48 protein-coding genes and 1 pseudogene (1 of these 49 running past the window's edge) are annotated in these 57,671 nt (G+C 46.2%); 28 read left to right on the top strand and 21 right to left on the bottom strand.

The annotated features are described in order from the left end of the window. The 3 genes from ACM64D_RS11840 to ACM64D_RS11830 all read right to left on the bottom strand — a co-directional run. On the bottom strand, window positions 1–631 hold the beginning of the coding sequence (locus ACM64D_RS11840) for an adenylosuccinate synthase (RefSeq protein ID WP_415063432.1). The gene continues 668 nt to the left of window position 1, outside the view; only the first 631 of its 1,299 coding nucleotides appear in the window; the start codon lies at window positions 629–631; its stop codon lies off the left edge, out of view. Between the two features lie 61 nt (window positions 632–692). Then, entirely contained in the window at window positions 693–1,679 is a 987-nt protein-coding gene (locus ACM64D_RS11835) for a D-2-hydroxyacid dehydrogenase (RefSeq protein WP_415063431.1), read from the bottom strand. Beyond that, the gene (locus tag ACM64D_RS11830; RefSeq protein ID WP_415063430.1) at window positions 1,676–2,842 is read right to left on the bottom strand and encodes a pyridoxal-phosphate-dependent aminotransferase family protein; all 1,167 of its coding nucleotides are present in this window, start codon (window positions 2,840–2,842) and stop codon (window positions 1,676–1,678) included. Before ACM64D_RS11830 ends, ACM64D_RS11835 begins: the two co-directional genes overlap by 4 nt. A gap of 44 nt (window positions 2,843–2,886) precedes the next feature. Between ACM64D_RS11830 and ACM64D_RS11825 the strand changes: the two genes are divergently transcribed. The 3 genes from ACM64D_RS11825 to ACM64D_RS11815 are packed head-to-tail and all read left to right on the top strand — an operon-like array spanning window position 2,887 to window position 4,899. Further along, a complete protein-coding gene (locus ACM64D_RS11825) occupies window positions 2,887–3,459 on the top strand; it encodes an LptE family protein (RefSeq protein ID WP_415063429.1) in 573 nt (190 codons plus the stop codon). A gap of 18 nt (window positions 3,460–3,477) precedes the next feature. Continuing rightward, entirely contained in the window at window positions 3,478–4,497 is a 1,020-nt protein-coding gene (gene holA / locus ACM64D_RS11820) for a DNA polymerase III subunit delta (RefSeq protein ID WP_415063428.1), read from the top strand. Window positions 4,498–4,533: 36 nt separating this feature from the next. Beyond that, entirely contained in the window at window positions 4,534–4,899 is a 366-nt protein-coding gene (locus tag ACM64D_RS11815) for a PilZ domain-containing protein (protein WP_415063427.1), read from the top strand. 14 nt (window positions 4,900–4,913) lie between these two features. Here the strand turns inward: ACM64D_RS11815 and rpsT are convergent, their stop codons facing one another. Beyond that, on the bottom strand, window positions 4,914–5,177 hold the full coding sequence (rpsT, locus tag ACM64D_RS11810; RefSeq protein WP_415063426.1) for a 30S ribosomal protein S20: 264 nt from the start codon (window positions 5,175–5,177) through the stop codon (window positions 4,914–4,916). A 116-nt stretch (window positions 5,178–5,293) separates the two neighbouring features. Between rpsT and murJ the strand changes: the two genes are divergently transcribed. Further along, window positions 5,294–6,802, top strand: coding sequence for a murein biosynthesis integral membrane protein MurJ (gene murJ / locus ACM64D_RS11805; RefSeq protein ID WP_415063425.1), 1,509 nt, complete (start codon window positions 5,294–5,296; stop codon window positions 6,800–6,802). Here murJ and ACM64D_RS11800 read toward each other — a convergent pair. The 12 genes from ACM64D_RS11800 to ACM64D_RS11745 all read right to left on the bottom strand — a co-directional run bounded on the left by ACM64D_RS11800 (window position 6,774) and on the right by ACM64D_RS11745 (window position 21,085). Continuing rightward, window positions 6,774–8,435 carry a methyl-accepting chemotaxis protein gene (locus ACM64D_RS11800; RefSeq protein WP_415063424.1) on the bottom strand — a complete coding sequence of 554 codons (1,662 nt, stop codon included), beginning with the start codon at window positions 8,433–8,435 and terminating at the stop codon, window positions 6,774–6,776. The two genes, murJ and ACM64D_RS11800, sit on opposite strands and share 29 nt — an antisense overlap. A 183-nt stretch (window positions 8,436–8,618) precedes the next feature. Further along, window positions 8,619–9,272, bottom strand: a complete 654-nt coding sequence (locus ACM64D_RS11795; protein ID WP_415063423.1) for a hypothetical protein — start codon at window positions 9,270–9,272, stop codon at window positions 8,619–8,621. 15 nt (window positions 9,273–9,287) lie between these two features. Continuing rightward, window positions 9,288–11,387: a tetratricopeptide repeat protein gene (locus tag ACM64D_RS11790; RefSeq protein WP_415063422.1), complete on the bottom strand. Its 2,100-nt coding sequence runs from the start codon at window positions 11,385–11,387 to the stop codon at window positions 9,288–9,290. A gap of 22 nt (window positions 11,388–11,409) precedes the next feature. Then, on the bottom strand, window positions 11,410–12,123 hold the full coding sequence (locus ACM64D_RS11785) for an outer membrane beta-barrel domain-containing protein (protein WP_415063421.1): 714 nt from the start codon (window positions 12,121–12,123) through the stop codon (window positions 11,410–11,412). Between the two features lie 14 nt (window positions 12,124–12,137). Next, window positions 12,138–13,610, bottom strand: a complete 1,473-nt coding sequence (locus ACM64D_RS11780) for an AgmX/PglI C-terminal domain-containing protein (RefSeq protein WP_415063420.1) — start codon at window positions 13,608–13,610, stop codon at window positions 12,138–12,140. 17 nt (window positions 13,611–13,627) lie between these two features. After that, window positions 13,628–13,876, bottom strand: coding sequence for a hypothetical protein (locus ACM64D_RS11775; protein WP_415063419.1), 249 nt, complete (start codon window positions 13,874–13,876; stop codon window positions 13,628–13,630). A 14-nt stretch (window positions 13,877–13,890) separates the two neighbouring features. Next, the gene (locus tag ACM64D_RS11770) at window positions 13,891–17,604 is read right to left on the bottom strand and encodes a tetratricopeptide repeat protein (protein ID WP_415063418.1); all 3,714 of its coding nucleotides are present in this window, start codon (window positions 17,602–17,604) and stop codon (window positions 13,891–13,893) included. 4 nt (window positions 17,605–17,608) lie between these two features. Next, on the bottom strand, window positions 17,609–18,106 hold the full coding sequence (locus ACM64D_RS11765) for an ExbD/TolR family protein (RefSeq protein WP_415063417.1): 498 nt from the start codon (window positions 18,104–18,106) through the stop codon (window positions 17,609–17,611). Window positions 18,107–18,109: 3 nt separating this feature from the next. After that, window positions 18,110–18,655, bottom strand: coding sequence for an ExbD/TolR family protein (locus ACM64D_RS11760; protein ID WP_415063416.1), 546 nt, complete (start codon window positions 18,653–18,655; stop codon window positions 18,110–18,112). A gap of 49 nt (window positions 18,656–18,704) precedes the next feature. Further along, window positions 18,705–19,412 (bottom strand): MotA/TolQ/ExbB proton channel family protein, encoded by a 708-nt coding sequence (locus ACM64D_RS11755; protein WP_415063415.1) that lies wholly within the window; start codon window positions 19,410–19,412, stop codon window positions 18,705–18,707. Then, the gene (locus ACM64D_RS11750; RefSeq protein ID WP_415063414.1) at window positions 19,387–20,004 is read right to left on the bottom strand and encodes a PilZ domain-containing protein; all 618 of its coding nucleotides are present in this window, start codon (window positions 20,002–20,004) and stop codon (window positions 19,387–19,389) included. The genes ACM64D_RS11755 and ACM64D_RS11750 overlap by 26 nt, the downstream gene beginning before the upstream one ends. Window positions 20,005–20,014: 10 nt before the next feature. Then, window positions 20,015–21,085, bottom strand: a complete 1,071-nt coding sequence (locus tag ACM64D_RS11745; protein ID WP_415063413.1) for a hypothetical protein — start codon at window positions 21,083–21,085, stop codon at window positions 20,015–20,017. A 376-nt stretch (window positions 21,086–21,461) separates the two neighbouring features. Here ACM64D_RS11745 and ACM64D_RS11740 point away from each other — a divergent pair, with 376 nt between their 5' ends. Continuing rightward, window positions 21,462–22,034 (top strand): hypothetical protein, encoded by a 573-nt coding sequence (locus ACM64D_RS11740; protein ID WP_415063412.1) that lies wholly within the window; start codon window positions 21,462–21,464, stop codon window positions 22,032–22,034. 32 nt (window positions 22,035–22,066) lie between these two features. Here ACM64D_RS11740 and mazG read toward each other — a convergent pair whose 3' ends face one another. Next, on the bottom strand, window positions 22,067–22,894 hold the full coding sequence (gene mazG, locus ACM64D_RS11735) for a nucleoside triphosphate pyrophosphohydrolase (RefSeq protein ID WP_415063411.1): 828 nt from the start codon (window positions 22,892–22,894) through the stop codon (window positions 22,067–22,069). A 99-nt stretch (window positions 22,895–22,993) separates the two neighbouring features. Here mazG and ACM64D_RS11730 point away from each other — a divergent pair, with 99 nt between their 5' ends. The 14 genes from ACM64D_RS11730 to ACM64D_RS11665 all read left to right on the top strand — a co-directional run bounded on the left by ACM64D_RS11730 (window position 22,994) and on the right by ACM64D_RS11665 (window position 40,846). Next, window positions 22,994–25,405, top strand: coding sequence for an HD family phosphohydrolase (locus ACM64D_RS11730; protein ID WP_415063410.1), 2,412 nt, complete (start codon window positions 22,994–22,996; stop codon window positions 25,403–25,405). Between the two features lie 3 nt (window positions 25,406–25,408). Continuing rightward, a complete protein-coding gene (ybeY, locus tag ACM64D_RS11725; RefSeq protein WP_415063409.1) occupies window positions 25,409–25,858 on the top strand; it encodes an rRNA maturation RNase YbeY in 450 nt (149 codons plus the stop codon). Window positions 25,859–26,176: 318 nt separating this feature from the next. Beyond that, the gene (gene prfB / locus ACM64D_RS11720; RefSeq protein ID WP_415063445.1) at window positions 26,177–27,286 is read left to right on the top strand and encodes a peptide chain release factor 2; all 1,110 of its coding nucleotides are present in this window, start codon (window positions 26,177–26,179) and stop codon (window positions 27,284–27,286) included. Beyond that, the gene (locus ACM64D_RS11715; protein WP_415063408.1) at window positions 27,283–28,512 is read left to right on the top strand and encodes an FtsX-like permease family protein; all 1,230 of its coding nucleotides are present in this window, start codon (window positions 27,283–27,285) and stop codon (window positions 28,510–28,512) included. Before prfB ends, ACM64D_RS11715 begins: the two co-directional genes overlap by 4 nt. Further along, window positions 28,505–29,185: an ABC transporter ATP-binding protein gene (locus ACM64D_RS11710; protein WP_415063407.1), complete on the top strand. Its 681-nt coding sequence runs from the start codon at window positions 28,505–28,507 to the stop codon at window positions 29,183–29,185. Before ACM64D_RS11715 ends, ACM64D_RS11710 begins: the two co-directional genes overlap by 8 nt. Before the next feature lie 189 nt (window positions 29,186–29,374). Next, complete coding sequence (gene bamA / locus ACM64D_RS11705) at window positions 29,375–31,768, top strand: outer membrane protein assembly factor BamA (RefSeq protein WP_415063406.1); 2,394 nt, start codon at window positions 29,375–29,377, stop codon at window positions 31,766–31,768. A 46-nt stretch (window positions 31,769–31,814) separates the two neighbouring features. Further along, window positions 31,815–32,315, top strand: a complete 501-nt coding sequence (locus tag ACM64D_RS11700) for an OmpH family outer membrane protein (RefSeq protein WP_415063405.1) — start codon at window positions 31,815–31,817, stop codon at window positions 32,313–32,315. 55 nt (window positions 32,316–32,370) lie between these two features. Further along, window positions 32,371–33,195, top strand: a complete 825-nt coding sequence (gene lpxA, locus ACM64D_RS11695; RefSeq protein WP_415063404.1) for an acyl-ACP--UDP-N-acetylglucosamine O-acyltransferase — start codon at window positions 32,371–32,373, stop codon at window positions 33,193–33,195. Further along, window positions 33,188–34,117: a Gfo/Idh/MocA family protein gene (locus tag ACM64D_RS11690; RefSeq protein WP_415063403.1), complete on the top strand. Its 930-nt coding sequence runs from the start codon at window positions 33,188–33,190 to the stop codon at window positions 34,115–34,117. Before lpxA ends, ACM64D_RS11690 begins: the two co-directional genes overlap by 8 nt. Continuing rightward, complete coding sequence (lpxB, locus tag ACM64D_RS11685; protein ID WP_415063402.1) at window positions 34,117–35,268, top strand: lipid-A-disaccharide synthase; 1,152 nt, start codon at window positions 34,117–34,119, stop codon at window positions 35,266–35,268. Before ACM64D_RS11690 ends, lpxB begins: the two co-directional genes overlap by 1 nt. Then, the gene (gene lpxK, locus ACM64D_RS11680) at window positions 35,265–36,284 is read left to right on the top strand and encodes a tetraacyldisaccharide 4'-kinase (protein ID WP_415063401.1); all 1,020 of its coding nucleotides are present in this window, start codon (window positions 35,265–35,267) and stop codon (window positions 36,282–36,284) included. The genes lpxB and lpxK overlap by 4 nt, the downstream gene beginning before the upstream one ends. Then, complete coding sequence (locus ACM64D_RS11675; protein WP_415063400.1) at window positions 36,256–37,137, top strand: lysophospholipid acyltransferase family protein; 882 nt, start codon at window positions 36,256–36,258, stop codon at window positions 37,135–37,137. Before lpxK ends, ACM64D_RS11675 begins: the two co-directional genes overlap by 29 nt. A 154-nt stretch (window positions 37,138–37,291) precedes the next feature. Then, entirely contained in the window at window positions 37,292–39,652 is a 2,361-nt protein-coding gene (locus ACM64D_RS11670; protein WP_415063399.1) for a PAS domain S-box protein, read from the top strand. A gap of 114 nt (window positions 39,653–39,766) precedes the next feature. Then, complete coding sequence (locus tag ACM64D_RS11665; protein ID WP_415063398.1) at window positions 39,767–40,846, top strand: DUF3108 domain-containing protein; 1,080 nt, start codon at window positions 39,767–39,769, stop codon at window positions 40,844–40,846. A 10-nt stretch (window positions 40,847–40,856) separates the two neighbouring features. Here ACM64D_RS11665 and ACM64D_RS11660 read toward each other — a convergent pair whose 3' ends face one another. Continuing rightward, complete coding sequence (locus tag ACM64D_RS11660; protein WP_415063397.1) at window positions 40,857–41,984, bottom strand: cyclic nucleotide-binding domain-containing protein; 1,128 nt, start codon at window positions 41,982–41,984, stop codon at window positions 40,857–40,859. A 101-nt stretch (window positions 41,985–42,085) separates the two neighbouring features. Here ACM64D_RS11660 and ACM64D_RS11655 point away from each other — a divergent pair, with 101 nt between their 5' ends. Beyond that, entirely contained in the window at window positions 42,086–43,267 is a 1,182-nt protein-coding gene (locus ACM64D_RS11655; protein ID WP_415063396.1) for a glycosyltransferase family 9 protein, read from the top strand. Next, window positions 43,170–44,261, top strand: coding sequence for a glycosyltransferase family 9 protein (locus ACM64D_RS11650; RefSeq protein WP_415063395.1), 1,092 nt, complete (start codon window positions 43,170–43,172; stop codon window positions 44,259–44,261). Before ACM64D_RS11655 ends, ACM64D_RS11650 begins: the two co-directional genes overlap by 98 nt. On the opposite strand, the gene ACM64D_RS11645 is transcribed toward ACM64D_RS11650, so the two are convergent. Both ACM64D_RS11645 and ACM64D_RS11640 read right to left on the bottom strand, forming a co-directional pair. Continuing rightward, window positions 44,248–45,660, bottom strand: coding sequence for a sigma-54-dependent transcriptional regulator (locus ACM64D_RS11645; protein WP_415063394.1), 1,413 nt, complete (start codon window positions 45,658–45,660; stop codon window positions 44,248–44,250). The two genes, ACM64D_RS11650 and ACM64D_RS11645, sit on opposite strands and share 14 nt — an antisense overlap. Next, complete coding sequence (locus ACM64D_RS11640; RefSeq protein WP_415063393.1) at window positions 45,657–47,519, bottom strand: CHASE2 domain-containing protein; 1,863 nt, start codon at window positions 47,517–47,519, stop codon at window positions 45,657–45,659. The genes ACM64D_RS11645 and ACM64D_RS11640 overlap by 4 nt, the downstream gene beginning before the upstream one ends. A 72-nt stretch (window positions 47,520–47,591) precedes the next feature. Here ACM64D_RS11640 and ACM64D_RS11635 point away from each other — a divergent pair, with 72 nt between their 5' ends. The 7 genes from ACM64D_RS11635 to ACM64D_RS11605 all read left to right on the top strand — a co-directional run bounded on the left by ACM64D_RS11635 (window position 47,592) and on the right by ACM64D_RS11605 (window position 56,408). Continuing rightward, complete coding sequence (locus ACM64D_RS11635) at window positions 47,592–48,539, top strand: bifunctional riboflavin kinase/FAD synthetase (RefSeq protein WP_415063444.1); 948 nt, start codon at window positions 47,592–47,594, stop codon at window positions 48,537–48,539. Further along, window positions 48,517–49,341, top strand: a complete 825-nt coding sequence (locus tag ACM64D_RS11630) for a hypothetical protein (RefSeq protein WP_415063392.1) — start codon at window positions 48,517–48,519, stop codon at window positions 49,339–49,341. Before ACM64D_RS11635 ends, ACM64D_RS11630 begins: the two co-directional genes overlap by 23 nt. A gap of 79 nt (window positions 49,342–49,420) precedes the next feature. Further along, window positions 49,421–51,124 carry a type IV-A pilus assembly ATPase PilB gene (gene pilB, locus ACM64D_RS11625; RefSeq protein WP_415063391.1) on the top strand — a complete coding sequence of 568 codons (1,704 nt, stop codon included), beginning with the start codon at window positions 49,421–49,423 and terminating at the stop codon, window positions 51,122–51,124. Continuing rightward, window positions 51,124–52,167 (top strand): twitching motility protein PilT, encoded by a 1,044-nt coding sequence (locus ACM64D_RS11620; protein WP_415063390.1) that lies wholly within the window; start codon window positions 51,124–51,126, stop codon window positions 52,165–52,167. The genes pilB and ACM64D_RS11620 overlap by 1 nt, the downstream gene beginning before the upstream one ends. Window position 52,168: 1 nt before the next feature. Beyond that, on the top strand, window positions 52,169–53,386 hold the full coding sequence (locus ACM64D_RS11615) for a type II secretion system F family protein (protein WP_415063389.1): 1,218 nt from the start codon (window positions 52,169–52,171) through the stop codon (window positions 53,384–53,386). An 18-nt stretch (window positions 53,387–53,404) separates the two neighbouring features. Further along, the gene (locus ACM64D_RS11610; RefSeq protein WP_415063388.1) at window positions 53,405–54,964 is read left to right on the top strand and encodes a two-component system sensor histidine kinase NtrB; all 1,560 of its coding nucleotides are present in this window, start codon (window positions 53,405–53,407) and stop codon (window positions 54,962–54,964) included. A gap of 37 nt (window positions 54,965–55,001) precedes the next feature. Then, a complete protein-coding gene (locus ACM64D_RS11605; RefSeq protein ID WP_415063387.1) occupies window positions 55,002–56,408 on the top strand; it encodes a sigma-54-dependent transcriptional regulator in 1,407 nt (468 codons plus the stop codon). A 103-nt stretch (window positions 56,409–56,511) separates the two neighbouring features. Here the strand turns inward: ACM64D_RS11605 and ACM64D_RS11600 are convergent. Then, window positions 56,512–57,671, bottom strand: a pseudogene (locus ACM64D_RS11600) (glutamate synthase-related protein); the annotation flags it as partial.

Genomic DNA, 57,671 nt, shown 5'->3' with positions numbered 1-57,671 from the left:
TAATAAACAACGAGGTGTCTTTGCAGCGGTACGGAGCCAAGTCTTCCGCAACTTCGGCCAAAGATTTTAAGATCTCGTCAATTTTGAAACCTTGAGCTTTGTAGTAGTTCTCAAGCATGAAGTTCTTTTCTCGCAAGGCCAATTCAATCTTCGCTTTCAAAGTCTCTTGATCGAAGATATCGCCAAACAAAACGGCACGACGAGAAGCGCGGTCCTCGTAAGCAGGTCCGATGCCTTTGCCAGTGGTGCCGATTTTATTATCACTCAACGCAGCCTCACGAGCAGCATCAAGAGCCTTGTGATAGGGAAGAATGATCGCCGCTGTATCTGAAATTAAAAGCTGTTTTGGGTTTTGCAAAAATCCCGAGTCTTTGAGTTTTTTGATTTCATCGCGAATCGCGAAAACATCAATCACCACGCCGGAGGCAATTACGCAGGTTGTTTCGGGGCGAAGAACGCCACTGGGAACTAAGTGAAGAACTGTTTTTTGCCCGTTAACGACAAGAGTATGTCCTGCGTTGGCTCCCCCTTGGTAGCGAACAACCATGTCCGCTTTTTCCGCGAACACATCAATCAATTTACCTTTACCTTCATCGCCCCATTGGGCTCCGACAACAACGACACCAGCCATGGAAAAATCCCTTCAAAAAAGACCTTAAAAATGTCTCTCAAGAGGGCAGATCAGGCAAGTTTTATTCGCCTTTAAATGGAGCCGCTCCATACCAAGGCGCTCTTGGCGGGAGGGTGTCAGACGTGGAGCCATCCACAAAGAATGCCATAAGCTTATTAGCTGCGATCTGGGAGGCTTTAAAAAAGGCGTCTTCCGTATTTGCTCCAATATGGGGAGTCAAGACCACGTTGGGATAGGTCAACAGGTTTGAGTTCCTTGAAAGAGGCTCTTTTTCATAGACATCGAGGCCCACAGAACGCAACCAGCCCTTTTCAAGCGCTTCACACAAGTCGTTTTCGTTAATCACCGAACCTCGTGAGGTGTTGATTAGTATAATTCCGCGGTGGATATATTCGAATTGGGAGCGGTTGAGCATATGTTCGGTCTCAAGAGTTTTCGGGACATGAAAACTGACGATATCCGCCGTTTTTAAAACCTCTTCATAGCTGAAACGAGGAATTTGCAGGCGTTCAAAGACATCATCTTCTTGGTAAGGATCAAAAGCGACGACCTTCATTCCGAAAGCTTGGGCGATTTCAGCGACTCGGGAACCGATTCTTCCCAGGCCGACAATGCCGTAAGTGCGACCACTCAATTCGATTCCGGTGATGAGATCACGCTTCCATTCTCCGGCCTTCACCATTTTGTGCGCCTGTTGAATGTTGTTTACGCAGCTCAAAACCAAACCCCAGGTCAGTTGGGACGCAGACTCAATGTTGGCCGTGGGCGTGTGCATGACCGTCACGCCCCATTTTTGAGTGGCCTCAAGATCAATGTGATCAAAGCCACTCGTGCAGGTGATGATCAACTGAAGCTGACGGGCTTTTTTTAGAAGATCTTCATCAATACGGGTGCGACTGCGAATGATCAGAGCATGAGCGCCGACCAAGTGTTCCAAGGGTAAATGATGAGGGTGATCGCTGCGCACCACTTCAAGGTTGCTGTGTTGTTGAAGATATAAAAAGCTATCTTGAGCAAAACGATCCGTTATGAGAATTTTTTTCTTCATGGATTTTGCTCCAGATAGTTTTTAGCGTCTTGGGTGATATTGGAAATATGTTCCAAGGACATAAAGTCAGGATCGAAGTGGCGCAGGGTGTGCCCCAAACACTCAATGAGGCGAATCTGTTCCTGATCTTGGATATAACCCATGTGCCCAATGCGAATGATCTTTCCTTTGGCTTGATCCTGCCCACCCATGATGGTGATTTTGTGAACTTGCTCTAGATGAAGGCGAATTTTTTGTCCGTCCATTTGCGGTGGAACCTGGAGGGCCGTCACGGAATCACTGGGAGATTTCGAGTAAAGAGTGAACCCCAGTTTTTGTCCGAAGTGGCGAACAAACTCGGCACGACGCTGAATAGTCTGGAAGAGTTTTTCCAAACCCTGCGCCTGAATCATTTCTAAAACGACATCCAAGGCGCGAATAACGGCGACGTTGGAAGAAAAAAATGTTTCTCCATTTTTGTTGGCCGCTTTTTCTTTGCGAACATCAAAGTAGAAACGGGGACACTGTGCGGTTTCAATGAACTTCCAGGCTTTTTGCGAAAACGAAATAAACGCCATTCCGGTCGGAAGCATGAAGGCCTTTTGGGAGCCGGCGACAAGGCCATCAATTCCCCAAGCGTCCATGGGCAGGGGATAGGCTCCAAGGGCGGTGATACCATCGACAAGGAAAAGAGTTTCGGAATAGTTCTTAATAAGCAAGGCAAGTTCTTGAATCGGGTGCGCCACGGCTGTACTCGTTTCGCAAGCTTGGCAAAGAACGGCGCGGGTGTTGGGTCTTTTCTTTAAGAGACTTTCGACTTCAGAAACTTGCACAGCTTCGCCCCAAGGGACATGGATGATGCTGACGTCTGCGCCATAAGTTTTTGCCATCTCGGCCCAACGTTCGCCGAATTTTCCAGAGACAATGGCGATGATGTGATCTCCAGGGGAAAGAACATTGATAAGTAACGCCTCCATGCCTCCAGAGCCGGTGGAGGTCAAAAGATAGACATCTTGTTCGGTCTGAAAAACAGTTTTGATATTGGTCAGAACTCGCTTCAGAATTTTATCAAACTCAGGGGTTCGGTGATGAATCATCGGAAGTGCCAAGGCTTTGCGCACCTCGGGATGAAGATTCACGGGGCCTGGGGCTAACAAACTGTAATCATCATTGAGCGATGTCATTTTTCTTCCTTGATATCTTAATCAATTTATACTCAACTGGGGTTGTGGACGCAATCTTTAAAGGCCTAGTCATACTGTCTCTTTGTCTCTCCGGATGTGCCTATCGTTTGGGCGCTGCGACTCGCAGCATTCCCGGGGGGTATAAGCAGATCTCTGTTCCTGTGTTTAAAAATAAAACTCAAGAAACCGGGATCGAAGTGGCTTTCACAAACTCTTTGATTCAGGAGTTTCAGCGATCGCGGATTGCGCGCATTGTGGACAACTCTTTGTCAGAAGTGGCTGTCATTGGACAAATTGATTCGGTTCAATACCTTCCTGGAGCCAAGCGGGTGGCCGGAGATTCATCAGCGCCTTATTTGCCAAACGGAACAGTGATTGCCTCAGAATACCGCATTCTTTTGACGGTGACGGTAAAGGTGGTTCGTCAAGCCGACGGGACGGAGTTGTGGAGTGGCTCCTTTAGTGGAGAGCGTACTTATGCAGCACCTCAAGTGACGCTCGCCGGTGTGAACTCTGTAAATCCTCTTTACAATCTTTCTGCGCGGAGGCAGAACATTGACGTCATGGCATACGACATTATGGCCGAAGCCCATGACCGTATTACCGAGAATTTCTAATAGGACTTAAGCAGCAAGATGGCACTCATTGACGCGCAGAAATTTTATAAAGACCTTGAGAAAGGTCAACTTGCGCCTTTGTATTTCCTTTTTGGTGAAGAACCCTATCTCCTCAATCAAAGTGTCGATCGTTTTAAATACTCTGTCCTAACAGAAGGGGCAGTGGATTTTAATTATAGTTTGTTTTATGCCAGCGATGCCGATGTGGTGGTTGTTCGTGATGCGGTTGAAACATTGCCGATGATGGCGGCCCGTCGTTTGGTGATTTTAAAAGAAGCCCAAGAATTGACTGACAAAGAGTGGGCTGAGTTTGATTCTTTGATTGAAAGCCCTGTCGACAGCACGGTTTTTGTGATTTTAGCGTCACGCGTGGATAAAAGAAAAAAGCAAATCCGCCAGCTTCTAGATAAAGCCGATTGCGTTGAATTTAAAAAACCTTATGAGAATCAAATTCCTTCATGGATTAACTATATCGCGCAAAGCTTAGGGCTGACGATTAGTAACGATGCCATCCATTTGTTGCATAAGTTGGTGGGGCATCACCTGACTGAGATCGAAGCAGAACTAAAAAAACTTGGGGATTTCGTCGGTGGTCAACGTCGTATTGAAATGACGGACGTGGCACAGGTTGTTTCTCGCTCTAAAGAGGAAAACGTGTTTGATTTCACTAAGGCGATTGGTGAAAACGACCGTGTGAAGGCCTTAGAGCACCTTGTTCACTTGTTGGATCAAGGGCAAAGCGAGATTGGAATTGTGTCTTTGGTGGCTCGTCATGTGCGCATTCTTCTGACTTTAAAGCGGGGGATGGATGAGGGTCTTCATGGTGCGAAGCTGGCTCACTATGCGCAGATTCCTCCGTACTTCCTTGAGAACTATCTGGATCAGGCTCGACTTTGGACTGCGAAAAAGCTAGAGCAAACTTTGGTGGTTCTTTCTGAAACAGACAAAGCATTGAAGTCCTCACCATTGTCCAGTCATATATGGCTTGAGAACATGGTGCTTAAGACCTGCGGCTCCAGTGCGTCTTTAGCTCATTAATTGAGTTTTCTTCCGGGGATGCCGATAAGATCCCTAATGGATAAATCATTTGAAGATAAAGGCTATTTTCGTCGTCAGTATCCACGACGAGTGATGAAGCGCAAAGTAGGTATTCTTTGTGATGGAACTTATTTTGTGTGCGATTCTGGAGAAATTGGAGAAGGGGGCATGTCAATTGCCTCCGACTATGTTTTGACGGAAGGTCACGAACTGGTTGTGAGTTTCCAGGTGCCTGGAGGCAACTTTGTCTTTTTACGTGGTGTTGTTCGTTCCACGCAAAAAAAAGAGGGTGACGTTAGAGTCACCCATGGCTTGAGCTTTGCTGAAATCGAATTCTCTATCAAACGACAGATTCGTTCATTCGTGTCGGCCCGAAATAACTCCGCGCCGACAGCAAACTAACTTCGACCTAACAATTATTTAGCAGCAGCTGCGCGAGATGAAAGGCGGCTGATTTTGCGAGAAGCCGTTTCTTTCTTAATAACGCCAGTTTTAGCAGCTTTCATTACTTGAGAAGTGAACTTCTTCATCAACTCAGGAAGAGCTTTGATATCTTTTGCTTGGATTGCTTTTACCAAGTTCTTTTCAACTGTTTTTACAGTGCTTTTACGAGCATTGTTAACAGCAGTTTTACGGATAGACTGACGAGCTCTTTTTGCTGCAGACTTATGATTTGCCAAGGGATAACCTCCACAGTAATCTTTTTAAAACGAACCAAAGGGATTAACATAGGGTGTCTCAAGAAGCAAGGGGATTAAAAGAAGATCGCAAAAAGGTCCTTAAAAGAGCCTTTTTTATGGCGTCAGGGACCCTAACAAGCCGCATCTTGGGGCTTTTAAGGGATATGGCGCTGGGGGCTCTTTTTGATCGGGGGGTGACCGATGCTTGGACTGCGGCCTTCCGTCTTCCTAATTTTTTTCGTCGTCTTTTAGGCGAAGGCTCATTGTCTGTGAGTTTTATTCCGGTTTTTATGGAGGCTCATGCCGGGGACTCCTCGGGGGTCCGAGCGCGGAATCTCATGAACTCACTCTACTCATTTTTGCTGATCGCCCTGGGGATTGGGACTCTTCTGGGGATTATCTATATTGAGCCCCTTTTTCATCTACTTCTCTCTGATGCCTTTACGGCGAACCCCGCAAAGTGGGAACTCACTTTGCGCCTGGGTCGTATCATGTTTGGTTTCGTGTTTTTTGTAAGTGGTTATGCCTTCTATATGGGGATTTTAAATGCCTTGGGGAGCTTCGGTCTTCCTGCGGCGGCCCCGGCGCTATTAAATATCTCGATGTTGGTCTTTACCTTTATGCCGCAGGAGTGGTTTCCCCAAAAAGGAGACGGGTTGGCGTGGGGGGTTTTGGTTGGTGGTCTTTTACAAGCTGTTCTTTTGGCGATCGCCTTAAAAGGCCGCGATTATTTTCCGCGCTTCCAGCTTCTGTTTTGGAGCGGGGATTTGAAAACAGTCCTTCGCGGCATGGGACCTGGGTTGGTCGGGATGGGGCTTATGCAGTTTTCTACTTTGGTGAATCTGTATTTTGCCAGCAGCCTTTCGGAAGGTTCCATTTCTTATATTTACTGGGCGGATCGACTGTTGGAGCTTCCTCTTTCTTTGATTTCCGTGAGTTTAGGAGCGGCTCTTTTGCCAACCCTCAGCCATCTGGCTTCGCAAGGTTTGTTTGAAAAGTTTCGCGAGACAGCCCAAGAGAGTTTTCTGATGAATCTTTTCTTGGCTTGGCCCGCAGCTTTGGGATTGTTTTTCTTAGCGGAGCCCATTGTCGAGACTCTTTTCTTGCGTGGACATTTTGGGCAGGCAGATCTTGTGGCGACGGCCTCTATTCTCAAAATCTACGCTATCAGCTTGGTGATGATTTCATGCAGTCGTGTTTTGATGCCTTTATATTATGCCATGAAGAACACGGCGATGCCTATGGTGCTCGCTCTTTTTTGTCTGTTGTTGCATGTTTTGATGGCTCCGATGTTCATGCGTCAGTGGGGTCTTCAGGGGCTTTTGCTGTCGGGTTTGTTTTCCGCTTTCGTCAATGCTTCGATGCTGATGCTGGGGTTGGCGCGATGGGGCGTGGGATTTGAGTTTAGAAAAATTTTTTTCTCTGGCGCGAAATTTTTGGTCGCAGGCGGTGGCCTTGTTGCAGTCTTGATGTCTTACGGGTTCCTTTTGGAGTTTATAGGAAGAGGGCTGCAGATGCTAGCCCTCTTGATGACGATCGTTTTTGCTACGATCGTTTACTTTGGTCTTGCTGCACTTTTAAAGTGCGAAGAGTTTTCTAAAATCCGTCCGTCGTTCCGACCTTAGATCTTTCGTCGTCATCAAAGGGGATGACGTCGTGGGAATCAGGTTTCTTCTTTTGTTCAGAAGCTTTGGCTTTCAGAGGGATGACATTGCTCTTCTTGGGGGACGCGAAAGAAGCTTTTTGTTTTTTCGCTGTAGAAGAGGGCTCTGAATTCTTAAATTTTGGAACTTTATCATCGCTTCCGATGACAACTCGATTTAGTTCGGCAGTCAAATTCTGGGCAGTGATGGCCAGATTGTTGATCTCTCCACTGGTGGCAGCGATTTCCTCAGCGGAAGCTGCGTTGGACTGGGACGCTTGATCCAACTGGTTCATCGCTTTGCCGATTTGCTGAATACCTGTCGTTTGTTCGGCGCTGGCGGCGGCAATTTCATTGTTGAGGTCGGAAACTTTTTTGATAGAGTTCACAATGTTCGTAAGAACGGCGCCACTCTTATCGGCGGTTTCGCTGCCTTCTTCAATTTGTGAAACGGATTCTTTAATAAGAGAGGAGATGTCTTTGGCAGAAGCGGCACTTCGCTGCGCCAAAGATCTGACGGCCTCGGCAACAACGGCAAATCCTTTTCCTTGCTCCCCAGCGCGAGCCGCTTCAACCGAGGCATTCAGCGCCAAAAGATTGGTTTGGAAGGCGATGTCGTCAATAACATGGATGATCTCTTCAATCTTTTTAGAAGACTGAGAAATCTTGGTCATGGATGTGATTAGATTGTGAATCTCTTTTTCCCCTTGTTCGGCTGAGTCGCGGGAAGAGGCAGAAAGCGCGGCCGCTTGTTTGGCGTTATCTGAATTCATCTGAACCATAGAGGTCATTTCTTCAAGAGCAGCCACTGTTTCTTCCAGGGAGGCTGCGGCTTCTGTGGAGGATTGAGAAAGACTGTTTCCAGCTTCATTGAGCTGTTCAACAGATGAGGCGACATTGGCTCCGGCGACAGTGAGGCGGTCTGCGATGGATCCGACAGATTTGGAAAGGCGAACGCCGATCCACATCAGAACTCCGAAAATCGAAAGGCCTGAAAGAAGAGTGACCAGAATCAACATATTGAAAACGTAAGAACGATTTTTGGTCGCTTCTTCGGTTTCTTGTTCGGAGATTTGGGAGTAAAGTTTATCGGCTTCAAGGTTGAAGTCGCGAACGACGGTGTTAAGAGTGGAGAAAGACCCATTCAGGAGTTCCTTGGCTTCAGCCACCTTTTGGGGCTCGCCGGTTTCGACCAACTGAGCGATTTTCTCCATCACCTTAATGAATTCGGGAATCTGAGCTTTGACTTTGTCGTGAATGACGGCTTCGCCCTCGGCAAATCTTGCGTTGGCATACTTTGTATAGTTGCTAGAAAACTCTTCTATTCCTTCACGAGCGCTTTTGATTCTTTTGGTGCGTTCTGCGGAATCATTAATGTTCTCAATCGCCGCCCATGTATGATAGCCGAACTTGTTACGTGATTGGCGCATTTCTCCAATCGACTGAATGTTGGGGATCAAAAGAGAGTGAGCGTCCTCAAGGTAGGTGTTGGTTTTATCTAGGCCACTCATTGCGACGAAAAAGATGATGGCAAATCCTATCATCGGGATGAAGGCGGCCATCAGTAAATTGCCTTTGATGCCTTTAAACCAACCTGTCATTTTAGTGCGTTCCATTTTCCAGTACTCCAAAGTATTTTGTTTATTATTTCATAAAGTGTTGCGTGATATTCTTCGGATCCCTTAGGAGTGGAACTGAGTCTAGTTCTCCAAACGCGATTCTTTATTGGATCTAAAAAAGAAAGCCCCCTCGGTGGAGGGGGCTTCTAAATAAACATTGATATTTTTAGTCTGGGATTATTATTTCACTTCAGCCAATGAGTTGTAGCTGTCGCTGATTTTTTGCTGGCGCTCAACCTCTTTTGTCCAGCGTTTGACTTCGCCCTGGTAGCCTTTTTGTTTAGCCTTCCACTCGTTTTCCTCACTGGCTAAAGAACGGATCTTCTGGCCAACCTGGTCTTTTTGTTCTTTCAGATTCGCGGCGCGAGAATTCCAGATCTTCTTTTCTTCTTGAAGCTGGGTCAACTGCAGTTGGTAGTCGTTGATATTCATCTCGCGCTTCTTTTGATTTTCTTTAATTTTGGCGATCAGCGCTTCGTATTCCTGAATCTTCTGATTCTCTTGAGTGATCTTATTTTTTTCGTCCGTCATCAGCTTTTGCAGTTCTTTTTCCTGATTACCGATGCGGGTCATCGCCTGGTTGTTTTCCTCAACCTGTTGAAGAACTTGTTTTTGCTGTCCTTCAACCTGCGACTTGGCTTTACCTACTTCCGTAATATTGCCTTCCACTGTCTTCAGGTTTGTTTCATATTCCTGCAAGTTTGTTTTTGAATTCGTAAGATTTGTTTTGATACGCTCCAAACCTTCTTTGGCAGAGCTCTGCGCCCAAGCCGTTGTTTGCAAGCTCATCAAAACACCGATTGTCAAAGTCGTCATTGCTTTTGCTAGTTTCATCTTGAAATCCTTCCTTTATTGTCCAGACAAACCTGCCACATTCGAATCTTGTGGGCAGACATTTTTTAGAGAAGAACGGTAGTGACCTACTTCGTCTTCCCAAATTTCACCTTTAAATTTCCAGTTCAAGCTTTTCTCATCTTGAACTTTCAACTCGGGACGTTCCTTGTCGTTCACCTCACCTCCGGCCATTTGATAGCGGATGTGCTCACCAGCCCCTGAGTACAGTTCGTACTTAAGGACTTCGTTTTGATCGAGAACTTTATCCAAGCCAGCAAGCATTTCATTGAAGCGCGACTGTAGGGCCTTGGAGGCTTGAGTGCGAAGGGTGGTTTTTTCCTTTTCAATGCGAGCTAAACCGATCGTGCGCAAATTCTTAATAGAAACGCGAGCTTTTTTGGCAATGTGATACTGGATGCGGTAGCTCATCAGCTTCTTTTCAGCATTTTGCACGCTATCAGCCCGAGCTCCTTTTTTTGCATCGTCCAGTTGTTTGGTGGCATCATTCTGTTTGGCAATCAACTCGCGCTCTTTTTTAACCAGCGTTAACGAGATCGTATTGAAGCGATTGATCTCATCTTCGTATTTGTTGATCTGTTTTTGCAAATTCATAAAAGAGGGATGACGGGCCAGTTCAACGATGAATGAGCGGGGAAGTCCGTCTACTTCTTTTAAGTCTGAATTTCGCACCCAGTTTTTAACCGTATCATAATAGTTCGTAGAGGCTTTGTTGGTTTTCTGATAGTCCTCAAGTTTCTTCTTCCACGGAGCGTATTTTTTATTCATCTCAGTCAGAACCTGCACCCCGTCACCGTATTGGCAAAGGTTCAAGTAACCTACGGTTCTTACGACATAGGACTCAGGAGAAAAAGCGTTTTTAAAGAAATCCGTATGCAAAGAGAACATGTTTCCTGCGGCGCCCTCATAGTCTTCACCTAAGATCTGAGTCCATGCGCTTTCGACCATGGCTTGCAACCACAGAGGATTGGATTTGTCGATCTTCAAATAAGATTGGAAGGCGGCTTTATAGTCGCTCTTTTGGAACTGCATGCGGGCTAAGGTCATTGCTCCGACATTGCGAATCTGTGAAGTTTTATCACCGGAGGTCACCTTCATAAGGTTTTCTAGTTGCAGAAGCGCTTCGTCGACCTTGCCTTGACGGTAGTTAAAGAGGGCGCTTAACAACAAGGCATCAGGATAGCGGGGAGACTTTTCCGTGATGAACATCAAAGCGTCTTCCATCAATCCCAGTTGTCCTTTTTCTGAATAGTATTTGGCGCGAGCCAGTTGGTAATCATCGTTCTTCGTCACATCCAAATCATGTTTGATAACCAAAGGGTCAATCATCGCAATGTCAGAGACTTCCAAAGCATCAATGTTTTTGACCAGAGCTTCTGTGGCTCTTTGCTGCCATTCTTTATTTTTTGTTTCCTGCGCCACTTGCAGCATGTATTGTCGGAACTCCGAGTTCAACTCAAGTCCTCTTGCCGTCATGGCATATTGATATAGAACCTCGGTACGATGTTTAGGATCGTCCATCAGCTCCGCAAAAAGTCCCATTGCTAATTCGTAGTTCTTTTGAATCTCTAAGAAGATCAAGGCTTGTAAAAGTTTGTAGTCGTTGGGCTGCATATCGTCCAATTGTGCAAGCTGCACCAAAGGGTCTTTGGTGACGGGATCTTTGATGGGATTCAACATTTTCACATCAGGAATTTTCTGAAATGCCTCTGAGCTTGTCAGCGATTTTGCATGTTCCACTGTGGCGTTATAAGGAGCCACAGAAGAGTGAACAAATGCAGGGGAGTCATGGCGGCGAAGCCCTTTGAGTGCGACTTCCCGAGCTGCGGGCAAACGCAGGGGAGTGAGGACAGACGCCTCGACCTTGCGTTCTTCGCCAAGATCTAGAAGAGGGATGTTTGTCACTTTGACGACCTCAACTTTACCTTTGACAACTTTCTTTTGGTAAACGTCATAAGCCGGAACCATACTTGATTTCACTTTCAAGTTAGAAGCGGCTGGACGACCAGATTTTTTTACCTTCAGTGCAGAGTCCGCCGCCCAGGCAGAACTGCAGAGAAGGGGAACCACGATTGCTAATTTAAACGGCTTAAACATATATCCCCCGCCTTGGAGAAAATTAATGCCAATAAGTAAGACCTAACAACAATTGAGTATCATTTGTTGTTTTGGGTCCGAGATCACGATTCGGAGCAATGGTGCTGTACTTAAAACGGTCTTCGTTTGTGAACTTGTTGATAAAGTCCATGCGTACGGCAAAGTGCTCAGAGAAAAAGATCTGCTGGTTAATGCCAATTTGATAACTCATGGCATTTTTGGACTCATCCCCATCTTCTTTTTTGATGATGTAGTCCGTGGTGCCAAGCCCCAGTGAGATTCCCATATCAAAATAGATAATGGATTTATCCAAAAAGCTCATCTTTGCGTAAAGGGGCACGTAAGTCACCGACACCATTTTTGAGCTATCAAAGAAGTTATAGTTGGGAGCAACGCCATTTTCGTCAATGAACTGCTTGGTGTTGTCATTGTTCTTCATATCGGCTTTGGTGTAGCTAAAGTCCACGCCCCAGCGTTCATTGAAGAAGTATCCCAATTGCAGGGACGTGATGGAGCCTGTTCCGAAGGGGTCATTGATAGGCACACCTCCAGACAAGGTCAAATAGTATCTCTCCGCCTTGGTGTAGTGACGGTTTTGTACGACGCTAAAGTCGTCGTCTTTGGCTGCCCAATATTTCTGTTCCAGTTTTTTTATGTCCAGCTTGTCGCCGCCGCTTTGTTGTGCCATAGCTTGCGATGCCGCCAAGATGATCATTAATATTGTTTTCTTCAACATGCGTTACCCCCGTCCTAGTTTGTACTCTTGAATAAGAATGGATATGTCACAAGCACGCGAGTCCCTCCTTGTGGAGAAGGAAACTTCCATGCGGCAACCCTATTCAAAATACATCCCTCAACGGTTGCGTTCTTAAGCGTTGTATCCCCAATCAGCTGTTGTTCCACTGAGCCGGAAGGCCCAATCGTAAAGCGCACAGCGACTTTACCGAACAAATCGGGATTGGCGCTGAGCTGTCTTTCGTAGCAATAGAGGATTTGACCTAATTTAGATTTGATATATTGAGCGATGATCTCACGATCCAAGCCGCCCGTGATTTCACCTTCTTCTTCGATGAGACCGACGCCAGCACTTCCGGTGCCGCCAGCAGCAAGACCTCCCATACCAGAGGCACTACCGCCCCCACCACGGCCCGCAGTTGAAATGACCACGCCGGTTCCATTTCCTTCGCGTCCCCAGTCTCGTCCGGAACGTTCGATCCCACCCACGGCGGCCAGAGCGCGACCTGAAGGACCGCTACCGGCTTTCACGCCATTGGCGAAAACCACGTTTCCGCTTTTCGCCGCTTGTGCAGAGACTTTACCGATCAACTGAGAGATGCGACCGCCAGTCAGGGATTGCATCATTTTTGAAACCTTGCTGCCACCACCACTATTGGTGGGCATTTCAGCCTTGGGCGCACCCGCAGCCGCAGGAGTTTCTTTCACCACAACTTGTTGTTGGGGAGCGGCCGCTTTTTTGCGTTTGGGTTTAAGTTCTGTTTTTACAATAATTTTTTGTGCAACTTTAGGAGGTGCCGCGACGGTTTCGATGGTTTGATTCTTCGGAGCGAAAATACCAATGGTGACTAAAAGAAAAGCCGCACCGAGAACGATAAAAAGTCCTCTTTTAGACTCTTCATCCACAAGCTGATCGGCAGAGATATGGGCCCACTTTGCGGCATCTTCTAAAGAGACCGTTCTTTGACTGATCTCCAGAGCTCCCACGGTTTGTTTTTGCCACTCGTCGCTAGGCACGCAGGGGATTGTTACGGGAGTCAGAGCCAAGGCGGGCTTGAATTTCTTATTTAAAGGCAGAACTTTGGTTTCAACGACATTGCCACCTTGTCGGACAATAAAAAGTTGAAACTGTTTTCCTGATTGACGTTGTTCTTTACCTACGCGATCAAGGCGTAGGTAAAGATCTGTTTCTTTTGTCACGGGAGTGAATTTAAGAACACAGTCTTCAAGTTCCAGGGTCTTTTCTTGATCTAAGGAAAGAGCCGGCGACGCAGAGCCTTGAGCTCCGCTCATCATATCCATGTCAACATACCACCACTGACCATTGCGAAATTCAAAGAGACCTTGAATTCCTTTGGTCGCGGGAGCAATAGAAATCACATCGGCCAATCGGGATGAGCCGAAGGTGTGTGTCGTGCTATTGGAACGAATTTTCCAGGTTTTGACAGTCCCATTTTTTAGAGACTGACGTACAATCAGCGTGAGCATGTAACACCTCTAACTTCTTAGTTATTCAAATAGAGAGCGGATTCACGAATACGGCCATCCATATCTTTTTGTACATCGTAAAGAGGCATAAACTTAATACCTCTTTTTTGCACAAGATAGGCACCGTCAGGGTTGCGAATCGTCCCCTTGAGGTTCATCTCACCGAAATTGACTTCCTGGACTTTACGGACTGTTCTTTGTTTGGCAAAGCCAGTCGATGTTCCCAAGAGAATGAAAGCGATCATCGCCTTGATGAAAGTTTTCACTTGTACCCTCCATACTACAAGTCTCCCGAGATAACGTGCTGACCGACTTTGTTTTGAGTTTTCAAATACTGTATTTTCTTACCTAACCAATCACGCATATCCAATTGCTGACTGGCTTTAAAAGCTCTTTCATAAGAATCCAACGCTAGCGTCGGACTCTGTTTGTAGGTTTCAAAGATGTGTGCTTGCTGTAAGAGGAAATCGGCATTTTCTTTCTTAACATTAAGTAAATCTTTTACGACACTCAATGCTTTTTCGATTTCGCCCTTCTGAGCATAAGACTCACTCATCAGAGTTCCCACATTCAAAGTATACAACTGTTCTTTAGACAGAGAAGAAAATTTTTCGATTGCTCTGGTAAAATCTCCCTCTGAGAAAGCCTTCACGCCTGCGAAAGTTTGCATTTCTGTCGAGGGCATTTGCATGTCCAAAACTTTTTCGAAAAAAGGCATTGCGCTATTCAATCCATCTTCCTTATACAGAAGGCGAGCTTTCTGGTACACATAAGGAGACACTTCGGGTTGCGCTTTTAAAGCGGCTTCAATCATCCACAAAGCCTTGTCGTTGTAACCCTTGCCTTCGGCGCCAAGGCTTACGAAAAACAAGCCCAGAGCCCGCGTTTCTTTAGTTTTCGCAAGCTCTAAACCAAGTCGTTCCACCATTTCAAACTGTCTAGAAGAATAACAATTTCCCGCAATTTCAAAATGATTGAGATTGTTCAGTTGGCCCGTTAGGATTGCGCTCTTATTGCAGGCTTTTGCGGCCCGAGTATCAAAGCGAGACACCTTGCCGATACTCATATCGGCGGAAGCGGGTAGGAAGGCAGTCATCTTGTCGGCGCCTGGGTATTGAACAAAAGGAGGAATGCTTTGGTCGACGCGAATGTTGGCATAGACGCGTTCATTGCCGGCGGATTGTCCCTTGGAGGCAGCAAGAACTTTAAGTTTTGCCTCGTTCTCGTTCTTCTTATCCTGGATTGGCGCTGTCAATTTAGCGATCTCTGCGCGAAGAGCCGTTTGATCCTGAGGGCTTAGCGAGGCAGGCAGAGGCATTGTTTGCAAGCTCTCAATGAAGTTTCCATAACAACGATCAATGCCACGCATGGCCTCTAACTGCTGATATGGATCTTTACTCATTTTCAAAGTAGAGAAATATGCAGTGTGCGCTTTATCCAGCTTTTCTGTTTTAAGAGAAAGCACCAGGGCAAACTTGTCTTCACGGGCTTTCACACTTTGTTGAGCCAGCTCATTTTCAAGGATACGAGCCTGAATCAAACGCGCCTCCGCGCGGACTTCCGCAGCTACGTCGCGACCATTGGCCTTCATGGCAAGATCAAAAGCCGCTGAAGATTTACCGGCGTTGAGAAGGGCTCTTGCGCGGTCAATCATGATCTGAGTTGTGTACGGTTCGATGCCCTTGGCAAAGATCTGATTCTGCAACTTTTCAAACTCTGCGGATTTCGCTTCGTCTTTATAGGAATCCAAAAGTTTTCCATAGATGCGCTCAAGAGTTTTATTATCTGCCGCGCTAAGAATTCCCAGGTATGCCGTCCGAGATTCTTTGATCTTCTTTTCTAGAAGATAGATGTCCGCAGCCAGCTCCAAATGGGTGTTGCGATTCTTTTTATCAAGCTCGGCAATTTTAGTGAGAGTCTCTGCGGACTTTGAGATCTGACCAACATCGGCGTAAGCTTTTGCGGCCTCTTTCAAGGCATCAAGATTGCGCTTGTCGTCAGGGTACTTACTTACGAATTTCACGGATAGTTCCGCAGCATCAAAGACTTTACCTTCGGCATAGAGAAGACTGAGAGCCTGCCATAAAGCATCTTGAGAGAGCTTTGAGCTTTCGTGTTCTTTGGCGAAAGCCATTAACTTCTGAGAAGCCTGGCTTTTATCTCCTGTTTTAGCGAATTCTTGGATCTCTGTAAAGTGAGCTTCCTCCAAGATTTTATTCATGTTCTTTTTGCGGGTCTCATCCGTTGTGGACGTCAGAACCTGCTTTGAGAAGTCTTTGATTCCAACGTAGTCCTTACGAATGTTGAGAATATCTAAGATAAGGTCTTCGGACTTCTTTTTGATATCCGCATTGTCGGCCCCTTTGAGTTGAGCCAAAGGCTTCAACCACTTTTCCGCTTCAACATAGTTGCTTTCTTCGTAGGCGATATGGCCGACTTTGAACTTCACCAAGGTCGCAAATTTTCCAGTAGGGTGTTTGACCAGATAATTCGTCGCCAAATCCTTACGTTCGGCCTCTTTGAGAGAGTCCTTTTTCTTTTCGATGCTCTTTTCTTTTGAATAGAGAGCGGCATAATTTGAATCATGACGAAGGGGCTCTTCTGTGGACTTGTCACCGACCATTTTGTACTGAGCGCTGGCTTCGTCATACTTTTCAAGCTGGAATAAAAGTTCTGCATAAGCGAAACGAGTCTTCAGATCCGGTTTCATCGGATCTTCATTGTCTAGAATCAGCTTAAATAATTTTTGCGTAAGGTCAGAAAACGCTACGTTTTGTTTGTTCTTAAGCCAAATCTCCCACCATTTTTTTGCCATATCCAAACTTGTATGGCGGAAGGATTCATCGCAAGAAACCTGGATGACATCGGCTTTCTGCAGATGTCTCCAGGAGGAGTCCTTGCGACAAAGGTCGCTGGCGTACTGCAGATGATCAATGACTTTGTCTCTTTTTTTAAGAGTTTCGTTGGCTTCCACTAAAAATAAGTGAGCGCGAACAACATCAGGTCCGGTTGAACGTTTATCAATATACTCACCCAGAAAGGTGTTCATTTCTTTTTGACGACTGTGAGATTCGTAGAGTTTGGCCAGGTCGATCATGGACTGACCCAGTTCTTCTTCACTGGTGATGTCTTCAAAGAAGGAATAAAGTTTGTCAGCAGGGTAGGAGTCACCAATAAAAATAGTTAAATCGCGAAGAGCTTCGCGACGGAGATTGTGGCGGTTGGTGGGAATTTCGCCTTCTTGAAGGGCCGGGTTGGTTTTGACCACTTCCACGAGTTTTCTAATTCCATTTTCACTGTCGCGGAGATTGTAATAAGACCAAGCCGCCTTATACATGCCGTACGAATAAACGCGACTTTGTGGGAACTTTTCTACACGTAGAAAGTGCTCAAGAGCATCTCTAAATTTTCCTTGATCATACAGAAGTTCCCCGATCGCCAAAGTTCCGTCCGCAATCAGCGGAGATTTGGGGAATCTGGTCAGAAGTTTTTGATAAAGAGCCTCAGACTGTTTGTAGTTTGAGATCTGTTGATTGGCGAAGGCATTGTTAAATAAAACGGCATCCATCTGTTTGAAAGAGGGAAAGTCGATTTCAATTTTAGTGTAGATTTTGCTGGCGCGTTTGATGGCATCGGCCCCCTTTTCATTAGGGACGGGGAACGGAGAGAGCTTCATCAGGGGGGTGTCTTTGTGAAGATCAAAAAAACGACCTGATTTTGAGCGACGCATATAGAGTTCTGCAAGACGATACCAAAGATCCGCCTCGTCTTTGGAGCCTTTTTGTTTTTTGATAATAGCTTGAAGTGATTCAATAGCTTTATTTTCAGATCGTGTGATCATGATCTCACTGCTAAAGGCCTTCTTGTCGTTTTCGACTTCACTGCCGTTATTCAAGCGAACTTCCGGCAAAAGACCTTTCGAGTTTCTCTCTGCGGCGAAGCAGTAGATTGAAAACAGATGAAATGCTAGAAGTAGAATCACTGTACGCAACATAAACTTATTCTCCGACCATGGTCACAAGTTTTAATTGAGGAAAGCCTGCCATTGATGCCGTATACATGACCTTGCGAAGGGTGGCGTAAGGGAGTTCCTTATCTGCCTGGAGAAGAATACGGCCTTCCTTGATATGAGCCTTATCGGAAGAAGACTTCGCAAGTTTATCTAATTCTTCAAAAAGAGGTTTAATAAAGTTTGTATCTTTGTCTTCCAGATCCTGAGGCAAAAAGTCAGCATTCTTCACATCAGCGATCTTCGTCTGGTCAATTTTCAGTGCTTCCGAGGACAAAGAGATTTTAACCGCTTCTGTGGGGTTCGCCATAGAGGCGGACGTAGGAAGACGTAAGTTATTGTCAGGAATAATCTGCACGTCGGACGTCGAGTAAGTTTGCAACAAGAACACCAACATAATGGTAAACATGTCTGTCATGGAGGTGATATTCAGGGTGAATGTTGAGTTCTTTTTAATATTTGGTTCGTATCTTTGACGGCGTGACATCTTTTAGCCCTCCATCATGTTGGCGAAGATGATTTCTGGAAACATGTAGTTGGTCTCCACGTTCTTACCTTGTTTGGTGTCGAACACGGGGAACTTCACGTTGGTGTCATGGGCTTGGCGGGCCTCATCCATGATCTTAACGATCTCGTTGTAGGGGACTTTGCCATCAGGATTGAGTTCAATCTTGAAAACTTCAGGATGAGCTTTTTTTACAGCAATCAACTTTTGGTGAAGACCCGGATAGTCGAAGGCCCCGTCGCGCATGGGAATTGTTTCAACCTTCTCTTGTCCCTTCTCGGTGATAATGATGCGAATGCCCTCTTTACCATCCACCTCCAGAGCCACATTGGTTGGAGTTTGTTGTTGATCTTGGCGCTGAATGGCCTCATTTACGACCTGAGGCAATTCCGTTTCAATCACCATCATTTGCACGAAGGCGGAAGAAACCAGCAGAACGGGCACCAACTTCACCATCACGGCAAGAAGGGGTGCCAAGTCCAATTCAAATTCACTGTTGTGATCTACTTTAATCTTACGAATGCGTCTCATAAATCATCCCATCCTTGATAAGGTCCACCGCGCCGGGAAAAAGGCTTCTTTATGAAGCCTTGGATCCAGGTGACGGAGGAGTCACAGTTGGAGGCACGACGTGATCCGGGAACACGTTTTGGCGAGTCAGGTTCGGGATGTGCGCACTAGTTAAAAGTTCGGTCAGTTTTGAGCACTTCTCTGATGTTTGCTCGATCAATTGGTTTTGGCGAGCCGTCAAGAAAGAGAAGAACACCATCGCAGGAATTGCCACCGCAAGACCTAATGCTGTCGTATACATCGAAACTGAAATACCGTGTGCCAGCAAAGCTTGCTTTTGAGCAGGGTCCGCTGTTGCCACCGCTTGGAACGAAAGGATCAGACCGTGGATCGTACCCAAAAGACCAAGAAGTGTTGCCACGTTGGCCAACATGGAAAGGTAGTGCAAACGCTTGGTGTAAAGAGGAATATTTTCGCTCAAGGCGATGTCATGCGCTTGAAAGATCGTGTCATCATCGCGATCTGCTTTTTCCAAGATCGTTTTGAACGCGGCGGCCAATGGTTTCTTCTCGAGCTGCGCGCACATCAAAAGAGCTTCATCGACTTTTTTAGCCAAGATCAAGTTTTGGATTTTACCCATGAATTCTTCGACATTCATTCCATAGTCCTTGTAAAGAGCGCGAGCGCGTTCTGCGACAAGAACTAAAGAACCAATTCCCACCAATAGAATACACCAGCCGACAAAGCCGGAATCATTCATGAACTTTAAGAATGCCATTTGTTTCCTCCTTGGAAACGCCACCGCGTGTCCATTTTGTTAATTGCGCTTTGCCTTGGTCTTGCACTTGGAGGAAACGAACTGCGTAATGCAAACCTGATTTTACATTGAGTCTTTGCTTTGAATAGTTCTTACGAACGACTTCACAAAGAACGTTGAAAGTCTGAGGATTTTCCTCAGAAGATCTAAAATGAAGAAGAATCTTTTGTCCGGGAAGCAGCAAGGGGTCGTTTAACAGAACCAACGCGCCATTTTCACTGACGCTGATTGTGTGACCGTCAAAAAAGCTGTGATCATTGTGGGCATAAATCGGCACCTCAAGATTCACGCGGGGAAATTGACGCTCTTTAAAGGCGCCAGCAAGATGATCTTTGGTTTCGATCAAACGGCACAGGCGGTCTTTTGAGAACTCTTGAAGATCCCCAAGCAATGTCCAATTTTCAAGATGTGAAGCCCATACGTAGTTGTAGTCGTAGAGCTCACTGTTTTGAATCATAGTGATCAAGGATTTGTAATCGTAGGGACCGTATTTCATTTCCCCACGAAGAATGTACCACTGATCATTTGTTGTCGCTGTTTGTACCCCACCCATACAATTCCTTTTATAATTTCACCGACGTTGGATAATAGTCGATTTGGATATTGGCGTTAGCTCCGGGCACCGCACTTCCGTGGAAGGTGATGGTCAAGTCTGTGGCATCATAAGTCCAGCCGTTGGTAGCATCTTGCGGAACGGAGACTCCATCGACCGTAACTTTGATGGTGTCGACTTGGGCTGCACGCGCCAGTTTAAACACACTGGAAAGCTGTACGATGGAATCAGAAATAAGCGACAAAGACTCTCCGAAGTTGGAACAGAGGGAGGCTTTTACGCCGCCAGTAAGATCCGCAAGTTGAGGCAAGCGAGTTGAAATTTTGCGCGCAAAACCATCCGTTGAAAGTTGGGTTTTGCAGGCGTTATCGGGAACATAGATGGTGTTCACGGAATAGTTTTTACCATTCACGGCCGCATTGGTATATGTGTTCAGAAAGTCAACGTAGCTTTGTACGGTATAATTTTTTGAAGCGTCTTCAAATGCCGTCAAAGAGGAACCAGAGAAGTCTTCTTCATCGCTGACAATGATGACGGCCAAAAAGGCGTCGTCACGACGGAAAGCCACATTCCAAGGCTCTAACAAAGTCTGTTTGAGGCTTTCAAAGGCCCGTTCGTCACCGTTACCCAGCGTTCCTTGCTTGATATTTGTCGAGAAAACGCTGCTCATGTTCGGAGTGTCTTTGTCCATCACAAACACGCCGGAATGAGTTTCAATTTTGGTTGGAGTCTTTTGTAAAACCGCACCATCCTTGATGCGGGCTTTAGTGCTTGAAGAGTTAAACTGTTTTTCCCAAGCTTCTGTGGTTGTCACGGCCATGTGAAAATCATAGTTTTGCTGGTTAAAACGATAAATGAACGATTGAAAGTTCGAAGCGAGACTGTTTTGAGAGGTCTCCATAGAACCGGAGTTGTCAACCACCCAGAGAACGTCAATCTTCTTAGGGACGAAGACAGCTTGCTGCTTATAATCAGAGCCATCTTTCAAGAGCGAGAATGAATCTGTGCTCTTGTTGCATCCGGCGAACATTGCCACAGCGGAAGCCATCATGACTGCTTTGCGTGCAACTTGATTTAACATACGGTTTGCCCTCCTGAGCCCCACCATGCTTCGTAATGGATTCAGTTTCGTTCAAAGAGGTGAAAAACTGAAATCGGCCATAACTGCCTGATTTTGTTTTTTATTCGTTGAGGGGTCTCATTGTGAGACAGTCTAAGTTGTTGAAAATATTAGCAGTTATAAAATCAATCACTTTTAAAAAAATATTCTTCTGTTGAACTCGTCGACAGTTTCCAGAGGATTCTCCTGGCTCTGTGGGGCTAAGTCTGCGTACTTTTGGGAAGTTCTTTTGAAGCGGCGAACTTTTATACGACAGTTTGACTCGGCGAATTGAGACGCTTGTAAAGTTGATCCGTGGTCGCAAGAGTGCAACAGTAAAAATCTGCAAGGAGAGGCTATGAGACTATCAATGTTTGTTACTGTGTTATTGGCGACTTTTGTTGCGAAAGCAGAAGTTGGTTTTAAAAACGGAAACAATATTACCGCTGTTCTTTCTCAAGGGGAAATTACCGTTCATTGTCAGGATTCTGGGATGCCTGGTGGCCCCACTTTTGGTGCCTTCCGATGTCAGGAAGAGATTCTTTTGACCGGGGAGTACGATTACTTTGTGGGTCCTCAAGGTGTTAAAGGCGATAATGTCTCTTTGACAGCCACTCATGAAGATGGATCACAAAGAACAAAGTCTGTTGGCTATGATTCTGAAAAGGGTCAAAGCACAAAGACTATTAATTTGTGGATTGCGACTCTTTTGCAAAGACCGTTGTTGAATCCGGGTAAAAACGTTGTTGCCTATAAAATCTCGCTGGATGGTAAAACAACTTCAAGCGGACAGTTTGTCGCCACGGTGAAAGATGGTGGACGCAAGGTGTGCTCTCGTCGTGGGGTTTACTGGTCGAACAACAGCAGTGACTGTCAGTCCGGCAACAATATGTGCTGGAGATATTTCCAGGACAATAACTACTGTTTGTAGTTAGAGAGTGTCTTCGATCAGTTGAGATTGTATCAACTGATCGAAGCTTTTCCCTTCAGTGCTGCCTTGGCTTTTTGCCAAAAGCCCTCTTTTTCATCCAGACTTAATTCGCCCCAATTTCGACCTTCACTTTGAGCGATTTCAATCATCTTACTAAAGCGTCCCTCAAAACGTTGATTCGCGCGGCGAAGAACTTGTTCTGGTTCCATCTCGAGATGTCTTCCTAATTGCGCTAAAGAAAAAAGCACGTCTCCCAGTTCGTGTTCGACCTCTGCATCCGAGCCCTCTTCCAAGGCTTCGCGTAGTTCTGCAAATTCTTCCTCTACTTTAACCATGACACCTTCGGCGTCTTCCCAGTCAAAGTTCATTTTCTCAGTGCGCTTGCCGATTTTGTAGGCTCTTTGCAGGGCGGGGAGTGGGGGGACATTCAGAGCATAAGGGGAGGGGGCGCCTTGTGCGGACTTTTCCTGTTTTTTGATTTGCTCCCAGTTGCGAATAACTTCCGCGGAATCCGCGACCTCCACACCCGCGAAAACATGGGGGTGACGACGAATGAGTTTTTCGGAAATAGAGGCAATCACATCCTCAATAGTGAAGGCTCCGCGTTCTTCCGCCAATCGAGAGTGGAGGATCACTTGAAAGAGAACATCGCCAAGTTCTTCTTTGATCTTTTGGTCTTTGTGGGGGCCAGCCGGTTCTTCCAAAGCTTCCACGAGTTCGTGAGTTTCCTCAATTGCGTATTGAGTCAAGGATTCGTGAGTTTGCTCCTTATCCCAAGGGCATCCCTGGGGGCCGCGAAGGCGCGCTATGATCTCGACTAAGGACTCAATTTGACGTAAATTAGAAGGAATCTGTGACATAAGGAGCCTCGACTTTCCGATGGAATCTCCTCATTGCTATCACAATTACAGAGTGATTTCGACAATTATTACAAAACAGGGTACGGTATAAAACTGGATATGCAGCGAGGCAAGCAAACTAAAAAAGGCGAGAGTCCTGCGACTCGAGTCAACTATGAAGATCACAGTCTTAAGTTTTTGGACTGGGTGGACTCCATTGGTTTGGAAAAGACTTTTTTCGGGCGTGCCGTCCAGATCATGGAAGAAAAGTTTTTTATTCGTCGTGCGGCGCTGATTTTCCTCTATTGCGTGCTGCTCTCCTATACGATCTTCTACCAATTCGATATTCCTTATAATTTTAACGTTGGTGATGTCGCGAAGTTTGACGTCGTGTCCCCCATCGGCTTTGAAATGACCGACGAGGTGACAACCGAAGAAAAGCGTTTCAAAGGGGAGTACTCCGTTCCCATCGTCTACGATTACGACACCGGAGTTTTTGAGAGGGTCTCAGTTAATCTGATTCACTCTTTTAGAACCATGCGGGGATACTATCGCGAGACTGTGTGGCCCACGAATTTGGCAGCTCGCCGTGCGAAGGTGAAAGAGTTTTTTCAATACAAGAAGCAATTCGAAAAGGAATTGGGAGTCACGGTTTCTGATTTCATGTTTGAATGGCTGATTGATCTGAAGTTCAGCCCTCGCATCGAGGCCGTGATCATTCGCAATCTGGAAAGCTGGTACGATAAAAAAATCGCCGAGGCGCCGGATCGTTTTATTCCTGTCAACCAGACCAGCGTGTTGGGGCGGGTGGTTCATAGAAACAACCTGGGTAAAGAGTTTACGATCACGCGCGGGGAAATTCTTGATCTTCAGGCACCTGAGAACTTTGAATTCGATTTAAAGAGGGATCTCAATAAGTTTTCTGAAAGTGACCAAGCGAATCTGCTTTATTTTGCTCGTTCATTGATTATTCCGAATTTGACTTTGAATAAACAAGAAACGGCGTCTCGTCGTCAGGCGGCTCGTGAGGCGGTTATTCCTGTGACCATCACGATCAAAAAAGGTCAGACCATCATTTCCCAAGGAACGGTGATCCAGCCTTTCCAAATGGCGGTTATTAAGCAGATTGAAAATATTCGCGCGGATAAAAGAAAAGACATCATGGCGTTGTCGATGGCTTTTATGCTGTCGATTGCAATTTTAGTTTTCTTCTCTTACTTGAAGCGTTTCACGATTAACAAGGTGAAGATTGATTTTAAAGACGTCTCGGTGATGATGTTGATCGCCTTCGGGGTGATCTTCGTGACCAAGATCTATCTTTTTATTACTGATGCCGCGTTTGTATCTAAGTTGGGTCATCTTTTACCTCCTTCTATTTTCCTTTTGGCAGCGCCGGTGGCGGCGGGCCCGATGTTGGTGGGTCTTTTGATCACCTACGGGGAAGTGGTTTGGCTCTTTACGGCCTTTTTGTCTGTGTGTTTGGGGATCATGGTCGACTACAACTTGAGTTTTATGTTCGTGAGCCTTGTCGGTGGTATTGCGGCGGCGCGGGGAGTATACAACTGTAAAACCCGTAACGACGTGTACTATGCGGGGGTCCGAACGGGCATCGTCAATGCTTTGATGATCGCCTTTATTATGACCATGACTAAGTTCGACCAGGAAGGGGGCGGCAAAGAGATTCTTTTGTCGATCCCAGCCGGGTTTATTGGCGGTATCTTCAGTGCTTTGTTTGCGATGATGTTCATTCCTCTTTTGGAGTCCATTTTTAATTACACCACGGATGTGAAGCTTTTAGAGCTCAGCAACCTCAATCACCCCTTATTGAAAGAGATGATCGTCAAGGCGCCAGGCACGTATCATCATTCGATGATGGTGGGCTCCATGGTGGAGGCCGCTGCAGAAGAGATCGGTGCCAATCCTTTGCTGGGTAAAGTGATGTGTTACTATCACGACATTGGCAAGATGGAGCACGCGAACTACTTTATTGAGAATCAAAAGTTAGGTCATAATCCGCACGATCATATTTCTCCGTTCATGAGTAAAACACTTCTGGTGGCTCATGTGAAAGACGGAGTGGAGATGGGGACGGCCTATAAGCTGGGGAAACCTATTATCGATGGTATTATTCAGCATCATGGGACGACGCTGATTTCTTATTTCTATAACAAGGCGTTGGATTTAAAGAAGGAAGATGATCCTGAAATCAGTGATCAGGACTTCCGCTATCCTGGTCCGAAACCCCAGTTCCGTGAATCTGCTCTTTGCATGCTGGCGGACAGTATTGAGGCTGCGGCTCGCTCTTTGGATGAACCGACTCCGACGCGACTTCAGAACATCGTCAGAAACATCATTCAACGCAAATTCTCAGACGGGCAATTGGACGAGTGTAACTTGACCCTGAAGGACATCTCTAAAGTGGAAGCGGCATTTGTGCGTATTCTTTTGGGGATCTACCATCAGCGTATCGATTACCCGAGAAGTGCCGGAGGCGGTTTGGGTGATGTCGGTGGCGCACAACCGCAAGGATAGTCTATGCAGATACTGATCGTGAACGAATCCAAACACGCAGTGCCAAGAAAGTTCCTTCAAGGTTGGATTGAGAATTTAGTTAAAGAACTTCAAAAGCGTCGTCTTATAAAGGCTTCGCGACATCAAAAAGAATTCACGCTGGTCTTTCTTGATAAAAAACCTGCACAAAAGATCAATAAGGAGTTTCGTGGAAAGGATTATGCCACGGATGTTTTAAGTTTTGACTCTATGGATCCGTCCTCTTTTGGAGAGCTGGTGTTGTGTCCCGAAGTTCTAAAGCGACAGGCTCAAGAGCATAAGTTGAGCTATCAGGTGGAGCTGGGGTATATGGTTCTTCATGGGACCCTTCATTTATTGGGGTATGACCACGAGACGAACGAGAAAGACGCTCGGGAAATGTTCGCCCTTCAAGATGCTCTTTTCGAGAAGCTTTTGAAAAAAGTTTCTGGATAAAAGCCCTTCAAAATCTCTTATATTTGTTGTGAGTCGACTTCGGCGATAGAAAATCGTTTGAGGGACTATTTGCGCGCCTAAAATTGAATAAACATTGGTCGATGGCCTCAACGGGGGCGGAGGTTGTGGGGTCAGAATCGTTTATTTCGCAAGCGGTCGAAAGAAAGTCCTGTGGCACCGAGATTGTATTAGGGATTTGCGTGTGCGATCTCACTGTCGCCTCCGAGAGCTTTCCCCCTCCCTGTTCTCGGAGGCGTTTTTCTTGACAGCCCCCCTTTCGCGGATACACTGGGGCCATGTCTATCGTTACCGAATCATCTGAAATTAAAAGCAGAATTGCCGCTCTCGAAAGTTTCTCAAAGGAACTTCGGGGGTATCTTTGACCTAGATCGAAAAAAGAAGCGCTTGGACGAACTTGCGATCCAGGCCGAGAATCCCGCGCTTTGGGAAAAGCCTGCAGAAATGCAAAAACTCAATAAAGAAAAAACATTGCTTGAAAGAGCAGTCGGGGAGTTTGACTCTTTTGCCAACCGCTTAAGTGATGCGGAAGTTCTTCTTGAGATGGCGATGGAAGCTCAGGATGAGGGCAGCTTTGTCGAGGTCAAAGGCGAAGTCACGGCTCTTGAAAAATACGGCCAAGAATTGGAACTCAAAAGAGTCCTTAGTGGAGAGCTGGACGCCAACAGTGCCTATCTTTCCATCAACTCCGGCGCTGGTGGGACTGAGTCTTGTGACTGGGCGCAAATGCTACTTCGAATGTACACGCGCTATGCGGATAAACATGGTTATAAGGTGCAGATCGTAGAGATGACCGAAGGGGAAGGTGCGGGAATTAAATCTTGCACGCTCCTTATTGAAGGCCCTTACGCCTATGGTTATCTGAAGGCAGAATCTGGCGTGCATCGTTTGGTGCGAATTTCTCCGTTTGATTCGAATGCCCGCCGCCATACCTCTTTCGCCTCTGTTTTTGCTTGGGCCGAAGTGGACGATGATATCAATATTGAAGTGCGCCCGGATGATCTTCGTGTAGAGACTTTCCGTGCGAGTGGTGCCGGGGGGCAGCACGTCAATAGAACAGACTCCGCCGTTCGTATGTACCATATTCCCACCGGGGTTGTGGTTTCCTGTCAGATGGAGCGCTCGCAGATTCAAAACCGTGAAAAAGCTTTGAAGATGTTGAAGGCTCGTCTTTATGAAATGGAAGTCGAAAAACGAAATGCCGAAAAAGACGCCATGAATTCGCAGAAAAAAGCCAATGAGTGGGGATCTCAGATTCGATCTTATGTGATGCATCCGTATCAAATGGTGAAAGATCATCGCACTGATTTTGAGACCAATCAGGTGGATGATGTGATGGATGGGGACTTGGATGGTTTCATCATGGCTTATCTCAAATCTCAGATCACGATGGAGGAAAAACCTTCGTGAATAAATCCCTCGCCTGGATTGCCTGGAGACTATTGATGTCCCGAAAGACTCTTTTCGGAGGCTCGGCCCCTTTGTCATTATTGGGGTTGATTCTGGGGGTGGCGGCTTTGGTGGCCTCTATGGCGGTCATGAGTGGGTTTGAGTCGACATTGAAGAATGCCATGGCTGATGTTTCGGGCCATGCACAAGTTGTGAAACGTTCACGTTTTCCCGATGATTGGAAAGAACTTGAAGAGCGTATTAGTAAGGCCGAACCTACTTTGGTGGATGCCAGTCGTTTTGTATTTATCGAAGCGGTGATGGCTCACGAAGGGAAGATCTCGGGAACCTTGCTTCAGGGTGTAGATACAGAGCGCGTTAATAAAGTATTGAACTTCAGCAAACGTATTGTCAGTGGTTCATCGGATTTGTCGCAGGCAAGTGAAACTCCGTTGGCCTTGATCGGCAAGGGGTTGGCGACGAAGATGAATCTGAAGGTGGGGGATCACTTTCGGGTCGTGGTGCCGGTGGCAGATACAGTGGATCCGGCCAAATTCACCCGTCGCGTGGGAGAGTTCCAAATTCAAGGCATTTTGGATTTAGGGAAGTATGATTGGAATGAACGTTTTATTTTGACGGATCTTGGGGCCGCACAACGTCTTGCCGATATTGGGGATCGATATTCAGGATTGCTGTTGCGCTTTCAAGATGTGAACTATGCGCGGCAGGCCGCCTTTAATTTAAGTCAGGTTTTGGGAGCGCCTTACTGGGTGCGCGATTGGCGAGAGTCCAATGAAAATCTTTTTGAGGCAGTTCGCGTAGAACGCCCGGGAATTTTCTTTGTGGTGTTGATCATCACTTTGGTGGCGGCTTTTAATATTTCGGCGACATTATTTGTTAATGTGGTGAGACGTTATAAAGATATCGCTATTTTAAAAACTGTGGGCTTGGGGCGAAATGATATTATTAAAATTTTCGCTTTTCAGGGAGTTTTCTTGGGGGCCATTGGAATCTTTTTTGGATTTCTTTTGGGATTTATTCTTTGTGGTTTGTTTGCGTTTGCTCAGTCGCGCTTGGGTTTGGTGGCTGGAGAAGTCTATCGGTTGGATTCGATTGAACTGAATATTCGCTGGGTGGACTCTTTGATGATTTGTGCGGCGACTTTGTTGATTTGTTTTGTGGCGACTTTGGCCCCCGCGCGCCGGGGTGGAAAGCTCAATCCGGTAGAAGGACTTCGCAATGAGTGATAGCAATGTATTTCTGAAGGCCGTTGATATTCATAAATCCTATACACAGGGAACGGGAGAGCTGGAAATCCTGCGCGGAGTCAGTCTTGAAATTCAAGAGGGCGAGGCGTTGGCGATCCTAGGGGCGTCGGGAGCTGGAAAAAGCACTTTGTTGCAAATCATGGGAACGTTGGATCGTCCAAATCGGGGCGAACTCTATTGCAATGGGCGCGACCTTTTGGCGATGGGTGATGAAGAGTTGTCGCGCTTTAGAAACTCGGAGATGGGTTTTGTTTTTCAGTTTCACCATCTTTTAAGTGAATTCACCGCTCTTGAGAACGTCATGATCCCCTGTCGTGTGGGGGGCGAACCGGTAAAACTGGCTCGGGAAAAAGCGTTGCACCTTTTAGAGTTTATGGGGCTTGCAGAACGACATCAGCATTACCCCAATCAGCTTTCGGGCGGGGAATTGCAGCGAGTGGCGATTGCTCGTGCTCTAGTGCGCCATCCCAAGATCCTCTTTGCTGATGAGCCCACGGGAAACCTGGATTCACAAACCAGTGGCAAGATTCAGGAACTCTTTTTCCGTCTGAAGGAAGACATGAAACTCGCTCTCGTGATTGTCACGCATGACCTCACCTTTGCGGCTCGTTTCCCCAAAGTCTATCGCATGAAGGACGGACAGTGGCTCTAGGGGGGCTGCTTTTAGTGGCAACGGAGCGTCAAATGATGACGCCTTGTTGCTACCAAAAGTAAGCCCATACTTCTGTCTTCTTTGACAGGATCTTGGTCTTAAGTTACGATTCTCCAATCAAATTGTAAGTATTGAGAAATCTTATAGATTTTTAAAAAACGGGGCGAAGCCTGTTGGGGAATTAAAACTTTGAGTAAGCTTCTTTGTGTACTGCTAATCACGACGTTCACTTCGACGGTTTGGGCGCAACCAGCTAAAAAGAAAACCGCCAAGGCAAAAGCTCCTACGCAAGCCTCTGCTGCATCCGTTTCTTCTGGTCTGACAATCAAAAAAATCGAAGTCTCTGGAAATCGCAAAATTGAAAAAGACGCTATTCTTGCGAAGATCCTCTCTAAAACGGGAGAGGTCTATTCGTCTCAACACATTCGCGAAGATGTGGAAGCTCTTTTTAAACTGGGATTTTTCAATAATATCGAAGTGGATCGTCAGGTGTCTGGGAAAGATGTTGTCCTGACCTACAAGGTTTTAGAGAAGCCTTCCATTGTGGAAATTGCTTACGAAGGCAATAGCGAAGTGAAGTCCGAGGATATCGGGGACGCGACGGGAATCAAAGCTTATCAGCTTCTCAATATGGCCAAAGTGAAAGAGGCTGTCGAAAAAGTTCAAAAGCTTTATGAAGATAAGGGCTTCTTTCTTGCGAAGGTGGAAGCAGACGTTCAGGTTCTGACCAAGGATGAAACGGTTCGGTTGGTTTTCAAGATTCGTGAAAACGATAAGGTGAAAGTTAAGAAGATTACTTTCTTAGGTAATAAACATCTGGCGGACGGGCAACTGAAGTCGAAGATGTTGACTCAAGAGGGTGGTTTCTTTTCGGGCTTAAGTGGATCTGGTCAGTACAAACAAGAGATGTTTGAACGGGACGTGCAGATTTTGCGTTTCTTGTATTGGAATCAAGGTTATGTCCAAGCGAAAGTGGATCGTCCACAAGTGACGGTGACGCCTGATAAAAAGAATATTTACATCACGATTCGCATTGAAGAGGGTGAGCAGTACGAAGTCGGTGACGTGGATTTTGCCGGCGATATTCTTTTTCCGAAACAAGAACTTTATGAGACCATCAAAATCGACGACAACGGTGTCTTTGCTTACGATGTGTTGCAAAAAGACATCAGTGATTTGACGGCAAAGTACGGCGATTTGGGATACGCCTATGCCAACGTGATTCCTCGTACGGCTTTCAATGCGAAAGAGCGTAAGGTGAGTTTGATTTTTGAATTTGATAAGGGTTCAAAAGTTTACTTCGGCAAAATTAATATGGTGGGGAACAGTAAAACCCGCGACAAGGTTATCCGTCGTGAGTTGAAGATCAACGAAGGCGAACTGTATAACGAAACTCGCCGTCGTCAGTCGCTCGAAAATATTCAGCGTCTGGGATATTTTGAAGAGGTGAACTTCAAGACCTCTATCGATGCGGAACGCACTGAGATCATGAACGTGGATATTTCTGTGAAAGAAAGAAACACCGGTCAGATTCAGTTGGGAGCAGGTTATGGCACCTCTCAAGGTTTTACTCTGCAAGGTTCAGTCAATCAGGCGAACTTCTTGGGTAAGGGCCAAAATCTGGGTGCATCTTTGAATTTGAGTAATACAGGAAGTTACTACAGCCTGTCTTTCACCGAGCCGTATTTCAATGACACTCTTTGGTCCGTGGGTGCAGATCTTTATCAAAGTGCGAACTCAGCCCGTGCGGACTACGACGAGAATCACAAAGGGGGAGCTCTTCGTTTCGGCCATCCTTTGGCGGAGTACACTCGTGGTTATCTTCGTTATAAGTACGACGACACCGAGCTTTCCACGAAGTATGATTCGGCGGGGAAACCTATTACGGATACGGATCTTTTCCCGCTTGCGACGGCTTCAGGGGTGACAAGCTCACTGACGGGAACGTTGGAGTACGACACTCGTAATGACCGACAGATGCCGACAAAGGGGCTTTATGCCAGCGCCTCCTATGAGTACGCAGGTCTAGGTGGAGATTTGAAATACTCTCGCATGAACGGGAGTTTCCGTTACTACAAAAACCTTTTCTGGGATGTAGTGTGGCGAAATAACATCCAATATGCGCGCATCGATTCCCTTGAGGGGCAGGAAGTTCCGTTCAGTGAGTTGTACTTGCTGGGAGGTCCTTACTCATTAAGGGGTTACCGTTCTTATCGTGTCGGTAAAATGAAGTTCTCGAAGAAGATTTTTGATGAGATTAAAGCTCAAAATCCTGGCATTAGTGACAAAGAAGCCACAGATCGTGCGATGCGCTTCTTTGGGGGCACTCAGCAGGCGATGTACCAGACAGAAATACAGTTCCCTTTGGTTAAAGAAGCTGGCATCATGGGAGCTGGTTTCCTTGATGTCGGTGCAGCGGACAACACGTTGGCAGAAGGTGATTTCTTCGCGGACGTTGGTTTTGGTATTCGTTGGTATTCTCCGATTGGGGTGTTGCGCTTTGAGTGGGGCTTCCCGCTAAATCGTAATCCGCTTTATCAAGATGCCACAGTGTTTGAGTTCTCGATCGGTCCTAGCTTCTAAAGCCGGGTCCCTGGATTTTTTAAAAAGACCTTTAAGGAGGATTTTAATGAAAAAAATGTTGATCGTGCTAAGCATGCTAATGACGGCATCTTTCGCACATGCGGAAGCTAAAGTTGGTTATGTAGACATGCAGAAGGCTATCCAAGCAACGGCAGCTGGAAAAAAGGCGAAGACCGAGTTGGAAGGTGAGTTCAATAAGAAGAAAAAAGAACTCGAAAAGAAAGAAGCTGATTTGAAAAAAATGGGCGAAGACTTGGAAAAGAAAAAGTCTGTTCTTTCTGAAGAAGCGCTTGGTAAAAAACAAGCTGAGTTCCAAGAAGAAATGTTGAAGTACCGTGATGTCGTTGGCAAAAGCCAAGTTGAAATCCAAAAGAAAGAGCGCGAGTTGACGGCTCCTATCTTGGATAAAATGAAAAAAGTTATCGCGAAACTTGCAAAAGACAAAGGCTATGCAATGGTCATCGAAAACTCCCAAATGGTGCTTTATGCAACACCAGAGACGGACTTAACTGATGAAGTGATTAAGGCCTTCGATAAAGAAAAGTAGTTCATAACGAAAGGGCCTCTAAGAAGGCCCTTTTTTAGTTTTAAGGTATAGCTCCATGGCAAATTATAAAATTCATCCAAGCAGTGTCATCTCTCCAGAAGTAGAAATCGGCGACGACGTAGAAATCGGCCCTTACTGCTTGATTCAAGGTAAAGTTAAAATCGGCAAAGGCACTTTTGTCGAAGGGCATGTCACCCTCGGTTCTCGACACGGGATTTTAGTGATCGGCGAGAACAATCATTTTTCTCCAGGAGCGGTGATCGGCGGACCTCCGCAAGATCTTTCTTACAAAGGCGAGCCCACTCAATTGATTATTGGAAATAATAACACCTTCCGTGAGTTCTCAACCGCAAACCTCGCAACCAGCAAAGGGGATGGTAAAACGGAGATCGGGAATAATGGATACTTCATGGCCTACACACACGTGGGACATGACTGTAAGATTGGTAACAACGTGACCATCGCCAATGATTCCCATCTTGGGGGACACTGTGAAATCGAAGACGGCGTGACGATTGGTGGGGTTTGTGCCTTCAATCAGTTCACCAAAGTCGGGCGCGGTGCCTTTGTGGCCGGTTCTTCGGTTGTTAACAAGGACATTCTTCCTTTCTGTCGCGCTCAAGGGACTTATGCCACGATCCGTGCAACGAACAAAATTGGTTTGGCTCGGAAGGGTTTCCCCCGTGAAGAGATCGCCAATGTTCATAAAGCCATTCGTATCATCATCATGGGTTCTCATACCGTGGAAGAAGGTATTGAGCGCATCAAGGCCGAGTGCACGTTGAGCCCTAATATCGAGTACTTCATCAACTTCATTCGCAATTCAAAACGTGGTATTGCCGTAGATCGCAGTCCCAAAGGATGGCAGGACGATGACTAATAAAAAATTACGTGGGGCCGTGGTGGGAGTTGGTTATCTTGGTAACTTCCACGCTCAAAAATATAAGAACAATTCCCATGTAGAGCTTGTCGGGGTGTGTGACCACTTCCCCGCTCAAGCGGATAAAATCGCCGGCGACTTAGGTGTCAAAAGTTTTCATCGCCCCGAGGATTTAATTGGTCAGGTGGATCTGGTGACGATTGCCGCCAGCACCTTGAGCCACTTTGAGTTGGCGAAACTCTTTTTGCAAAATGGCATTCATGTGAACGTTGAAAAGCCTATTACGGCGACAGTTCCTCAGGCGGAAGAGTTGGTGGCATTAGCAAAAAAACACAACTTGAAGTTGGCGGTCGGGCACATCGAACGTTTTAACCCCTCTGTGATTGAACTGAAAAAATATCTTAAGAATCCACGGACGATTGAGTTGACCCGTATGGCTCCTTATAAAGCCCGCGGGGCGGACGTCAGCGTTCTTCATGATTTGATGATTCACGATATGGATCTTCTTTTGTGGTTGAGCGGCAGTGAGATTGAAACGATGGTGGGTTCTGGAACTAAACTGGTTTCAAAAGAACTCGACACGGCGTCGGTGTCTTTCAAAATGAAAAATGGAATGCACGCGATTATCAATGTCAGTCGTGTATCTCCGACAACGCAAAGATCTATTCGGGTGACTCAAGATGATTGCACCTTGTTCGCGCACACGGGAACTCATGAGCTTGAAAAAGTTGAAGTGGGACCTGGAGGTGACGAGCTTGTTAAGATCACCAAGTGGACCGTAAATAAAGAAGATGCTCTTCAAAAAGAAACCGATGCGTTTATCGACTGTGTTCTTCATGATAAAGCGCCTGTCGTGACAGGGCTGGATGGTCTTAAAGCTCTTCAAGCGATTGAAGATGTGCAAAGAATGATTGAGGCCTAATGGATGAAGTATTGATGGTGGCGGCGGAAGCCTCCAGCGTAACGTATGCTCAAAGAATTCTTGAGACCTGGAAGAAGCAGGGACGTAAGGTCCACGCCTTTGGCGTCGGCAGCCAGGATATGGAAGATCAGGGATTTGAACGCCTCGGAAAAGCTGAAGAGATGGCGGTCGTGGGTGCTGCTGAAGTTATTTCTCAGTACAGTCACTTAAAGTCTGTCTTTGATCGTCTGGTGGCGGAAGCAGAAAAGCGTCGCCCCAAAGTGGCCATCGTGATGGATTACCCCGAGTTCAACTTGATGTTGGCTAAAAAGCTGCATGCTTTGGGGATTCCTGTTGTTTACTATATTTCTCCGCAGGTTTGGGCGTGGCGCAAAGGCCGGGTCAAAACCATTAAAAAATACTGTCAAAAAGTTCTTGTGTTGTTTCCCTTCGAGGTGCCTTTTTACGAAGAGCACCAAGTTCCTTGCGAATTTGTTGGTCATCCTTTGTTGGATGAGCTGGATGAGCGCCTGGTGAATGATGCTGGCTATTTGAAAACCCATCGTAATCAGTGCGGCATTCGTGATGATGAAATTGTTTTGGGACTCATGCCTGGCAGTCGTCGTATGGAGCTTAAGCAACACTTTCAAATTCAATTGGATACTGCGAGAATTCTTTCGAAAAAATATCCGAACTTAAAGGTGCTCATACTGACGGCGCCAACCTTTAGTAAAGAAAAAATGCAGGAGTATCTGGAAGATTTCCGTCTGCCTTATATTTTACTCAAGGACGAACCCTTCCGTATGATTCATCTTGTGGACATCATGTTGGTGGCCTCGGGAACGGCCACGTTGCAAGTGGGTCTTTTGAAGAAACCGATGGTCATCATGTATAAAATGAAATGGTTGACCGGAGTTTTTGCGAAGATTTTTGTGCGTGGAACAAAGTACTTTGGTTTGGTGAATTTAATTTTGGGTAAAGAGGCTGTTCCAGAAAGATGGCAGTCGGATGTCAATCCAGAACATCTGGCCTCTTTAGTGGAACGTTATATTGTGGATCCTGACTACAAAAACCAAGTTCTTCATGATTTAGGACAACTCCGCCAATATCTTGGCGACAAAGGGGCTACGCAAAGAGTGGTGAAGGCCCTGGATGAGTATTTGACGAAATGAAGTTTTACCTAAGACCTCTTTCTTTTCTTTACGATCAAGTGGTGGAAGTGAAGAACTCCCTTTATGACCGTGGGGTCTTGGGGGTTTACAAGGCTCCAATGCCGGTGATCAGTATCGGGAATTTGACGGTGGGGGGAACAGGAAAGACGCCCATTACGGATTTCTGTTTGAAAGCTTTGATCGCAAACGGAACGAAAGTAGCGGTGATCAGTCGTTCGTATCGTGCGGATGCGGAAAACCCCTCAGAGGTTGACGTCGGACACCCCTTTGCTGCTCGTTACTATGGTGATGAGCCCGTTCTTTTGGCGCAGGCCAATCCCGACGCGTCGGTCTTTGTCGGGCCCAGTAAATGGCAAACAGCTCGATATGCGATCTCTCAAGATAAATTTGATCTTTTGATTGTCGATGACGGCTTTCAACATCGCAAACTTCATCGTGATCTGAATATTGTTATTTTGGACGCGACCGAGAGTTTGGATAATTACGCAGTCCTCCCTGAGGGGCGCGCCAGAGAGTCTTGGAATAACTTGAATCGCGCAGATGTTTTGATTTTATCGAAATGCAATCTGGCCAGCGAGGACCAACTCAAAGCTCTGGAAGAGCGAATTCCCAAGGATAAAGAGATTCTTTATTTTGGGTATGAGATTAAAACGTGTCGCAATGCCAGGACCAGGGCCACTCTGACTTGCGAAGAGATGCGTGGGAAAAAGCTTTTTTTAGTGTCAGCAATTGCTCGTCCGGATGTTTTTGAAAAGATGATGAGAGAGATCGGTGAGGTTTCAAAAAAGAGTCTTCATTATCGGGATCACCATCAATATACGGCTCAGGACGTGAAGCATATTGAAGAAGAGTTCCGCAAATCTGAGGCGGACTATTTGATAGCGACCGAAAAGGACGCGGTTAAACTTATTCATCTTTTATCAGACCCATCGATGCTGTGGAGCGCTTCTTTAGAGGTTGTCGAACAAGGGAAGAAGGGACGCCTTCATGAAATTATTAGTCAATTTCTTCGTTAAGATACTTTGTTTTATTAGTTCTCTGTTTCCTCGGACGTGGCTTCGAAAATCAGGCTCCTGGCTGGGATTTCTTTGGTTTGATGTTTTTGGTTTTCGCAAGAAAATCATCATGAATAACTTGAGTATTGCGTTCCCCGATTGGAGTGAAGAAAAAAAACGCCAGGTGGGACGAGAATCTGTTTATCATCTGGGATATAATTTCGGCGAATTTTTTTATCTTCCTTCGATCACTCCAGAGTGGATTGAAAAAAATGTGGTCTACGAGGGATGGGAGAATGTCGAAAAGGCGCGAGCCTTGGGAAAGGGAATGTTCTTTTTAAGTTTGCACATGGGAAATGGCGACTTGTCGGCCAGTGCCATTGCGATGAAAGGACAGGAGCTTTATCTCATCACCAAAAGTTTTAAAACCCAATGGTTTAACGATCTATGGTTCTCTATTCGCGGCGCTAAAGGTGTTAAGTACATCGATGCCCATGGTTCCAATAATGCGTTTGAGATATTAAAAGGGCTTAAGAAAAATGCGGCGCTGGTATTTGTTCTTGATCAGTACATGGGAAAACCCTTCGGTATTGCGACTACCTTCTTTGGAAAAAGAACCGGCACCGCCTACGGTTTGGCCTTGTTCACTCAAAAAACGAAGGCGCCAGTTTTACCCGTTTACGGGTATGAAGGGGATGATAAAAAGCTTCATGTCGTCTTTGAACCAGCCATGGAAATCGCACCCTATGTCACTGGTGATAAAGACCAGACTATCTTGAATCTTACTCAAGCCTTCAATGACAAGCTTGAAGAGATTGTTCGTAAACATCCAGAGCAATGGATGTGGGTGCATCGTCGCTGGAAAGATTTCTAAGACATCAATATCTGACTTGCCCTTATCGAGGGAATGATTCTCAAAATCGAAATCTTCTTTAATAACGTTACTCTGACGGGATGAGTTCTTGTTTTTTAGCAGACATGCCAAGGTTGGGCTGTCACGGCTAAAAAAGAAGGAAATGATCTAATTCATGTTTAATTCAAAATCCCACTTTGGTGAAACATTTTATAAGATGATCATACAAGCTTCTCCGAATGCACTGATTGTAGTGCATAAGGATGTTATCGTGCTGACGAATGCTCAGGCAGATAAACTTTTTGGCTATGAAGAGGGGGAGTTGATCGGCAAGGTCGTGGAAACGCTGGTTCCCGAAAGATTCAGGGCAAATCATCCACACTTACGTGCTGAGTACCTCAAAAATCCCCATGCCCGCGCGATGGGGGCCGGGCGTGATTTGTTCGGGCTTCGCAAGGATGGCCAGGAGATTCCGGTGGAGTTGGGCCTAAACCCCATTAATGTCGAAGGGGAAATGTATTTCCTCACTGCTGTCATTGATATCACCGAACGTAAAAAAGCGGAAGATAGGTTTCGAATGGTGGTTGAGGCGGCGCCGAATTCCATGATCATGGTGAATAAGATGGGAGAAATGGTGCTGGTGAACTCCCAAGCTGAAAAGCTTTTCGGTTATGCTCGCGAAGAGATGATTGGGAAACCCGTGGAGCTTCTCATTCCCTCGAAATTCAAAGAATCGCATCCTACTTTACGAAGAGCATTTCTGGAACACCCGCAGGCGCGACCCATGGGAGAGGGGCGAGATCTTTTCGGCCTTAGGAAGGACGGACGAGAGGTGCCGGTGGAAATTGGTCTGAATCCATTGGTACGCGATGGGGAAGTGTTTGTACTGGCATCTATCATAGATATTACAGAACGCAAAAGAACTGAAAGTGAGCTTGAACATGCTCGGGATTTGGCTATTGAAGCAGCACGCGTCAAATCAGAGTTTCTTGCGAACATGAGTCACGAAATCCGAACTCCCATGAATGCCGTACTTGGAATGACCGGTCTTCTTTTGGAGACCCCTTTGGATGAAGAACAAAAGATGTTTGCAAATACTGTCTTGAATGCCGGTGAGGGACTTTTGCAGGTTATAAACGATATTTTGGATTTTTCTAGGATTGAGGCAGGACGTTTTTCCATCGAACCCATTGATTTCAATCTAAAGACGGCGATAAAGAGTGCCGTAGAATTGGTCAGCCTTGATGCTCAAAGTAAGGGTCTTTCCATTACATACGATATGGGCAGAGATCTTCCCATTTATGTGCACGGGGATCCTGGACGTGTAAAACAAATTCTTATTAATCTTTTAAGTAATGCAGTGAAGTTCACGGAACATGGGGGCATTGTAATCAGTGCTGAAAAAATAAGAGAGACCGATCGATCCTACTATGTTCGTCTTGGAGTCAAAGATACAGGAATCGGTATTCCCGCAGAGAAGCAAGGCAGGCTGTTTCAGCCATTCAGTCAGGTCGACTCTGCCTCCACTCGAAAATACGGCGGTACGGGGCTGGGGTTGGCGATCTGTAAAAAGATTGCAGAGGCCCTTCACGGATTTATCACTTTTGAAAGTATTTTGGGGGCGGGAAGCTCCTTCTATGTGACCTTACCGTTTGAGTTTCCGATTGAGCGTCAAGAGCGAGATGTCAGTCCTCGCGGTATGGATTTTGGTAATCTACGTATCTTAATTTTGACGGAAAGCAAATTGATGGCTGAGGACTTTGGTAAGCAATTCAGCAGTTGGCATATTCAGCACCATGTGAGCGCCAACTTGTCGGAGCTATCCGGTCGTTCGCATTATGATCTGGTGATATTCTATGGACAAAATTTGATAGACCCTATGTTAAGCCATCTAGAGGAACACTTACAGGAATTAGAGAATACCAAGACGGAACTGATTGTCATTGTACCCCTCGGCGCAAACTTGGGAGGAGCTCTTAGAAAAAGTCGTCATGTGAGTGTCCTCTATCATCCTTTGGATCCCTCGAAGCTTCTCGATAAAATACAAGAGATTAAGGTGCTTAAGTCCAGAGGTATTCGCGGAGGCGGTGTATCGTCATGGTCCAACAAAGAGATACCCTCTGTCAGGAAGAAATTTTTTAAAGTTCTTTTGGTTGAGGACAATACTGCCAATCAAAAGGTTTCCACCTATCAGTTGAGACGGCTTGGATATGATGTCGAGGCTGTCGCAAATGGAGTGGAAGCGATCGAAGCTTTTCGGAATATCCAATATGATTTGATCTTGATGGATTGCCTTATGCCAGAGATGGATGGTTATCAAGCGACAAGGGAAATCAGAAAAATAGAGAGTGAGAAAAAACTGTCTCGAATTCCTATCATCGCCATGACGGCGAATGTTCTAGAGGGGGAGCGCGAGAAATGCTTGAAAGCAGGGATGGATGATTTTCTGGGGAAACCTGTTTACATAGAAGAGTTGAACCATGCTCTATCCCGCTATGATAGGCCTTGGCGTAGGAGTGAAGAACACCGCCCATAGTCCAGCTTCCTCTTCCATTTTTGAAAAACTTCACTGCAGTTTTTAGCCAGAGATGGACTCTGAGGAAAGTGTGCTTGAAGATAGAGAACGTAACCATCTTAAGAAGGGTCTCCCGTGAAGTTCTCAGTGCCTTTTGGAACACTCCTATTTGCATTGTTGCTGGTCTCTTGTTCCACCGGCTTATTGAAGTATGACAAAGTGGAGCAGTTAAAAAAGAATGAAGAGTTTGAAGAGGCCGTGAAGATTGTAAAACCTCCGGAAGCCACCGTGGGCAGCGAGACCGATAAAAAGGCTGAGATCCAAGCTCCGCCAGAGAAAAAACAAACACCGAATCTGCCCCAAGCCAAAAAGAAAACCCCCGTCAAAAAAAAGCCCGTGAAGGAGGCGAAAGAAGCGCCTAAGGCGGCACCGGAAGAACCCAAAGTGGTGATCCGTCAACCTGACATTGAAGATACCGTGGGATTTGAAGAGGGAAGTCGTCGTCCTATCGCAGATCCGTTTCGTGTGGGCGAAGAAGTAATTCATGATGTGCATTATTTTAAAGTCTCTGCGGGAGAGTTGCGAATCAAGGTAGAGCCGTACTCCATGGTGAACAATAGAAAGTCCTACACGTTTTCTATGGAAATTAAAACCAGCTCCCTGTTCAGCACTTTCTATAGTGTCGATGATCGGGCTGAAATTTTTGTTGATTATGAGGATCTTGTTCCCAGAGTATTCCAACTTCATGTGAAAGAGTCGGGCCAACTGCGGGAAGCCAAGATGTTGTTTGACGTAGAAAATAATACCGCCAAGTTCTGGGAAAAAAAGGTCACCAAAGATCATGGCGAGGAAGAAAAGAAGCAAGAGTGGGAGATTTTGCCATTCTCGCAGAATGTCTACAGTGCTGTTTATTACATGCGTAACTTTCAATGGGAGCCTGGGAAAGAATATGCCTTCCGCGTGGCGAACGATAAGGAAAATCTTGTTTTCTCTGGCAAAGCTCTTCGCCGTGAAGTTTTGGATACGAAGTTGGGTCCTATGAAGGCCATCGTGGTTCAGCCCAATATCGTATTGAAGGGCAAGTTTAAGCCTATTGGTGACAACTTCATTTGGCTTTCGGATGACGATCGAAAATACATTCTTCGTATTGAGTCGAAAATCAAGATTGGAACCTTGGTGTCCGAGGTGGTTGCCATCAACCCGGGGAAACCCTAACTTTTAAGAACTACTTGGCTCTGTTCGCGTCGTTTTCCAGTCGTTGAGCCGCGAGACTTTCAATGTCTTTAGCCAAAAAGATGTTCTGCGAGAGGACGCGGTAGAAATCGTTTTGATGGATTTCCAGAAGAATCGAGTTTTGTTGTGTTGTGATTGTGGCCGTTCGTTGTCCGCCACTTACTAAAAGAGAAATCTCTCCAAAACAAGACCCCTGCGCAAGGACGTTAATGTTTTTTCCTTTTTGGCTTACGACGACATTTCCTTGAATCAGAATGTAGCAGGTGTTGCCAGGTTGCCCCTCTTGGAAAAGCACTTGATGAGCGGGGGCTTGGTAAAGTTTGCCGGTAAATATCAAGCTGTCCAAACTTTCATTCGGCAGATCCTTAAAAAAAGGCGAAGAGGCTAAAGCCTGCAGGACCCAGAAACGGTGCTGCAGACTCTGTGCTTTGTCGGACTTAATCAACGAATCGAATTCCGGCAAATGGGGAACTCGTAAGATTTCTGACGCCTGGGTGGTGATGACGTCTGCGGTGCGTGGCAGATTCAAAAGAAATCCAGTTTCTCCAAAGATGGCCCCAGGTCCCAAAGTGGCGATTCTCTGGCGTCTTTTTTCATCTAATACGCGATAGATGGCTGCTTGACCTTTCAAAAGAATATAGAGATCCCGTTCTTTCTTTCCGGCTTGAGTAATACGGGCTTGAGGGGGAGCGTTCAGTCGTTCCGCTTTTTGTAGGAGATAAGCTGCCAACGCAGGTTCCAGAGAGCGAAAGAACGGAAGGTCTTGCGCTTTGAGGGATAAAGTCGCCCCTTTTTCTAAAGCCGCATTGTGAAAGTGAACTTCTTGATTAGGTTGATCAAGAAAGTAGCTTTTGAAGGAGGGATTTTGCACGATATTTTCGGCGACAAGAAATTGAAGAAGGTTGTAGAGCTCTCTAAAGCTCACCAGCCACCCTTGCCCCAGAAAGAATTGGACAAGGCCCTCAATGCTCCCGGCGTTTCTTAAGATATCCACATAAGAAAAGTGCAGGCGGTTTAAGCGATAGCTTTTGCGACTTTCCAAAAGAGTCAGGGTCCCTCCATCCGCGTTCGGAGAAAGTTGCAAAGCTTGAAGCTGGACCTTTTCTTTTTCTATCTTCATCCGTCCACTTATCGGAAAAAACAGCTTTAAGGTTACCGAACCAAGGTCTGGAATGAGGAACCAGACTCAGGGAATTCTCGGCTTTGGCATACAATAATTTTATGCGGATCAGCGATTGTCGATATTTTTCAGGATATAAACCATGCGGAAAAAATGAGATCTGCAATGAGTCTTGTCCTCATAAAGATATCCCCACAATTTCTTTGTTGATTGTCCACCTGGGTGCTCTGGGGGCGGTGGTTCGCAGTACATCTTTGTTGCGAGCCATGAAAAGAAAGTATCCTCAGTCGATGATCACGTGGGTGACGGATGCTCCGGCTCATCATCTTTTGAAAGGTCATCCGGCGATTGATCGGGTGCTAACAACCAGCGAAGCAGATCTTTTGCAGTTGGGATCGTTAGAGTTTGAAATCGCTTTTGTTATTGATAAGTCCTTAAAGGCGGCAGGGGTTCTCAAAAGAACCACCGTGGATCAAGTTCTTGGTTTTGTATCGAATCCTCGTAATGGAGCGATCTTACCAGCGACGAACGCGGCCCAAGAACTTTGGGAGCTGGGTTTAAATAACCAAAAGAAATTCTTTGAAAACCAGAAGTCAGAGACACAGCTCATGGTAGAGGCCTTAGAGCTTGGGAGCTTTCAAAGGGACGAGTACTGGCTTCCTTTGACTGAGAGCGAAGAGCGTGAGGCTTGTCGCCGGAAAGAGCAGTGGTTGGGTGAAAACTCTAAGCATCTTGTGATTGGTTTAAATACCGGTTGCAGTCATGTCATTCCCCACAAGAAATTGACGGTGGAATATCATCGTCAGATGATCTCTCGGATTCATCAAGATTTTCCGTTGGCCGAAATTGTTCTTCTGGGGGGACCGGAAGACACGGAAAGAAATTCTTTGATAGCGCAGGGCTTGCCGGTGATCTCCTCCCAGACAGAATCGGGCTTGCGGGACGGTTTAGTGAGTGTCTCGGCCTGTGATATCGTGATCACCGGAGACAGTCTGGGAATGCATATGGCGATTACTCAAAAAAAGCAGGTTATTGCCTGGTTTGGTCCCACGTGCGCTCAAGAGATTGATCTTTATGACCGAGGATTTAAGATTCTTACTCAGAGTCCCTGCAGCCCTTGCTGGAAGAGGACTTGTGAAAAAAGCATTATGTGCTACGATCAGGTTTCGTTAGAGGAAATTGTTCATGCCCTTAAATCTTGTTGTGCAAACCGCCTTCTTGGGAGACCTTCTGCTCTCGATCCCGCTTCTGAAAAAGTGCCGGGAGCTATGGCCACAACATAAACTTGCGCTGGTCTGCCGTAAGGGTTTTGGGGACTTTTTCTTAAAGACCCATTTGGTCGATCAAGTTTTTGAAATCGAAAAAGGGAAGTCAGAATCTTACTCTAAGATCGTAGAACATCTTCGTTATTCCCAGGTAGATAATTTAATCTCTCCTCACGAATCTTTAAGAACGGCATTTTTTTGCACTCAAATCAAAGCCCAGCATAAGATCGCTTTTCAAAAATCCTGGAATTTTGTGGTCTTCTCGAAAAGAACTCAAAGAGATGTGCAGTTGCCAGATGCAATGAGGCAGTTAAGTCTTTTAGCTCCTGAAGATGAGCAACTGGCAAAGGACCTTGCTCAGTATTCAGCGCAAGAGCGCCCCTATACAACTCAGGAGCATGGCCATTTGCCGGCACCTCCGAAGTGGGCGTCGATGAGTCTTCGCCATCAGGTCTTAGAGTTAACTGACATCTATGAGTCGCTCAAGAATCGATTCCCGCTGAAGGGCTTTGATGAGGGGAAAGCTATTTTGCTTTTTCCTGGCAGTGTGTGGGCGACAAAACGTTGGACGGAAGAGGGTTTCATCAATACCGGCAAGGCGTTGAAAGCACGTGGTTTTGAAATCTATGTTATGGGAGGGCCTGGAGAAGAGGCTTTGGCGGAACACGTGGCCGAACAGATCCCCGGGGCTATTTCTTTAGCAGGAAAAACCAAAATCATCGAATCTGCGCAGTTGATTGCGCGATCAGCTTTAGTGATTGGGAACGACAGCGCCTCGACTCACTTGGCGGCAGTTTGTGAAGTGCCGCTGATTGCGGTGTTTGGTCCTACTATTTTGGAATTCGGTTATCGTCCCTGGTCGGCAGAAAGTTATGTCGTGCAAAGAGAGGGCTTGAAGTGCCGACCTTGTGGCAAACATGGCCACAAGGTCTGTCCCATTGGAACTCACGAGTGCATGAAAAGCATTTCCGCAGAGGAAGTGCTTCGCACGGCGGGTTTTATTCTTCGTTAGTAAAGTCTTTGACGTTAATCCCGTATTTACGAATCTTACGCAATAAGGTGTTCTTTGGAATGTTCGCCTGCGCCACGGTCTGATTGATACGTCCATTGTTAGCCTTCAGGGCACTCACGATAAACTCTTTTTCCATCTCTTCTTTGAAGGCATCAAAGTCCAAGGGGCCGGAGTACCCAACGCTGGCCGTCTTATCTAAACTTTCTTTGGGAGCCAGTTTGAAGGACTCAGGTAAAGAGTCGACGGTGATAAGTTGAGAATTTTCAACAATAAAAGCTCTTTCAATGACGTTCTCAAGTTCACGGATATTGCCCGGCCAGCGATAGGACTTGAGAAGATCCAAAGCATCTGGGGTCACGCCGCTAATGATACGACCATGTTGTTTCGAGAACTTTTTAATAAAGTTTTGCACCAGCGCCTCAATATCATCGGTGCGTTCACGAAGAGGAGGGAGGAAGATCGGCATCACATTCAGGCGATAGAAAAGATCTTCGCGGAAAGTCCCTTCGGCCATCATCTTTTCGAGATTGCGATTTGTCGCAGCGATAATTCGAGTTGTGGTTTTGACCTCGCGGGTGCCACCAACAGGGGTGAACTTGCGTTCTTGCAGAACACGCAAAAGTTTCACCTGCATGTCTGGTTTCAGCTCACCGATTTCATCCAAAAATAAAGTTCCATTGTTGGCCATCTGGAACTTTCCGATTTTTCGTTCCACGGCACCAGTAAAGGCACCCTTTTCGTGACCGAACAGTTCGCTCTCCATCAGGCTTTCAGGAATAGCGCCGCAGTTGATGGCGACAAAAGCCCCTGATTTACGAGGGGAGTTAAAGTGAATGGCGCGAGCCACGAGCTCTTTTCCGGTACCATTTTCACCACGCACAAGCACTGTCGTATCGACCTTACACAGGCGATAGATCAAATTGAAGACCTCTCTCATTTTCGAATTGTCGCCGACAAACTCGCTTTCAATGTCGTCGTCAAAAACAGGATTCGAAAGTGCCAAGCTTGAAACCAGATCGCGAGCTTCCAAACTTTTGCGCACGATTTCAGTCAAGAGTTCAGGCTTTACGGGTTTCTCGATATAGTCATAGGCGCCTTCTTTAATCGCCAGGACCGCATCGTGAAGATTTGAGTGCGCCGTCATAAGAACGACGAACGTGCGCGGGTCATGCTCCTTGATTGCAGTCAAAGCTTCAATGCCGTTCATTTCAGGCATCTTGACGTCCATCAGAACTAAGTCCCATTGTTGCTGCTGGACCTTTTCCAAGGCTTCTTTTCCTGTAGCGGCCTCTTCGATTGTGAAGTCAATCTCGGGCATGGCGGATTTTAGAATCGAAATGACCGAGCGGCGCAGTTCTGCTTCGTCGTCAACAATGAGCGTATGGAGTTTGTTCATCATGCTAACACCTCATTTTCAGTATCAAGCGGAAGTGTGAAAGAAACGGTGGTGCCTTGGCCCACGGTGCTTTCCATTTTTACTTTTCCGCCGTGAAGTTCGATAAAATATTTTACCAGATAAAGACCTAAGCCGGTCCCTTTTGTTTTCAAGTCTTGATCGCTGCCGCGAGTGAATTTCCCCCAGACCTTTTCCATGTCTTCAGGTTTAATCCCTTCCCCGGTGTCTTTCACGATCACGTGAACAAGATCGTCCGTCTCACATGAAATAACCTCGATCTGTCCATCTCGGGAAGTGTATTTAATGGCGTTTTCAACCAGATTGATGACCACTTCTTTGATAAGGGTGGTGTCAAATTCAAGGGAAAACATCGGCTCTAAAGAGGTATGGATTTGAATGTTTTTTTCGCGAGCCAAAGGACGCAAAAGTGTCAGGGCCTCTTCGATCACCTCGTTGATATCCCCCACTTCCGTATTGATTTTGAAGTCTCGAGATTCGACACGCAAAACCTTGAGGATGGATTGGATGTAGCGATTGAGTTCGTCACCATAAAGGCGCAGGGATCGTAAGTCTTGCCCTAGTTCCTCTGCTTGCGGTTGCATCAAAAGGCGATCCACGATGGCCTGAATTTTGGCAATCGGTGTTTTGAGGTCGTGAGAAATCAAGCTGACGAAGTTGTTTTTCAGTTGCTCCAGCTCCTGAAGGTACTGTTGCTCTTGTTGCAGGCGAAAGTTCTTTCTTTCAATTTTGGAAGCTTGATAGCCGATAAAGATAATCCAAGAAGTTCCCAATAGAACAAAGGGCGACATTGCCGGCGACCAGAAGTAGAAGGTATCAAAAACCCACGCCGAAAGAGCTGCCAGCAAGGTGCCAATCCAAACAATAAAAAACAGGGCCACGGATTGGGGGTAGGTGGTAATTAGAAAAACGGCGATGAGCATAAGAGCAAAGAAGCCGGTCGCGTACCACCAGAAAGGCAGGCGTTTGATCCACTTATTGCCTAAGACGGTGTCAGTGATGTGAGCCAGAATCTCGGTGCGCGACAGGGTTCCCATGGGCGTCATGTACACCGGGCCTGAAGATGTTTCTGCGCCAATGATCACAATGCGATCCGAGAAAGCGTTGGCAGGCACTTCATCATACATGATTTCACTGAGTGAGTACTGGGTGAAGACGCGGTTTGATCCGCGATAGTTGATGGGAAGTCCCGCTTGAGACGTTGGAAAGGCTTTGCCCGTGATCTTTTCTACAAGATGAGGCATCTCTGCTCTTTGCGGGAAAACGCGCCGAACGACACCATCTTCGTCGCGACGAAGTTCATTGCTGCCCAGATTGTCGTGATTGCGGCTTGTAAAGATGGGAGTCAAAATTCTTTCTAAGCTATTCGTGGTTGAAGCCCAAACCACGCGCGAGTCCAGGAACAGCCGTTGTTCTTCGGCATTAAGGCGAACCGTTCCGACGTTGTCGCCAAAGTACAAAGTCACACCAACGGAGCGGGGATTTTGACGAAGGATTTTAAAAAGCAACTCAGTCCAGATTCTTTTGTTCCAGAAGAAACTGTCGGTGATGTCGGTCACCTCACTCATGTTATCAAGGAAGTTTGTGCGAGTGTCGTAAATGGTTGCAAAGTCAGACTGGCGGATCGTAATCAAGACAATTTGCGAGGAAGTCTTCTGGTCTCCTCGCAGTTGAAATCTTTGATCATAGGCATTGATTTCATCGTTGGATAAAGCAAGGCAGCCGATGGCCCAGCAAAGAAGACAACGAAGCCAAAAACCCCGGCGACGGGAGAAGAAACGAAGCAGGACTTCGAGTCGCAATTTAAGGTGGTCAATAGAGGGCTTTTGCACGCGTCGCAACATAGCAAATTTATTAAAAATTTCAACTATTAAAAGCACTTACCGATAAGCGTAGAACGAGGTATATTGAAAAATATGCATATCTATCCAGGCGTCAAACAGTTGAGCTCCCCCCTTGAGGCTTCCGTGGTCACTATAGGGAATTTTGACGGCGTTCACCTTGGGCATCAGCAGTTGATTGAAAATGTGGTTCGGGAGGCCCAGTATTTCGGAGTCCCCTCGGTTGTTTACACCTTTCATCCGCACCCAGTGAAAGTTCTTCATCCTGAACGTCCTACCTTCCGACTTTTTGACCTTAAGGATCAGCAGGAGCAGTTTGCCCAAAGAGGTATTGAGTACGTCATTCTCGAAGAGTTTACCAAGGAGTTTGCGCAGCTTTTGCCGCAGGATTTTTTACAGAATTATCTAGTTGAAAAATTGCATCCTAAAACCTTGGTGGTGGGACATGATTTTTCATTTGGTGCGGATCGGGCTGGGAATATTCCTTTCCTTGAAAAATTTTGCGCAGAAAAAGGCATTCGTCTGATTATCATTCCGCCATTTCAGTACCAAGGAGCGGTGGTGTCTTCCTCGCGCATTCGTGAAGAACTGAAAAATGGAAATGTTGAGAAGGCGAACGAACTTTTAGGGCGAACCTATTATTTGCGCGGACACGTCGAGAAGGGTTTTCAGAGGGGGCGTACAATCGGAGTCCCTACTGCCAACATTCATCCCGATGTCGAGTTTATGCCACGTCAGGGGGTCTATTGTACTCTGACGAAGATAGGTGGGCACTCGCATCCTTCTATCACGAACATCGGCGTTAATCCGACCTTTCATGAAAATGGCCAAAGCCCTATCAAAATTGAAAGTCATCTTTTTGATTTTGATGCCCATCTTTATGGTGTCGAAGTCGAAGTCTATCTGCTGCATTTTATTCGCGATGAAATGAAGTTTCCCGGAATTGACGAGCTGAAGATTCAGATTCAAAACGACATGGTGAAAGCCCGTAGGTATTTTAATGAGCACTCTCAAAATAGTTGAATTCCGTTCCGAGGGGATGGGTTTTTTCATGAAATATCTTCGCACACTTTCTGAAAAGAAAGGGTGGGGATGGGTTTTTGAGGTGCACTCCGAGTTTTCCCCCGAGCTTTTGAAGGGAGCGACCGCAGTTAAGATCGAGCCGTCGTTGTCGTCTCAAGTGTTGTCGCATATGAAAGTCCTGCCGACTCAAGTGCGGGCTGTCGAGGTTGTCGATTCGTTATTTCAAGAAGACGGTTCATGGTATCCGCGTCTGCTGTTGCATGAGTCCATGCGCTCTGTTCTAGTGACCAATGCCAGAGATTTGGATATTCGGGCTCCGGCTTTTGTCGTCGGCGATAATGAAACGGCTCGTGTGGTATCCGCTGCTTTGGTAGAGATGGGAATAGCAGATATTTATCTGATAGGAGATGTCAGTCAGCTTCAATCGCAAAAAGATATTCTGACTCGTTCGCAGTTGGGGGTTCGTTTTCATATTCTTCCCATGGAGGACCTCACGCTTCAGTCCGTCAGTGCGGGCATCGTGGTGAATGTGGTAGATTTATCCCAGCATAAGTCGTTATTGACGGATCTCTCCTATTTTAACTTTATGAAGGGGACGGGGTACGCTTTGGATCTGAACCTTTTTCCGATCCATAATCTTCTTTTGGAAGAGGCGGAGCGGGCGGACCTCAGGGTCTTGCATCCGGTTTTGATCGCGGAAGTGTTAACGCGTCTCTGGTTGGAGCGTTTGAAAGTCACAGAGGTCTCCACGCAAGAGATCCACGAAAGTTGGAAGCTGTTTCTGCAGGAAAATCCTTCATAGATTTTCACGAGGAAAACTATTCTTTGGCCTAGTTACAAAAAATGGCACCCTAGAGTAAAGTTTGTCTAGGGGAGCCACAATGTCTTCGCTCAAAATTGGTGAAATATTAGTAAAGCAAGGTTTGCTTAAGTCTGACCAGCTCGCGGTGGCTGTGGAAGAACAAAAGAAGTCCGGTCATAAGTTAACGACCGCGATTGTTCAATTAGGATTTCTTAAGGAAAACCAAATCCTTCGCGCACTAGAAAAGCACTTTGCTGTTCCTGGTGTGGAAGTGAATACTTTTGAAATTGATCAAAGTGTGATCTCTTTGATTCCAAAAGACGTTTGCGAAAAAAACACGTTAATTCCTTTGCAGAAGGCGGGGACGACCTTAGTTGTGGCCTTCGCCGATCCTAGTAATATTATCGTCAAAGAAGATTTGCGTTTTATCACACGCTGTCGGATTCAGGCGGTGGTGGGAACCGAAAGTGCGATCGTTTCGGGGATTGAAAAGTATTACGGTGGCAGCATTAGTACGAAGTCTCTTAACACGATGAGTGTTGAGGGGTTGGATGAGGAGTTTTCAATTGGTGGTCCGACGGCGGAGGTCATCGATCAAGACGGGCCTTTGGATGACGCTCCGATTGTGAAGTTCGTGAATTCCATTTTGACGGACGCGATTCGTAAAAGAGTTTCTGATATTCATTTTGAACCCTACGAAAAAAGATATCGCGTGCGCTTCCGTATCGATGGAAATCTTGTTGAAGCCACAGCTCCCCCTTCTGGGACTGGGGCGGCCATTGCCTCTCGTATTAAGATCATGTCGAAACTCGATATCGCTGAAAAACGTCGTCCTCAAGATGGTCGTTTGAAAGTTCGCACCTCCAAGGGTAAAGAAATGGACTTTCGTGTCAGCGTCTTGCCTACTTTATGGGGTGAAAAAGTTGTTCTTCGTCTTTTGGATAAATCGAATCTTCAACTGGATATGACGAAGTTGGGTTTTGAAGAAGATGATCTAAAGCTCTTTAAATCCAATATTAATCTTCCGCAGGGGATGGTGCTGATCACGGGACCTACAGGTTCTGGTAAGACCACTACGATCTACTCTGCACTTTCAGAACTGAATCAGTCGGACGTAAATATCTCTACAGCGGAAGATCCAGTGGAGTTTAACTTGGAAGGGATCAATCAGGTGCAAATGAATCCTGATATTGATCTGACCTTTGCCAATGCACTGAAGTCCTTCTTGCGTCAAGACCCCGACATCGTCATGGTGGGGGAGATTCGTGATCTTGAAACCGCCGAGATTTCATTTAAAGCCGCCTCCACGGGGCATTTGGTTGTGAGTACTTTGCATACCAACGATGCTCCTTCGACGGTGATTCGTCTGACCGAGATGGGGGTTGCACCTTATATCATTACCTCCACGGTGAATTTGATCGTGGCACAACGTCTTGTGGGAAAGATTTGTGAGTCCTGTAAGGCGCCGGTAGAAGTACCTCCTCAAACTTTGATTAATCTGGGAGTCTCCCCAACGGAAGTTGGTGACTACAAGCTTTTCCGTGGAAAGGGTTGTGCGAACTGCAACAGCACCGGCATCAAGGGACGTGCGGCGATTTATGAATTGATGCACATGACGGAAAAGATGAAAGAGGCGATTTTAAAAGGAGCCTCCACGGGACAACTGCGCTTTTTAGCTCGAGAGCAGGGCATGAGAACCTTGCGACGAAGTGCTTTAATAAAATTAAAACGTGGCATTACGACAATTGAAGAAGTGCTCAATGCATCAGTGAAGGACACATAATGAGTTTGACGGAACTTCTTTTGCAGGCGAAGGCAAAAAAGGCGGAAGAGTTTTTATTTGTCGTGGGCAGTGAGCCTCGGGTTCGTCTGCCCTCGGGATGGGTGAGTTTGAGAAGCTCTCCCGCTTTGATGACAGAGTGGAATCTGCTGCAGCAAAGTCTTTTAAACAGCCAACAAAAGGCAGTTCTGGATACGACCGGAGTTGTGCAAGGAGAGACCTCCTTTGAAAGCGTTCGTATTGGATTTTCGTTCTTTCAGCAAGACAGCACGATGAAGGCTGTTCTTGATATGGATTTAGACGGAAGTCGCCAGGAAATTCCGTTGCCACCGTCGTTACTGGAAACGTGCCTTCGTATGAAAGGCTTGGTCTTACTCTCGGGCCCTGGCGAAGCAGGGCAGGTGTGGGCACTTCATCGCATTTTACAAAAATTGAGTGAAGAAAAATCGTTCGTAGGGGTGGTGTTCTCTCGGAAAGCCTTTCCTCAGGTTCGGGAGGCCAAGGCCTGCTATCTTTATCATAAGGGTGAGTTCGTTCGTCAGGAAGAGCGACAAAGCTTGATGGCGGGCGTGGATATGGTTGTCTTTGATGATCATGACGATGAAGCGTCTATTGAAGAAGCCTTGGCCTTGGCTGAAAAAGGTCTCTTTGTGATTTACTCAATGAAAGCGCCTTCGGTGATCAATGCTCTTCGTCGCGCTTTGTCGGTACTGGGGGGAAAGTACGGTGAGCATGGAGCTCCTCGCCTGGCCGAAGTGTTGAGTTTGGCATCGGGGCAATACCCCATGTCAGGGCTTGGCGGTGAAAAAGTGTTTGCTCACGAAGTGCTTTTGATGAAACCGCAGGTGCGAAGTTTGGTTGAGGATGAAGACGTCAAAGGCGTGGATAACTTGATGGCAAACTCTTCAGAGAACTCTGGAATTTTGACTTTGAATCAGTCTCTCTTGCAACATCTTATTCGTCGTCGCGTAGATCTCAAAACGGCATTTGAAGTGTCTCGGGATCCAGACAACCTCGATCAACTTCTTAAGAAGGTAGGTATCTAATATGGCCAAATTTCAGTATCAGGCAAAGAATGCATCAGGACAGGTGGTGCAGGGGGAATTAGAGGCCGCCTCTCAGCAGGAAGCGATCATTCGACTGAGAGCTCAGCAACTCCTTCCAGTTCGTGTCGTTCAGTTTGGTGGAGCTCGCCCGGCGGCGGGAAAAAGTTCAAGTCTTTTTGTACCTCGTGTGAAAGGTAAGGACTTGCAGATCTTCACTCGTCAGTTTGCGACATTGATTAATGCGGGGATCCCGGTTGTGGATGCGTTGAAGATTTTGTCTGAAGGATTGCGCCCTGGACTTTTGCGCGAGGCCTCCGCGCAGGTCAGAACCTCGATTGAAGGCGGACGACGTTTAGCGGATTCCATGGCGCAGGTGCCAAATGTTTTTGATAAACTTTATGTCAACATGATCCAAGCCGGGGAAGAAGCCGGTATCTTAGATGGTATTTTGCAGCGTCTTGCCAACTATATGGAGAAGTCTGAAAAGTTGAAGGCTCAGGTGAAGGGAGCCTTGGTTTATCCGATGGTCATCATCGTGGTCGCGATGATCGTCATTGCGGGTATTTTGGTGTTCATTATTCCGAAATTCATGGAGTTCTTTGCGTCTTCAGGAAAAGAACCACCGGCTTTAACTCAGTTGGTGGTGAACTTAAGTAACTCGATGATCAATAATTGGTATGTCTATTTGGCGATTCTGATTTTAGGTCCTTTCGTCTTCATGCAATGGATAAAGACGGATGGAGGCAAGGACTCTTTTGATCGTTTTCTGATGAAGGCCCCTGTTTTTGGTGAAGTGATTCAAAAATCCGCGATTGCTCGCTTAACAAGAACGCTTTCAACTCTCTTGGCGTCCGGCGTTGGTTTGATTGAAGCAATTGAGATCTCTGCGAAAACGGCGGGGAATGTGGTGATCGAACAGTCTTTGCTTCGTTGTAAAGAGTCCGTTACTCAAGGCAGAACTTTTGCATCCCCTCTGGGTAAGGAAAAGGCTTTCCCGGACATGGTTGTGCAAATGATCTCCATCGGAGAGCAATCGGGGACTTTGGATATTATGTTGGGTAAAATCGCTGACTTCTATGAAGATGAAGTTGAAACTTCCGTGAAGGCGATGACGTCCTTGCTTGAGCCTCTTTTGATGGTTGTGCTTGGTGGTATTATCGCGGTTCTGGTCGTGGCGATGTATCTTCCAATCTTCAATATGGCGGATGTGGTTCAGTAGATGCGTCTTAGCTTTGCGATGCAGAATAATAAAAACAGTGGGTTGATGGTGGAGTTTGTCCGCCTCAGCCTTTTTGTTTTGATTCTTCTGATTAGCATTATCTCCAGCATCGTTCAGGAAGGGTTTATTAACTGGTCGATCCTGGGTCCTTTCTATTGGATTCTTACCGTCGCGTTGACCCTTCATCTGGTCTGGTTCGCAAATTGGGAGAAAGTACTTCAGCGGCCCTTATGGCTGTTTGCAGGTTTTGTTTTCGACTCTCTCTTTATCTCCCTTCTTATCTATTATTCAGGAATCAATCAGTCGCTTTTTTTGTTTCTTCATCTGGTGAATATTCTCTTGGCAGGTATTGCCTGTCGCGGTGTCGGAGCTTTAACTCTGGCTCTTTTTACCAGTATCTTTTTTTCTTTGGCGGCGCTGTTTTCGCCAGAGATGAAAGCCTTAAGTTTCTTTTTTCTTCTAACCCTGAACAATATTGCGTTCTTCTCGGTGGCAGGGCTCTCGGGATACTTGAGTGAACAGCTTCAGAGTGTTGGTAGTGAACTCAAAAAGACGGGTTTAAGTCTTCGTTCTGCGCAAGAACTGAACGAAGTGTTGGTGGAAAATATCCCCACGGGGATGGTGTCCTTCACTGAGGCCGGTGAGATTGTAAAAGCGAATTCTTCGGCAACCCAAATCTTGGGTGTTGCGGATTTAAGCAAGGCCAACTGGTATGATTACTTTCCGAGTGCTAAAAATGATGAGGGTTTTTTTAAAGGAGACGTAAAATACGCTTCTCCAGGGGAAACTCAAGCCAAGATTTTGGGCATGACAGTATCTAAGATTTATAGCCCGGAACTGCAAGCTCGACTTTGTATTGCCTTATTTGATGATTTGACCAAGATTCGTCAGCTTGAGTACAGTGCCCGCCAAAATGAGAAGATGGCCGCGGTCGGGGGGCTTGCCGCTGGAATTGCACATGAGATTCGCAATCCCTTGGCTGGGATCAGTGGAAGCATCGAACTTTTGACTCAAACTGTAAATAATGAAGACGATAGAAAGTTAATGAAGATCATACTTCGTGAAATTGATCGTCTGAATAATCTGATCACGGAGTTTCTGGACTATTCGCGACCAGAAACACCACCGACGGATCCCGTGGATCTATCACCGCTGTTGACTGAAATTCTGGATTCTATGCTTGTGAATTCTCAAGTTCGTGCAGATGTGCAGCAGGTGCGAGAGCTTGGATCAAGTCTGATCATTTTAGGGCGTCGGGATAAGCTAAAGCAGGCCTTTTTAAATATCATCATCAATTCTTATCAGGCGATGGGTGAATCGCAAAAGCCAAGTCTTTCCGTCAGAGCTTTGGCGAGTGAAAAAGAAATACAGGTAAGAATTCGAGATGCGGGTTGTGGGATGAGTGAAGCGACGAAGAGAAAAATGTTTGAGCCCTTTCATACCACCAAGGCCAAAGGCACAGGCCTTGGTCTAGCCGTGACTCATAAGATTTTAGAGGGACATGGGGCGCAGGTGTTTGTAGAGAGTGAAGTGGGCGTAGGTACTGAGTTTGTTTTGACTTTTCCAAGAGCTCATTGAGAGAATAGTATTTAACACAGGACGTGGGAGCGTATAAATGAAGTCGAGAATTCTTGTTGTCGATGACGAAGAATCAATTCGCGAGTTTTTAGAAATCATGCTTAAAAAAGAAGGGTATGAAATCACTTTGGCTGAGGATGGCCAAAAAGCGAAAGACCTTCTTGCTAAAAAAACTTTCGACATGATCATTTCCGATTTGCAAATGCCTCATGTTACGGGAATTGAACTTTTAAAGCATGTGAAAGAATCCTACCCGGATACTGTGTTCATGTTGATCACGGCCTTTGGAACAACCGAAACGGCTGTCGAGGCTATGAAGATGGGCGCCTACGACTATTTGACGAAACCGTTTAAGATTGATGAAGTTCGGTTGAATATTCAAAACGCTTTGCGCTCTCGTAATCTTGAAGTTGAAAATAGATCTCTCAAAAAAGAACTGGTTAAAGAATACTCCTTCCAGAACATGGTGGGGAATTCCCCCGCGATGCATTCGATCTATGACATGATCAAAAGGGTGGCTCAAACACCCACGAATGTTTTGATCACGGGAGAGTCGGGAACAGGTAAAGAGGTGGTCGCAAAGGCGATTCACTATAATGGTCCCCTAAAAGACAGACCGTTCGTGACAGTGAACTGCGGAGCCATTCCAGAGAATCTCATGGAATCTGAAATGTTTGGTCATAAGAAGGGATCGTTCACTGGTGCGGTGGCTGATAAAGCAGGTCTTTTTGAAGTCGCCGATGGCGGAACCCTGTTCCTGGATGAGGTGGGGGAGCTGCCTTTAACGATTCAGGTGAAGTTGCTTCGTGCGATTCAAGAGCGAGTCATTCGCCGCGTGGGTGCTACAGAAGATAATAAAGTGGATGTACGTATTATCGCGGCGACGAATAGAAACTTAGAGGAAATGGTTCAAAAAGGAACTTTCCGCCAAGATTTGTTCTATCGTTTGAATGTTATTAATATTAGAACTCCGGGTCTCCGTGAGCGCCGTGAAGACATTCCGTTGCTCGCCAATCACTTTTTAAAGAAGTATAATGAGCGTTTGAATAAAAATATCGGCGGCATCAGTGCCGAAGCCATGGAGATCCTCAAAAAGTATGATTACCCAGGAAACGTTCGGGAGCTTGAGAACTTGATTGAGCGAACGGTGGCCTTGGAGGGGGGCGCGACTATTTTGCCAGAGTCTTTACCTCCTATGGTGAACACGTCTTCCGGTCGTAAGATGGCATCATCCAACGAAATTGAAATCGGTGATGATGGTGTTGATCTTGATAAAGTCATGGGTCAGATTGAAAAAGAATTATTGATCAAGGCGATTCATTCCGCAGGCGGCGTGAAAAAGAGAGCTGCGAAATTGCTTCATATCTCGTTCCGATCTATGCGTTATCGCATAGAAAAATACAACCTCGGTGTGGTTGGTGACGATGAACTGGATGATGAATAAGATCTCTTATAGAAAAGAAATTTTAACGAAATGTGAAAGGGAGCGGAAGCTCCCTTTTTACTTTTAAAATGTCCGAGTGCAGGACTCGATGCCGATGAGTTCTCTAAACGATTTCGGGATAGATGTCGGAATAAGTTCGAATGCTATTTTCATCGACTCTTTTGTGAAGATGACTTCTGTTGAGTTCTTCAACGTGTCCTACGCCCATGGCGCCGATCACATGAGCGACGGCCTCCAGAGTTTCCTGATGAAAGTTTTTAACGCGGACTCGTTTTGTAGGTACATGAAGGCCATTATAAAGGGCTTTGTTTTGAGTGGCGACTCCCGCAGGGCACTTGTTGTTGTTGCAACGAAGAGCTTGAATGCACCCCAGTGCTAACATCATGGAACGTGCCGCATAGGTCGCGTCAGCGCCAATGCAAAGAAGCTTTACGATATCAAATGCCGTGGTGATTTTGCCGGTTGCGATGACTTTGATTTGGTCTTTGAGGTTGGCCTTTTTAAGAGCGTCGACGATGATGACAAGCGCGTCGATTCCCGGCATCCCAATATAGTTTGTAAACTCCAAAGGGGCGGCGCCCGTGCCGCCCTCAGCGCCGTCCACAACGATAAAGTCGGGATAGCTTTTAAGATCGCGCATCAGGTCCACCAACTCTTCGAATTCTTTTTGATGGCCCAAACAGAGCTTAATGCCAACAGGTTTTCCTCCAGAAAGATCGCGTAATTGAGAAATGAATGAAAGCATGCCTTTCGCATCAGAGAAAGCGCTATGTGCAGGTGGCATTCTTTTTAAAGAGTTCTGGATCGAAATCCCCGACATGATTGCGACAGCCGAAATACCCTGTGCCAATTTGCCAGATAAGATCACCACCAGGTTCTAGATGATAAGGCGAAATGCCTCCTTCTCCGGTATTGTGAGCAAAACGACCGTCTTTAGCGCCCCCATTGAGGGCCAAGATGCTGTTTGGGGACAGTGATCCAAAACTCATAGCTGAAATATTAAGAAGAGACATTGAGTAGGGCTGAGTACAGAGATTACTTCCGACCGTCACTCGCAGTGACTCCCGATCAACATGTTTTGGATAGAGTGAGTGAGTCACGAACTCATAACCTTGTTCGTAAACGTTGTGTTGAGTTCCGAAAGGGACCGTATCCAAAACCTTTTTTGCTCTTTGATAAACGACGGAACGCTGTTCGCGGCTGAAGGGTTTTCCGTCGGTATTGGATTCAATAAAGTACTGATTGATCTCGGGACGAATCGAT

Source organism: Bdellovibrio sp. (genome assembly GCF_047637665.1).
Classification (GTDB): Bacteria; Bdellovibrionota; Bdellovibrionia; order Bdellovibrionales; family Bdellovibrionaceae; genus Bdellovibrio.
The sequence above is the reverse complement of the archived record's forward strand: the minus strand, read 5'-3'. Positions and strand labels throughout refer to the sequence as shown.

Coding starts and splice junctions, on each gene's coding strand:
- ACM64D_RS11835 (WP_415063431.1), bottom strand. CDS start 1,679: ATGAAGAAAAAAATTCTCATAACGGATCGTTTTGCTCAAGATAGCTTT.
- ACM64D_RS11830 (WP_415063430.1), bottom strand. CDS start 2,842: ATGACATCGCTCAATGATGATTACAGTTTGTTAGCCCCAGGCCCCGTG.
- holA (WP_415063428.1), top strand. CDS start 3,478: ATGGCACTCATTGACGCGCAGAAATTTTATAAAGACCTTGAGAAAGGT.
- ACM64D_RS11815 (WP_415063427.1), top strand. CDS start 4,534: ATGGATAAATCATTTGAAGATAAAGGCTATTTTCGTCGTCAGTATCCA.
- murJ (WP_415063425.1), top strand. CDS start 5,294: ATGGCGTCAGGGACCCTAACAAGCCGCATCTTGGGGCTTTTAAGGGAT.
- ACM64D_RS11800 (WP_415063424.1), bottom strand. CDS start 8,435: ATGGAACGCACTAAAATGACAGGTTGGTTTAAAGGCATCAAAGGCAAT.
- ACM64D_RS11795 (WP_415063423.1), bottom strand. CDS start 9,272: ATGAAACTAGCAAAAGCAATGACGACTTTGACAATCGGTGTTTTGATG.
- ACM64D_RS11790 (WP_415063422.1), bottom strand. CDS start 11,387: ATGTTTAAGCCGTTTAAATTAGCAATCGTGGTTCCCCTTCTCTGCAGT.
- ACM64D_RS11785 (WP_415063421.1), bottom strand. CDS start 12,123: ATGTTGAAGAAAACAATATTAATGATCATCTTGGCGGCATCGCAAGCT.
- ACM64D_RS11780 (WP_415063420.1), bottom strand. CDS start 13,610: ATGCTCACGCTGATTGTACGTCAGTCTCTAAAAAATGGGACTGTCAAA.
- ACM64D_RS11770 (WP_415063418.1), bottom strand. CDS start 17,604: ATGTTGCGTACAGTGATTCTACTTCTAGCATTTCATCTGTTTTCAATC.
- ACM64D_RS11765 (WP_415063417.1), bottom strand. CDS start 18,106: ATGTCACGCCGTCAAAGATACGAACCAAATATTAAAAAGAACTCAACA.
- ACM64D_RS11760 (WP_415063416.1), bottom strand. CDS start 18,655: ATGAGACGCATTCGTAAGATTAAAGTAGATCACAACAGTGAATTTGAA.
- ACM64D_RS11755 (WP_415063415.1), bottom strand. CDS start 19,412: ATGGCATTCTTAAAGTTCATGAATGATTCCGGCTTTGTCGGCTGGTGT.
- ACM64D_RS11750 (WP_415063414.1), bottom strand. CDS start 20,004: ATGGGTGGGGTACAAACAGCGACAACAAATGATCAGTGGTACATTCTT.
- ACM64D_RS11745 (WP_415063413.1), bottom strand. CDS start 21,085: ATGTTAAATCAAGTTGCACGCAAAGCAGTCATGATGGCTTCCGCTGTG.
- ACM64D_RS11740 (WP_415063412.1), top strand. CDS start 21,462: ATGAGACTATCAATGTTTGTTACTGTGTTATTGGCGACTTTTGTTGCG.
- mazG (WP_415063411.1), bottom strand. CDS start 22,894: ATGTCACAGATTCCTTCTAATTTACGTCAAATTGAGTCCTTAGTCGAG.
- ACM64D_RS11730 (WP_415063410.1), top strand. CDS start 22,994: ATGCAGCGAGGCAAGCAAACTAAAAAAGGCGAGAGTCCTGCGACTCGA.
- ybeY (WP_415063409.1), top strand. CDS start 25,409: ATGCAGATACTGATCGTGAACGAATCCAAACACGCAGTGCCAAGAAAG.
- ACM64D_RS11710 (WP_415063407.1), top strand. CDS start 28,505: ATGAGTGATAGCAATGTATTTCTGAAGGCCGTTGATATTCATAAATCC.
- ACM64D_RS11700 (WP_415063405.1), top strand. CDS start 31,815: ATGAAAAAAATGTTGATCGTGCTAAGCATGCTAATGACGGCATCTTTC.
- lpxA (WP_415063404.1), top strand. CDS start 32,371: ATGGCAAATTATAAAATTCATCCAAGCAGTGTCATCTCTCCAGAAGTA.
- ACM64D_RS11690 (WP_415063403.1), top strand. CDS start 33,188: ATGACTAATAAAAAATTACGTGGGGCCGTGGTGGGAGTTGGTTATCTT.
- lpxB (WP_415063402.1), top strand. CDS start 34,117: ATGGATGAAGTATTGATGGTGGCGGCGGAAGCCTCCAGCGTAACGTAT.
- lpxK (WP_415063401.1), top strand. CDS start 35,265: ATGAAGTTTTACCTAAGACCTCTTTCTTTTCTTTACGATCAAGTGGTG.
- ACM64D_RS11675 (WP_415063400.1), top strand. CDS start 36,256: ATGAAATTATTAGTCAATTTCTTCGTTAAGATACTTTGTTTTATTAGT.
- ACM64D_RS11670 (WP_415063399.1), top strand. CDS start 37,292: ATGTTTAATTCAAAATCCCACTTTGGTGAAACATTTTATAAGATGATC.
- ACM64D_RS11660 (WP_415063397.1), bottom strand. CDS start 41,984: ATGAAGATAGAAAAAGAAAAGGTCCAGCTTCAAGCTTTGCAACTTTCT.
- ACM64D_RS11655 (WP_415063396.1), top strand. CDS start 42,086: ATGCGGATCAGCGATTGTCGATATTTTTCAGGATATAAACCATGCGGA.
- ACM64D_RS11650 (WP_415063395.1), top strand. CDS start 43,170: ATGCCCTTAAATCTTGTTGTGCAAACCGCCTTCTTGGGAGACCTTCTG.
- ACM64D_RS11645 (WP_415063394.1), bottom strand. CDS start 45,660: ATGATGAACAAACTCCATACGCTCATTGTTGACGACGAAGCAGAACTG.
- ACM64D_RS11640 (WP_415063393.1), bottom strand. CDS start 47,519: ATGTTGCGACGCGTGCAAAAGCCCTCTATTGACCACCTTAAATTGCGA.
- ACM64D_RS11635 (WP_415063444.1), top strand. CDS start 47,592: ATGCATATCTATCCAGGCGTCAAACAGTTGAGCTCCCCCCTTGAGGCT.
- ACM64D_RS11630 (WP_415063392.1), top strand. CDS start 48,517: ATGAGCACTCTCAAAATAGTTGAATTCCGTTCCGAGGGGATGGGTTTT.
- pilB (WP_415063391.1), top strand. CDS start 49,421: ATGTCTTCGCTCAAAATTGGTGAAATATTAGTAAAGCAAGGTTTGCTT.
- ACM64D_RS11620 (WP_415063390.1), top strand. CDS start 51,124: ATGAGTTTGACGGAACTTCTTTTGCAGGCGAAGGCAAAAAAGGCGGAA.
- ACM64D_RS11615 (WP_415063389.1), top strand. CDS start 52,169: ATGGCCAAATTTCAGTATCAGGCAAAGAATGCATCAGGACAGGTGGTG.
- ACM64D_RS11610 (WP_415063388.1), top strand. CDS start 53,405: ATGCAGAATAATAAAAACAGTGGGTTGATGGTGGAGTTTGTCCGCCTC.
- ACM64D_RS11605 (WP_415063387.1), top strand. CDS start 55,002: ATGAAGTCGAGAATTCTTGTTGTCGATGACGAAGAATCAATTCGCGAG.